This is a genomic window from Brevundimonas sp., from assembly GCF_051858995.1.
Taxonomy (GTDB): Bacteria; Pseudomonadota; Alphaproteobacteria; order Caulobacterales; family Caulobacteraceae; genus Brevundimonas.
The window spans coordinates 437,268-493,445 of record NZ_JBHYGN010000001.1; the positions used below are offsets into that span (position 1 = coordinate 437,268).

Sequence of the window (56,178 nt, forward strand, 5' to 3'; positions counted from 1 at the left end):
CCGGGCACGGGCGGAACATTGTCGCTGTCCTAGGCCGCTTCGCCCAGCGCCAGCAGGCCCGCCCGTGACGGGCAGAGGTCGTTGATGACGCAGGCGCTGCATTTGGGCCGGCGCGCCGTGCAGGTGTAGCGGCCGTGCAGGATCAGCCAGTGGTGGGCCTTGGGCAGCCACTCTTCCGGCACGATGCGATGCAGCTGGGCCTCGACCTTGTCGGGCGTTCCGGCGTTGGCCAGACCCAGACGGTGCGAGACGCGGAAGACGTGGGTGTCCACGGCGATGGCCGGTTCGACGCCCATTTCGTTCAGCACCACGCTGGCGGTCTTGCGGCCCACGCCGGGCAGGGCCTGCAGGTCGTCGCGGTTCAGCGGGATCTCGCCGCTGTGTTTCTCGAGCACGATGCGGCTGAGGGCGATGACGTTCTTCGCCTTACCGCGATACAGGCCGATGGAGCTGATGAAGGGGATCAGTCCCTCTTCGCCCAAGGCCAGCATCTTCTCCGGCGTGTCGGCGACCTTGAACAGCTTGTCGGTCGCCTTGTTGACCCCGACGTCGGTGGCCTGGGCCGACAGGGCCACGGCGACCACGAAGGTGAAGGGGTTGGAGTAGTTCAGCTCGGTCTTCGGGTCCGGCATGAAGGCGGACAGTCGCTCGAAGATGGTCTCGACCCGATCCTCGTCCGGCGGCCAGCGCAGCACCGGGATCACCGCGCCGGTCATGACGGCGGGACGTTTGGGGGCGGGCTTCTTCGGACCTTTGGGCGCGGGCGGCTTCATTGCTCTTCGTCGCCGGGGAGCGGTCCGGGATCAAGACCCAGCGCCGCCATGGCCTCGCGCGCGGCGCGCTCGCCCTCCATCCAGGCGCCGTGGGCTGTGCCGTAAAAGGCCTCCGCCGTGGCCTCGCCCGCGAGGAAGATGCGGTTCTCGACCGGGGCCTTGAGCCGTTTGCGGTCGCCCGCGTGGCCGGGCATGGCGTGGGAATAGGCACCGTGGGACCAGGGATCGGCGCCCCACATGGTCGCGACCACCGGCGACAGCCGCTTGCGCATGTCCGAGCCCAGCAGATGGACCAGTTCATCGACGGCGAAGGCGTAGAAGCCCTCCTGACCCTCGGCCTCCAGCCCGCGCGCCAGATCGGCGCCGTAGTAGCCCTCGATCATCGGCCGACCGAAGGGGCGCAGGTGGTAGCCGCCGGTGTCGCCGGTGTCGTTGCGGCCCCACAACTGGCTGTTGGCGGGGAAGTCCTCGGCCCCGGTGACCGTCATATGCATCTTGGACGCCAGCCCGAGCGGCACATAGGTGGCGGCCTCGACCAGATCGGGCAGGGGCGGGTCGAACTTCAGGGTCTCGCGGGCGATCAGGTCGGTCGGGACGGTGACGATGACGGCGCGGGCCTCGATCATGCCCCGGTCGGTGGTCAGCTTCAGCGTCGGGCCGGAGCGGTCGATCCGACGCACCGGGCAGTCGGTGACGACGGGGACGCGGCGGCCCAGGGTCTCGATCAGCCGCCCATAGCCCTCGCGCACCCGGTAGTTCAGGTCGGTGTCGCGATAGGCGTCGTAGTCGAGGATGGAGACCTCGGCGAAGCGGGCGCCGTTCAGGGCGCCGGAGATGGCGTCCATCCGCCCGTTCCAGCGACAGCCAGGCTCCATCAGGGTGGAGGCGGGGGCCTCGTGCCCGCGCGTGGCGGCTTCGGCGATCCGCTGGTCGAAGGCCTCGAAGGCGGCGCGGAACTCGGTCTGTTCGGCTGCGGTGGTCTCGTGGTTGAAGGCTTGGCTCTGCCAGGGCGGCGGGGTCCGGTCGAGGGTCAGGCCCGAGGGCTCGACCAGGGGAACCAGCGGGTTCTCATCCGCCGAGTGCAGCCAGCCGCAGCCCATGTCGAGGCCCTCGCCCTCGAACGGCACGGTCCAGGCCCGCCCGCCGATGCGGTCGCGGGCCTCCAACACGGCGACGGTCAGGGGGCAGCCGGACAGGGCCCGCGCGGCGGCCAGGCCTGCGGCGCCGGCGCCGACGATCACGATGTCTACGGAGGCGGGAAGTGACACGGATACCTCAGTCCTTACGTGGCGAAACATGACGTGTTGCGGCGCCGAAACAAGGGAGTTGATTTATGGACAAGACTGTCCATTTATGCGCGACCGATTACCGCACCCTCCCCCGCACTCCGAGTTCCGCCATGGCTCTCAATCCCGCCGTCAAGAAGCGCATTCCCCTGATCATCGCCGGCGTCGTCGGCCTCGGCCTCATCGTGGGCGGGGTCGTCTGGTGGCAGGGCAAGCAGCGGTGGGAAGCCACCGACAACGCCTTCGTCCAGGCCGACACCACCTCGGTCAGCCCGCAGGTCGAGGGCTATGTGGTCGAGGTGCTGGTCGCCGATAACCAGCGGGTCGAGGCCGGTCAGGTGCTGATCCGTCTGGACGACGCCGACGCCAAGGCTAATCTGGCGCAGGCCGAGGCCAATCTGGCCGCCCTGCAGGCCGGGGTGACCAACGTCGACGCCCGCGCCGAGCAGGAGCGGGCCCTAGTCGCCAGCCGCGCCGCCTCGGTGGCGCAGGCCCAGGCCCAGGCCGAGCTGGCCCGCCAGCAGGTCGACCGCTATGGCCGTCTGGCCGAGCAGGGCTGGGTCTCGCAACAGCGCATCGAAAGCGAACAGGCGGGCGTGCGCACGGCGCAGGCGACCGTCGCCGAGGCGCAGGCCGCCCTGGTGGCCGAACAGCGCGCCGCCGGCGTGCTGGGCTCGACCCGCGAACAGTCGGTGGCCTCGGTCGAACAGGCCCGGGCGCTGGTCGAGAAGGCCCGTATCGCGCTGGAGCGCACCGTGATCCGCGCGCCCGTCTCGGGCGTGGTGGGCGCACGCGGCGTGCGCGTGGGCCAGTACATCCGTCCGGGCGGCGCCATCCTGTCGATCGTGCCGCTGGGCGACACCTATGTGGTGGCGAACTTCAAGGAGACCCAGCTGGATCGCCTGCGCATCGGCCAGACGGTCGAGATCAAGGCCGACGCCTTCAAGGGCGAGCCGCTGGTCGGCCACATCGACAGCTTCGCCCCGGCCACGGGGTCGGAGTTCGCCCTGATCCCGGTCGAGAACGCCACCGGCAACTTCACCAAGATCACCCAGCGCGTCCCGGTCCGCATCCGCGTGGATCGTCGCGAGGGCGCGGCCCTGCGTCCCGGCCTGTCGGTCGAGGTGAAGGTCGATCTGAAGAGCGAGGGCGGGCTGACCTTCGCGCAAGCCGCCGCCGCCCCGGTGCAGACCGCCGCGCGCTGATACTTCGCCCCGAACGGGGAAGGTTGAACCATGACGTCCCAGTCCGTCACCCCGGCCTCGGCGCCCGCGTCCGCGGAGCCGAAGGTCAATTGGACGATCCTGCTGCTCGGCTTCGCCGGCATGGTGATCGGCCAGTTCATGGCCATTCTGGACATCCAGATCGTCGCCTCCTCCCTGCCGCAGATCCAGGCGGGCGTGGGCGCCTCAGCGGATGAGATCAGCTGGATCCAGACCGCCTATCTGATCCCCGAGGTCGTGATGATCCCCCTGTCGGGGTATCTGTCGCGGCTGTGGGGGACACAGAAGGTCTTCCTGCTGTCCTGTTCGGGTTTCATCCTGATGAGCGTCGCCGTCGGCCTGTCCGGGTCGGTCGAGCAGATGATCTTCTTCCGCGCCGTGCAGGGCTTTGTCGGCGGGGCGATGATCCCGACCGTCTTCGCCGTGGCCTTCACCGCCTTCCCGCCCGCGCAACGGGTGACGGCGAGCGTGATCATGGGCCTGATCGTGACCCTGGCGCCGACCATCGGGCCGACGCTGGGCGGTCACCTGACCGAGCAGATGAGCTGGCGCTGGCTGTTCTTTATCAATGTGCCCCCCGGCATGCTGGTGCTGTTCCTGGTCAGCCGTTACGCAAACTTCGACAAAGGCGACCCGTCCCTGTCCAAGGGCTTCGACTGGTTCGGCCTGGTCCTGATGGCCACCTTCCTGATGAGCCTGCAGTTCGTGCTGGAGGAGGGCGCCAAGAACGACTGGTTCGCCGACGACGAAATCCTGCTGCTGTCGGTGGTAACGCTGGTGACCGGGCCTCTCTTCATCTGGCGGACCCTGACCTACTACAACCCGATCGTGGAGCTGCGGGCCTTCGCCAATCGAAACTTCTTCGTGGGCGTGGTGATGACCTTCACCGTCGGTCTGGCCCTGTTCGGCGGGACCTTCCTGCTGCCGCTCTTCCTCGGCCGGGTGCGCGGCTATTCGGCGGCTGAGGTGGGGACGACGATGGTGGTCTCGGGCCTTGCCATGTTCGCCACCGGCCCGTTCGCCGGGCGGCTGGTGCGGCTGGTCGACCCGCGCGTGCTGATGTTCGGCGGCTTCATGATGTGCGCCTGGGGCATGTGGGACGCCCATGCGGTCACGGACCAGTGGGGCTTCTGGGAGTTCGCGGGGGTTCAGGCCCTGCGCGGCGTGGGCGTGATGATCGCCATGATCGCCTCGCAGCAGGTGACCATGTCGACCCTGCCGCCGCACATGGTGAAGAACGCCTCGGGTCTGGTGAACCTGTTCCGCAATGTGGGCGGCGCGGTGGGCCTGGCCCTGCTGAACACCTCGCTTACCACCAACACCGCCCTGCACATGAGCGAGCTGACCCAGAACATCCAGAACACCAATGCGGGCATGCAGGGCATGCTGGCGGCGATGCAGGAGCGGTTCGCGGACTCCGTCGATCCGGCGGGGGCGGCGATGAAGGCGATCAACGGCATGCTGCTGAAGCAGGCGACGACGCTGGCGTTTGGCGACGCCTTCGCCATGCTGGCCATCGGCTGCGCCTTCGCGGCCTTCGTGACCCTGCTGGCCAAGCCGGTGAAGCAGCAGCCGGGCGCGCCGCCCGTGGCCTCGGACGCCCACTGATGCCTCGGATTCCCGGACAGGTCGACGAGGCCAAGACCGAGGCCATTCTGGACGCGGCCTTCGCCCTGTTCTCGGAGAAGGGCGCGGGGGTGTCGATGGAGGCCATCGCGCGCAAGGCCGGAGTGTCGCGCCAGACACTGTACAATCGCTTCCCGTCCCGGGTGGAGATGGCCCGCGCCCTGGCGTCGCGGCGGTCGGACGCCATCAGCGCGCCGCTGCGCTCCGGCGGCGATCCCGAGACGGTGCTGACCGGCATGGCTCGCGCGCTGCTGGAAAAGATCTGCACCCAGGACGGTCGGGGCTCGATGCGCGGCGTCGCCATGCTCTCGCCACAGGCGCCCGAGGTGGCTCACGCCATCTATGACGCCGGACCCGCGGAAGGTCTGAGACGCCTGTCCGTCTGGCTGGCCGAACAGGACCGGAAGGGCCTGCTGGCGGTGCCCGATCCGACGGCCGCAGCCGAGATGTTCGCCGGCATGACCCTGGGCCACGGGCATCTGCGGGGGATACTGGGCGTGCCCCAGCCGCCGTTCGATCCGGACGCGCGTGCGCGGGAGACGGCGCGGCGCTTCATCCGGGCGTTCGCCCCGGCGTGACGGGGAGACAGTATCGGCGTAGAGCAGCCGTCAGTTCACGGAGAGCCTGCCCATGCTGATGCACCTGTCGTCCTGGCCCGAGATCGATGCGCGGCTGAAGACCGTGAAGACGGTGGTGGTGCCGATCGGCTCGAACGAGCAGCACGGGCCGACGGGCCTGCTGGGCACCGACTGGCTGTGCCCCGAGATCATCGCCCACGCCGCCGAAAAGTCGGATGAGCAGCTGGTGGTCGCGCCGACGTTCAACATCGGCATGGCCCAGCACCATCTGGCCTTCGCCGGCACCATCTCCCTGCGCCCCTCGACCTTCATGGCCGCGATCACCGACTGGGTGATGTCGCTGCAGCGGCATGGCTTCGAGCGAATCTATTTTCTGAACGGCCACGGCGGCAACGTCGCCACCATCGAGGCGACCTTCGCCGAGATTTATGCCGAGTGGAGCTTCGCCGAGGAGCGTCCGCGCTTCGTGCTCAAGCTCCGCAACTGGTGGGACCTGCCGGGGGTGAACAGCCTGTGCAATCGCCTGTTCCCGGTCGGCCACGGCATGCACGCGACGCCGTCCGAGATCGCGGTCACGCAGGCGGCCTATCCGGACCGGATCAAGACGGCGGACTACAGCCCGAAGATCGCGCCGAACGGGCCGATCCGCGATGCGCTGGATTATCGCGCCCGCTTCCCGGACGGCCGGATCGGGTCCGACCCGATGCTGGCCAGTCCGGAACATGGCCAGACGATCATCGATGCGGCTGTGCCGGCGCTGATACAGGACGTGGCCGACTTCTCCGCAGAAGTCTTGCCGTAGCCCCGGTCGAGGCGCACCTTCGTTCCATGAGCCCTATCGATGAGGCCGCGCGGGCCGCCCGCGCCGGACAAGAATTGCTGGAAGCCTCGGGCGACGTGATCGCCCGACGGCTGGCCATCATGGCGGAGGCGGTGGCCGATCCGGCCCGCGCCGACATGGCCGAACTGGCCCTGATGGGGTCCGAGAAGCTGGACGCCATGACCCAGTCGGCCCGCATCGGGCTGAACGGCGCGGCGGTGCTGGCCCAGACAGCGCAGAGCGTGGCCGCGCGCGAGACGGCGACGGCCGGACGCGCCTTCGAGGCGGTGATGCGCTCCGAGACTCCCGCCCAGATGCTGGCCGCCCAGAGCGCCTGGGCCGCCGAGGCCTGGACCCGGACGCTGGAGCAGGGCTGGGCCATGGGCGCGGCGATGCTGAAGCTGCAGACCGACGCCCTGCAGCCGATCCACGCGGCGGCGACCGCCAATGCGGAACGGCTGAGGAAGTAGGGAACGGTTGGTCCCGCCGCGGCTTCCGCCTTCGTAGCAAAGGAGGCCGTCATGGCTGAGGATCCGAAGACCGCTGACCCGCACCCCGGCATGATGGGGGACGGCACCGAAGAGCAGAACCTGAACCAGCCCGGAGATCCGTCAAAACGGATCACCGAGGACGAGGTGGACGAGGCCTTCGGCGGCGACGACGCCGACGACTGACCCCGTCCCCCCGGGATCAGCGGCCCATTCTTACCGGAACGGCGGCTCGTCGAAGGCGCGGAGCTTGCGACTGTGCAGGCGGTTGCCCTCGGCGCGCAGCAGGTCGACGGCTTGGATGCCGATCTGTAGGTGTTCGGAGATCGAACCCTCGTAGAAGCGGTTGGCCTGACCCGGCAGCTTGATCTCGCCGTGCAGCGGCTTGTCCGAGACGCAGAGCAGCGTCCCGTAGGGCACGCGGAAGCGATAGCCCTGGGCCGCGATGGTGGCCGATTCCATGTCGATGGCGACGGCGCGGCTCTGGTTGAAGCGCAGGGCCGACTTGGAATAGCGCAGCTCCCAGTTCCGGTCGTCGGTGGTGACGACGGTGCCGGTGCGCAGGCGACGCTTCACTTCCTCGCCCGGGGCGCCCGAGACGATCTTGGCCGCGTCATAGAGGGCGCGCTGGACCTCGGCGATCGACGGGATGGGGATGTCCGGCGGCAGGACGGCGTCCAGCACGTGGTCCTCGCGCAGATAGGCGTGGGCCAGGACATAGTCGCCGATGGTCTGGGACGGACGCAGGCCGCCGCAGTGGCCGATCATCATCCAAGCGTGCGGACGGGTGACGGCCAGGTGGTCGCAGATGGTCTTGGCGTTGGACGGGCCGACGCCGATGTTGACCAGGGTGATCCCGTTCCAGCCCGGCGCGGTCAGGTGGTAGGCGGGCATCTGGTGCTTCTTCCAAGCGGCGTCGGCGACGACGGCCTCCGGGTTCGGCGTATCGCGCGTGACCACCACCCCGCCCGAGGTCGAGAAGGTCTCGTAGATGCTGTTCGGATCCTTGATCTGCTCCAGCGCCCAGCGGACGAACTCGTCGACGTAGCGGTTGTAGTTGGTGAACAGGATGTAGTTCTGGACGTCCTCGACCGGGGTGCCGGTGTAGTGGCGCAGACGAGCCAGGGAGAAGTCGGTGCGCAGGCCATCGAACTGGGCCAGCGGGAACTCCTCGTCCGAGTCCCACAGGCCGTCCGAGATTTCATCGCCGATGTGGGCCAGGTCGGTGGTCGGGAAATAGCGGGCGATGGCCGCCGTCATCGTGGCGTCCAGCACCACGTCCGAGCCGTCCAGCACATAGGGGAAGGGAATTTCCTGCGACGAGGGGACGACGTCGAAGGTCGCGCCGTAGTCGGCTTCCAGTAGTCCCAGCTGTTCCAGCAGATAGGGACGGTACAGATCGGGCCGGGTGATGGTGGTCGAATAGACGCCCTGCCGCGACAGGCGGGCATAGGCGCGGGTGGCCAGATTGACCGGACGGTCACCGAACCAGCTGATGCGGAGTTCAGGATAGGAGAAGAGGCCTTTGGCCCTCGCCTCGGCGTCGGGACGCTCGCCGCTGGCGAGGAAGGTCTTCACAGCGTCGCGCAGATTGGCGACCGATTGGCTGTAGAGGGTTTCGAGGCGGTCCAGCGCCGCCTGTGTTGTCATCGTGTTTGTCATGACCTCCCCTAGCGGAAGATCATGACCTTGGCGAGACGGCGACGCTTATGGCGTCGCGTCCTTCAGCAATTCCGTCAGGACCAGCCGGCCGCCGCGGATCTCGAAGACCAGGGTGGCCTGCCCGCCGGAGGGGCAGCAGTTGCCGTCACGGGACGTCCACAGCGAGGTCCGGGCGGTCAGGCTCTCGTCGTCGTAGTTGAAGGCGACGCCCTTCCAGATCTCGAGCCCGGTCGGCAGGAGGGCGGGCAGGTCCGCGTCGCGCCAGGTCTCGTTGTCGATCTCGGTCAGCAGGGGATCGGCGCCGGGTGTGACGCGGAATAGGGCGTCGGCGTTGTAGGCTCCGGTCCCGGCGATCCTGCCGGGTATGGCCACATAGGTCTGACCCTCGACCCGCATGACCGTCGGAGGCTCATACCGGATGCCGGCGTGGCCCCAGACCTCGGCGCGCAGGCGGTCGTCGCCGGTCAGCAGGACATAGCCCGCCGCGGTCCCATCCTCGGGGGTGACGCCGTTCTGGAGCTGCCAGCTCAGCCGGCGGCCATCGATGTTCAGATAGCCGCCGGTCGCGGTGGAGCAGTTGCTCAGGCCGATGTCGACGCAGGCGTCGGGCAGGCTCGTGGTCCGGACCGCCAGCGCCCGGGTTCGCGCGTCGCGGGCGGCGGAGGCTATCCAGTGCTCGGCCTGGAGGTCATCGACCTCGGCGACGACCGCCCCCTCGAAGGCGCGTTCCTGAAGCCAGCTCCGGCGGTCCTGATCGAGCCGCAGCGGGGTCGGGCTGACCGCGCGGGCGGCGGCGAAGGCGGCTTCGGCCCGGCTGCGTTCGTCCTGCGGCGTGGCGGCGGTCGTCAGCAACCCCACGATCAGGCTCGAGACCAGCAGTGTGGCGATCTTCATGGCGGCGTTCTCCCGAGAGGAAGAATGCGCCATTCCGGGCGTCCGTCCAGTGACGCCGTCTGACGTCAGCCCAGTTCGCGGTGGAAGAAGCTCACCACGTCGTCCAGCACCGACGCCTTGCGGCGGAACAGGGGTGAGAAGGTCGCCAGCAGGTCCTCGTGCGACAGGCCGGGATAGAGTTTGGCCTCGCAGCGACCGCCGACCGCGTGCATGCGGTCGCACAGGATGGTGGTGTCCTCGGCGTGGACCACCTTGTCGGCCGTGCCGTGGCCAGCCCAGATCGGTGGGGCGTCGGCGCGGACGAAGGAGACCGGCTGGGTCAGGGTCAGATCCGGGGCGCGGCCGAAGGCGTTGATCGAGGCGGGAACGTCCAGCGGCAGGAAGTCATAGGGGCCGGCCAGACCGGCGGCGGCGCGGATCAGGTTCGGCGCCTCGGCGGCGGCCATGTAGCGGCGGTCCAGCGCGATCATCATGGCCAGATGGGCGCCGGCGGAGTGGCCGAGGACGCCCAGCCGCGTGGGGTCGCCGCCCCAGTCGCGGGCGGTCTCCCCGACCCGGGCGGTCGCGGCGGCGGCGTCCTCGATGAAGGCGGGGAAACGGACCTCCGGCACGATCCGGTAGTCCGGGACCGCGACGACAAAGCCGCGCGCGGCCAGCGCCTGCGCGGCCCAGCCGTAGAGCTCCCGCGATCCGGAATCCCAGCCGCCGCCGTAGAAGAAGACCAGCACCGGCGCGGGACCGCCGGTTCGGTCAGTCGGGGCGAAGACGTCGAAGGTCTGCCGGGGATCGTCGCCATAAGGCAGGCCGCGCGCGACGCGTCGCGCGCCGCCGTCGCGCGGTCCCAGCCTGTTCAACAGACTGAGCGGCGAGCAGGCGGCGGCTAGGGCGCCGAGGGTCGGGACGAGGAAGCCGCGTCGGGTCATGCGCCAAATACGCACGATCCGCCCCTTCGGACCAAGACGGTCAGGCCTATCGCGCCGAAGAAATCAGCGCGCCGCAGTTGGCGTCCTCGGCCAGACCGGGATCGACGAAGGGCAGCAGGGCCGCCAGCGGACTGAGCACGGCGCCGAGCAGGCCTGCGAAACCGGCCTGGGCCGCGACGGAACCGCCGTCGATGCCGACCCTGGGCGCGGTCAGCGGGCCCTGCACCACGATGGGAGACCACAGGCGGACGAGGCGAGGCTCCTTGGTCTCGCCGTCGATGCGCAGGTTCATCGTCTCGGCGCCCAGATCGATGGTCCCGGCGCCCTGGGCCAGCACCGGGGTGGTGTCGACGACGAAGGTGCGGGCGGTGGCGACGCCGTTGGTGACGCGGAAGTCGGCGACGCCGCAGCGGATCTCGGTGGTGGAGTCGTCTCCGCCCAGCAGTTTGAACAGGCCGGCGGTGGCGTTGATGCCCAGCAGTTCGGCGAAGGCGGAGCGCATCTGGCCCTGCGGCACGACCACGGTCACCTGCCCCTTGGAGGCGGCGGCAAAGTCATGGATCGAGGCGCCGGGCCCTTCAAGCTGGGCGCGGCCGAGCGCGCTGCCGGTCACGGTGGGGGCGCCGCCGCGGGCGGGGATGATCGATTCCAGCGGATAGCCGCGCAGCCGGAAGTCGATGACGCTGTAGGGAACGTCACGCCCGGCGTTGATCCGCGCCCTGCCGCGCAGCTCGCCGCGATTGAAGGTGAAGGCGACCGGGTCGAGGTTCAGGACGGCGCTGTCCAGATCGGCGCCCAGCTCGACCTTGCGGATGTCCAGCTCGTTCCGCTTCACCCGGGCGGCGGTGTATTTCAGCGAGCCGTCCATTGTGCGAAGGCGCTCGACAGCCAGGGGCGCGTCGGGGAGTAGGCGGCCCGGCTGGCCCGAGGTGACCACGGTATTGCCCGCCGGGGTCACGGTCGGCTTGCCGCCCAGCACGGCGGCTAGGTCGTCAATGTCCAGCAGGTTGGAATGCAGCACGGCGTCGACGCGGCGGCGGTCGCCGACCTTGTTGAACATGAGATCGCCGGACAGGTCCGATGACCCGACCTGGCCCGAGAAATCGCTGAAGCTGAATTTGGCGTCGTCGCGGGTCAGGGTGCCCGATAAGCGATAGGGCGGGGTGTTGGGCGTGGTGATGCCGGTCAGCAGATAGAGATCGGCCAGGTCGCGGCCTTGCAGGCTGAGGGTCGAGCGGAACTGGCCCAGGTCGAATGGTCGGGTGATGGAGCCGCGCGCCTCAAGTCGGGAATGCACGCCCGCCAGGGTTGCCTGGAAGCCGTAGGGGCGGTCGCGGCGGATATTGATGAAGGGGCCGCCCTGAATAGCGAGGGTCAGGGGCGTGCCGTTGATCGTGCCCTGTCCGTCCAGATTGAAGCCGGCGTCGCCGTCGGAGCCCTCGCGGGCGCTGATGGTGGCCTCCAGCCGGATCTTGCGGCGCTGCTCGTTCAGCGACAGCGTGCCGTCGCGGATGATCAGCTGGTGGATCGGCGGCAGCTTCAGGCCTTCGCCGGTGTCCTGGGCGTTGGGGTTCAGCTCCCAGCTCTGGCGACCCTCCTCGGTGGCGATCATCACCACCTCCGGGCGGGTGATGGCGACCAGCGGCATCTCAATCCGGCCGGTGAAAAGGGGGCGCAGGCGCACCGAGGCCTGCAGGTCGGCGACCTTCAGCGTGTCACGCTCGCGCGCCCAGTCGGGGCCGCCGACGCGGAGCTGGCGCACCTGAACCGACGGGGTCCAGCTGAACAGCTTCACGTCGAGATCGCCGTTCAGCTCGATCTGGCGATCATATTTGGCCGAGGCCCAGCGGCCGATCGGCCCGCGCAGCCAGTTCCAGTCAAACAGCAGCAAAAACAGGACGATGGCCAGGATCAGCAGCAGGGTGAGGGCCGCTGCGACCTTTTCCGGGGTTCCGGGACGACGGACGGCGGCGAGGAAGGGGTCATTATCGCGCCAGTCGCGCAGCCGCCCGCCCGCCGGAACAAGGGTGCGATCCCGAAAGGCCAGCCAGTTCGGATTGTCTTTCAAGGGGTTGGGCAAGCGATGCGGCTCCGTCGAAGCCAGCACAACGCATGAGGGGGCCGAAAGGCTCAGAGGGCCTGATCGGCGTTCATGTCAAATTTCATACTTCCAAACGTCATATAACATTTACAAAATGAGCGTTTGGCGCATTATTCCATCCGAGTTCTGATCATTTCGGTCGTTCTGGAGGAACCTTGATGCGTACTTTCCGCGCTCTCGCCGCCCTGGCGATCGCCGCTTCCGCCGTGACGGCGGTCCCCGCTGTCGCCCATGAGGCGGCCCAGTCGTCCACGGCCCGCCCTGTGCTGGTCTGTGGCTCTGACGCCGCCACCCGTCGCGCCTTCACCCGCGAACACGGCGCGGCGCCGGTCTTCATCACCGCCCGCGAAGCTCTGGCCTTGCAGCCGTCCGACCCGAGCTGGTCCACCCCGCGCTGCATGACGGCGACCGAGCACGCTCGCTACGTCAGCGCCGCCACCACCTACGCCCGCGCCCGCTAATCCTGGATCGAGGCCATGAAAAAAGGGCGCTCCCGCCGGGAGCACCCTTTGTCTTTGTCTGATGGGCCCTGATGCGGCGATCAGTTCGCCGGCTTCAGATATTTGTCGAGCCAGCCGAACACCTCGTTATGCCACTGCACGCTGTTGGCGGGCTTCAGCACCCAGTGGTTTTCGTTGGGGAAAAAGAGCAGGCGGCTGTCGATGCCGCGACGCTGAAGCGCCGTGAAGGTCGACAGGCCTTGCGAGGTCGGGATGCGGTAGTCGAGGTCGCCCTGCACCACCAGCATCGGGTCACGCCAGTTGGCGACGTGATGCACCGGGTTGAACTGCTCATAGCCCTGCGGGTTTTCGTAGGGCGTGCCGCCGTACTCCCACTCCGTGAACCACAGCTCCTCGGTGCCGTAGCCCATGCCGCGGATGTCGAAGACGCCGTCGTGGTTGACCAGACATTTGAACTCGCCCGGCCAGTTGCCCGCGATCCAGTTGATCATATAGCCGCCGTAGGAGGCGCCGAGCGCACAGGCGTTGTCGCCGTCGAGGAAGCTGTATTTCGACTGGACGGCGGCCCAGCCCTTCTGCAGGTCCTCGAACGGGCGGTCGCCCCAGTGCTGGCTGATCGAGTCGGTGAAGGCCTGGCCGTAGCCGGTCGAGCCGTGGAAATCGATCATCACGACCGCATAGCCCGCGCCCGCATAGGTCCCGGGGTTCCAGCGGTAGGACCAGCTGTTGCCGAACGAGCCCTGCGGACCGCCGTGGATCAGGAAGGCGACCGGATACTTCTGACCTTCGACATAGTTGGCGGGCTTGATGACGTAGCCGTGGACCGTCTCATTGTTCCAGCCGGCGAAGGTGAACTGCTCGGCCTCGCCGAAGGCCAGGGCATCCAGTTGCGGGTTCACATTGGTGATACGGGCGGGCATCTCACGACCCCGGAAGGTCTTCACGAACAGCTCGCTGGGGCGGGTCAGGCTGTCCTGGGCGAAGACGAAGCCCGAAGGCGTCTGCTGGAAGGCCGAGACGTGGCCCTCGCCGGTCAGCGGGATCACCGTGCCACGGCGGACGTCGATGCTGAACAGGCGGGTTTGGCCCACGTCACCGGCGGTGGTGAACAGGGTGCGGCCGTCGCGCGACCATTGCAGGGTGTCGGCCGAGCGGTCCCAGTCGGCGGCGATCTGGCGGGTTTCGCCGGTCGCGACGTCACGCAGGAAGATCGAATATTTGTCGGCCTCGAAGCCCGGGCGGGCCATGGCGCGGTAGGCCAGGGTCTTGCCGTCCGGCGAATAGACCGGGCCGGTGTCCCAGGCGTTATTGGCGTCGGTCAGGTTGGTCAGCTGACCCGGCTCGGCGATGGCGACCTGATAGAGGTCGAAATTGGTGCTCCACGGCTCGGACTTTCCGGCCTCGCGGGCCGAGAAGACGATGCCCTCACCATCCGGGGTGAAGGTGAACTCGCTCTCGTCGCCGAAGGGCTTGGACGGCGTGTCGCCGTCAAAGCCGCGGGTGACCCAGACCGGATCGCGTCCACCGGCGGTCGGGAGCACGAACAGGTGGTTCTGGGTGTGATCGTTCCAGGTGTCCCAGTGGCGCACGAACATGCGGTCATAGACCTGACCGGTCGAGGGGTCGTCGGCGACGGCCTTGTTGCGGTCGACCGTGCAGGCCAGGGTCTCGCAATCGGGGAAGACGGCCAGCGACACAGCCACCTGGGCGGCGTCGGGGCTGAGGCGGTAGGCGTTCACGTCCAGCGGCAGGTTGGTCACCTGCACCGGCGCCGTGCCGTCGGCCTCGGCGAGCCAGACCTGGCTGGAGCCCGAACGGCGCGAGAGGAAGTACAGCTTGCCGTCCGAGCCCCAGCGGGCGGTGTTGGCGCCGCCCTCGTTGATGGCCAGACGACGGCCTTCGCCGGGGCTGCGCAGGTCCTGGATGAACAGGGCGCCCGCGCGGCGGTTGGCGGCGACATCCGTGGTGGTCACTGAATAGACGACCCAGCGGCCGTCCGGCGACACCTGCGGATCGCCCAGCCGGTTGGCCGAGATCATGGCGGTGTAGTCGAAGGCCTGCTGCGTCTGGGCCGGGGTCGCCGGGGCGGGAGCGGCGGGCGCCTCCGCCAGGGCGGGGACGGCGGTCGCCAGAGCGATGGCGGCGACGGCGCACGAAAGCAGGGAGCGGTGACGCATGGGCAGGTTCCTTTGTCTTCGGCGGTTGGCGTAGCACCGGGGGCAAGCGGGCGAAAGCGGCGGCGCTTGTGCTCACAAAGGCGTGCGATGGCCGCTTGCCGTCCGTCGCGGGAGCGGCGACAACCGGCGTCGCATGACCGCCGCTGAGATCCCGCCTGTTCGCCGCCAGCCGCACATCTGCGACGTGCTGATCGCCGAGCGCGCGCCGCGTCTGACGCGCTCCTTGGCCTGGCCGGTGATCCGGCCAGTTCTGTACCGGCTGCTGAACTATCCGCAGGCGGTGCGGATGGCTGATGCGGTCCAGCCGCTCTCGGGCGCCGGGGCGCTGGACTATATGAGCGACCTGTTGGACCTGAAGGTCTCGGTGCTGAACGGCGAGCGCATCCCGGCCTCGGGGCGCTGCGTCGTGGTGGCCAACCATCCGACCGGCATCGCCGACGGGATCGCCGTCTTCGATGCGGTGAAGGCCCGGCGACCAGACGCCATCTTCTTCGCCAACGCCGACGCCCTGCGGGTCTCGCCCCGGCTGGGCGAGGCGATCATTCCGGTGGAGTGGGTTCACGACAAGCGCACCCGCGAGAAGACCCGCGCCACCCTGCAGGCGGCCAAGGAAGCTTTCGAGGCCGAGCGCTGCGTGGTCATGTTCCCGGCGGGCCGTCTGGCCCGGATCGGCAGGGACGGCTCGGTCACCGATCCGGAATGGGCGCCGACGGCCGCCTCCCTGGCCCGCAAATACGGGGCGCCGATCGTGCCGATCCATGTGGCGGGTCCCTATTCGCGCCTGTTCCACTGGTTCGACCGCTTCTCCGAGGAGCTGAGGGATATCACCCTGTTCCATGAGCTGCTGAACAAGCGGCGCAAGGCCTTCCACCTCAAGGTCGGCAAGCCGATCCCGCCGACGCGACTGGATATCGACGCGGGCAAGGCGACCTATGCGCTGAAGGCCTTCACCGAGCGGGTCCTGCCCAGCCAGCCGGATGCCGACTTTGCCTGAAGTTCACCTGATCGACGCGGACGCCACGACCCGGCTGGGTGAGGCCATCGCCCCCCTGCTGGCGCCGGGCGAGGCCGTGCTGCTGTATGGGCCGCTGGGCATGGGTAAGTCGACGCTGGCGCGCGGCCTGATCCGCGCCCTGACGACGCCAGACGAGGATGTGCCCTCGCCGACCTTCACCCTGGTGCAATTCTACGAGAGCGAGCCGCCGGTGGCCCATTTCGACCTTTACCGCCTGACCCGGCCCGAGGAGGCCGCCGAGATCGGGCTGGACGAGGCGCTGGACGAGGGCTGCGCCCTGATCGAATGGCCCGAGCGGCTGGGCGAGGATCCCGGCCCGTGGGTCGGGCCGGACTGGTTGGCAGTCACCCTGTCCGAGGATGGAGAGGGGCGCTGCGCGGTGCTGTCCGGCGTCGGGGCCTGGGAAGCGAAGGCGAAGGAACTGAATGTCTGACCGCGAAGCCCTCCGTCTCGAATTCCTGAAGGCTGCCGGCCTGGCTGACGCCGCGCGCGATCCGCTGCCCGGCGACGCCTCCACGCGCCGATATGAGCGGCTGACCACGTCCGACGGGCGGTCGCTGATGCTGATGGATCAGGCGGCCAGCGCCGAGAGCCCGCCCGCCGATCCGGCGTGGACGCCCGAGCAGCGGCTGGCCTCGGGCTGGAACGCCACCGCGCGCCTGTCGGCGGGGCGGATCGAGGCCTTCGCGGCCGTCTCCGCCCACCTGAAGGCGCTGGGCCTGTCGGCGCCGGACATCTTGGCCGTCGACGCCTCTGCTGGCCTGGCCGTGCTGGAGGATTTCGGCGACGCCCTGTTTGCCCGGGTGATCGAGGCCGGGGAGGCGGAGGAGCCGCTGTATCTGGCCGCCGTCGAGGCGCTGGCGACCCTGCATGCCGCCGAGACGCCGGAGCAACTGTCGGGCGCGGCGGGCGATTGGCCCCTGCTGACCTATGACGAGACGGCGCTGCAGGGCGGGGCGGACCTGTTCGTCGAATGGATGCCGAAGCTGGACCCTGCCCTGTCGTTCGATGCGGCGGCCATTGCGGACTGGCGGGCGGCCTGGGCGCCGGTTGTCGAGCGTGGCGCGGCGGGGGCGACCGTGATGGCGCACCGGGACTATCACGCCGAGAACCTGATCCGCCTGCCGGGCCGGTCGGGCGCGGGGATGGTCGGGATGATCGACTTCCAGGACGCCGTGCGCGCCCACCCGTCGTGGGACCTGCACTCCCTGCTGCAGGACGCTCGCCGGGACGTCTCGCCCGCGCTGGAAGCCAAGGCGCTGGATCACTATTTCAGCCTGCGTCCGGGCGTCGACCGGGCCGAGTTCATGCGTGACTACGCCGGTCTGGCGGCGCTGAACGAGGCGCGTATCCTCGGCATATTCGCCCGACTGATCGTGCGCGACGGCAAGCCCCGCTATCGCGCCTTCATGCCGCGCATGTGGGCGCATCTGAACGCCAATCTGAAACAGCCGGGCCTCGAGACGGTCGCCGACTGGTTCGACGCCCATGTGCCGGAGGCCAGCCGCCGATGACCGCTCCGAAGATCGCGATGGTGCTGGCCGCGGGCCTCGGCACCCGGATGCGACCCCTGACCAATGATCGACCCAAGGCTCTGGTCGAGGTCGGCGGACGGGCCCTGATCGATCATGTGCTCGACCGGCTGGCCGACGCGGGCGTCGAAAAAGCTGTCGTCAACGTCCACTGGTTCGCCGACCGGCTGGAATCGCACCTCGCCGCGCGCGGGCGTGGGCCGGAGATCGTCATCTCCGACGAGCGGGAAACCCTGCTGGAGACGGGCGGCGGGCTGAAGAAGGCGGCGCCGCTGCTGGGCGATGAGCCGGTGTTCGTGGCCAATATCGACAGCGTCTGGGTGGATCGGGCCGACGCCTTGAATCAACTCGCTCGCCTGTGGAATCCGTCAATCATGGACGCCGCGCTTCTTCTCGCGCGACGCGAAGGCTCGATCGGTTTCGATGGCGACGGCGACTTCTTCCTCGCCGAGGACGGCAGGCTGACCTTTCGGAGCGAGGCGGACTCCGCGCCCTTCGCCTATATGGGCGTGCACATCTGTCGGCCCGACTATGTCGCCGACGGGCCGGAGGGACCCTTCTCCCTGAGCCAGTTCTGGCGTCGGTCCGCCGCCGCCGGGCGTCTGTATGGCGTGGTGATGGATGGCGACTGGATGCATGTCGGCGACCCGCAGGCCCGCGATGAGGCCGAGGCGAAACTGGCTGGGGGCGCCTCAAGTCGCGAGACGCCGCGCGTCGAGCGGCAGGCGTGACGCAGCGGTTTGATCCTTTCTCGGGCGAGCGGCCCCGCTGGTATGCGATCGAGGCCTATCGGCCCTTCCTTGAGGACCTGGCGGCGGGGGTGCTGGACTGGCTGGGCGAGCGTCCGCCGGAGACCCTGTCCGACGCCGTCATCCTGCTGCCCAACCGACGGGCGGCGCGGGCCTTCACCTCGGCTCTGACCAAACAGGCGGGCGGACGGCCCGTGCTGCTGCCGCAGGTGCGGCCGCTGGGCGATCTGGAAGAAGATGAGCCGCCCTTCGCCCCGGGCGAGGTGGGTCTGGACCTGCCGCCCGCCATCGCGCCCCTGACCCGCCGGTTCGAAATGGCGCGGATGATCGTGGAAGAGTTCCGCAAGGACCTGACGCCCCTGCGGGCGTTGGAGATGGCGGATGCGCTCGGCGGCTTCCTAGACAGCTGCCACCTCGAGGAGGTGAAGGACATCGGCAAGGTCGCGACTCTGGTCGAGGGCGATCTGGCCGAGCACTGGAAGGACTCGGCACGGTTTCTCTGTCTCGCTATCGAGACATGGCCGAGGCGGCTGGAGACCCTGGGGCTGGTCGATCCGGCGTGGCGGCGGGCGAAACTGTTGCGCCTGCTGGCCGAGAGCTGGAAGGCCCGACCGCCGGAGCATCCGGTGATCGCCGCCGGTTCGACCGGGTCGGCCCCCGCCGCCGCCGATGTACTGGCCGCCGTCGCCCGCGCGCCGCAGGGCTGTGTGGTCCTGCCCGGGCTGGATATGGATCTCGATCCGGCGGTCTGGTCCCGGTTGGGAGACAATGAGCAACATCCGCAGAACGCCCTGTGGCGGCTGCTGGACGGGCGGGTCGAACGCGAGGCGGTGAGGGCGTGGTTCCGGCCGCCGGTCGATCCCGCCGTCGAGGCGCGGGGGTGTGCTCGCCAGCGGCTTCTGAACGAGGCCCTGCGGCCAGCCGACGCCACGGACGACTGGCGACAACTGATCCGGACCATGCGGGCCGAGGCGGCGGGGCAGCAGTCCGCCGACCCCATCGCCGAGGGGCTGCGCGGCCTGTCGGTGGTGACGGCGAGGGCCGAGGAGGACGCCTCGGCGGCTATCGCCCTGATGATGCGCGAGACGCTGGACACGCCGGGCAAGACCTGCGCCCTGGTCACCCCCGATCTGGCGCTGGGACGCCGGGTGGCGGCGCGGCTGGAGCGGTGGGGCGTCAGCGCCGACGTCTCCTCGGGCCAGCCCCTGTCGCGGATGCCCGTCGGGCGGCTGGTCGATCTGGCGGCCCGCTTCATTGCCGATCCGCTGGACCCGCACGCGCTGCTGGGCCTGCTGAAGCATCCGCTGGTCCGGTTGGATCTGGGCGAGACGGACTATGCCGGGGCGGTCGATGCGCTGGAAGCTTTCGCCCTGAGGGGACCGCGTCGCCGCGACTGGTCGCGGGCGCGCAAGGCCCTGCTCGAGGCGGGTCAGTCCCGGGATGACGGGCGGGTTCCTTCGGAAGTCACACTGACGAGACTGGCCGCCGCGAAGGTTTTGCTGCATCGGTTGGAGACTCTGTCGGGTGAGGCGCGGGCCCCGTTCCGGGATACGGCGGCATTGGATGGCGCGACCCGCAGTCTGACAACGCTGATCGAGGCCATGGCCGGCCAGAACGCCTGGGCCGGGGCGGACGGGGAGGCGGCGGCGAGCCTGTTGTCGACCCTGATCGAAGGCGGCGGGTCTCTGGGCGCGGTGAAACGGGACGACTTCGCCGAACTGGTTCACGGCCTGCTGACGGACGAGACGGTGCGGACCGGAGGAGCGACCCAGCCACGCCTGCGCATCCTCGGGGCCATCGAGGCGCGACTGGTGCGGGCGGACCGGATGATCCTGGCCGGGTTGGAGGAGGGGGTCTGGCCCAATGCGGCGTCGACCGATCCCTTCCTGTCGCGTCCCATGCGTGGGACCATGGGACTGCCGCCGCCCGAGCGACGTCTGGGCCAGACGGCGCAGGACTTCGTCCAGGCCGCCAGCGCCGACGAAGCCATACTGGTGCACTGCGAGCGGCGAGGCGGCCAGCCGGCGGTGAAGTCCCGCTGGCTGTGGCGGCTGGAGATGCTGACCCGGGGCGCCGATGCGCCGGACACGCCCGTGTCCATCGCCCGGCCTTCCCTGGCGCTGGATCAGGCCCGGGCGCTGGACGCCCCGGCGCAGGCCAAGCCCGACTATGCGCCCCGGCCCGCGCCGCGCCCGCCGGTGGATCGGCGTCCGCGCGAACTGCCCGTGACCGGGGTCGAGCGCTGGGTGCGCGACCCCTATGCGGTCTATGCGCGCTATGTCCTGAATCTGAGACAACTGGATCGGCCGGGCCAGTCCGCCGAGGCCATCGCCCGCGGCAATGCGGTGCACAAGGCGGTGGAGCGACTGACCCTATCCTACCCCGACGTCCTGCCAGAGGACTCCGCCGACCAGTTGGAAGTCCTTCTGCTGGAGGAGTTGAACGCCGCCGGGTTCGAGGACGCCGCCATGGCGCGGGAGACGCCTTTGGCGCGTAACGCCGCCGTCTGGCTGGCCGGGCATGAGGCCGCGCGGCGGGCGCGGGGCGTCCAGATCAAGGTCGAGGAGCGGGTCGAGATGATGATCCCGGCCCCCGCCGGACCATTCAAGCTGACCGCCAAGGCCGACCGGATCGAGCTGTCGGCCACGGGCGCGGCGGTGCTGGACTTCAAGACGGGCTCCATTCCGTCGCCGAAACAGGTGCGGACCGGCTTCTCGCCGCAGTTGACCCTGACCGGCGCCATCCTGGCCGAGGCCGGGCTGAAGGATTCGGCCCCGGTCGAGCCGGAGGAGCTGACCTATGTGCGGGTCACGGGCCGCAAGGAGCCGGGTGAGGCGGCGGTGCGGGCCATCGGCGGCGAGGCGCTGGCCCTGTCGCAGACGGCGCTGGCCGGGCTGACCGCGCGGATCGAGCGGTTCGACGACGAGGCGACGCCGTATCTCAGCTGGGTCGCGCCCCAGTTCATGGGCAATTTCGGCGGCAACTACGACCACCTGGCCCGGGTCTGGGAATGGCATGTGGTCGGCGGCGATGAGGGAGACGCGGAATGAGCGCGCGCATCCTGCCCGATCCCGCCCAGATCGCCGCCGCCGATCCCGGTCAGTCGGTCTTCGTCACCGCCAACGCCGGGTCGGGCAAGACCTCGACCCTGGTCGACCGGGTGGCGCGACTGCTGCTGCGCGAGGTGCAGCCGGGTGAAATCCTGTGCGTGACCTACACCAAGGCCGCCGCCGCCGAGATGCAGGCGCGGCTGTTTGACCGGCTGGGCGAATGGGCGGTGATGGACGACGTCGGCCTGGCCCAGTCGCTGGCGGATCTGGACGGGCGGGATCCAGCGAGCCTGTCGGGAACCCGGCTGTCGGACGCGCGTCGCCTGTTCGCCAAGGCGCTGGAGACGCCGGGCGGGCTGAAGATTCAGACCATTCACGCCTTCTGCGAAAAGCTTCTGCGCCGCTTCCCCATTGAGGCCGGGGTGACGCCGGGCTTCACCGTGCTGGAGAACGAGGCGGCGATCGCCCTGTCGCATTCCGCCCGCGAGGAATTGGCCCGCGCCGCCCTGCGCGACGCCGAGGGGGTGATCGGCCGGGCCTACAGCCATTTCGCGGTCGAGCTGGACTGGGGGTCGTTCCAGTCCCTGCTGGCCATGATCGAGGCCGAGCGGGATAAGCTGGTGGCCTATACGGCCCGGGTCGCCGACGGCCTGGCGCCGGGACCGCATGCGGTGGCCGGCGCCCATCCAGAGGACACGGTCGAGGGGCTGGAGAGCGACTTCATCCGCTTCCTCGACCGGGGCCAGTGGCTGGAGACCGCCTCGGCCATGGCGACCGGCTCGATCAATGACCAGAAATGCGCCGACCGGATGCGGAGCGCCGACTGGACCTTCCCGGGGTTGGCCAGTGTTTTCCTGACCGGGAGCGAGCCGCGCAAGACCATGGCCACCGCCAAGGCGCCGCCCGCGGCTGCGGCCTGGCTGCTGGACCTGCAGATGAAGTATGCGGCCACGCTGGAGCGGCTGAAGCGGGTCCGGGTGGCGCGCGACACGGTCCACGTCCTGACCCTCGCCCAGGCTCACGCCCACCTCTACGACCAGGCCAAGGCCGAGAAGGGGGCGCTGGACTTCGGCGATCTGGTGGTGCGGACGGTGGAACTGCTGACCCAGAGAGCTTCGGCCGCTTGGGTCCTCTACAAGCTGGACGGCGGCATCGAGCATGTGCTGGTCGATGAGGCGCAGGATACTGCTCCCCAGCAGTGGGACATCCTGCGGGCGCTAACTGAGGGCTTCTTCGCGGGGGAAGGCGGGCCGCGCTTCACGCCCATGCCGACCTCGGGCGAGCAGCTGGACCGGACGGTCTTCGCGGTCGGGGACGAAAAGCAGTCGATCTACTCCTTCCAGGGGGCTCGGCCGGAGCGGCTTCGGCAGGAGTCCCAGCGCTATGATATGCTGGCCCACGGGGCCGGGGCGCGGTTCGAAGGCGTGGAACTGGCCAAGTCTTTCCGCTCCACACCCGAGGTGCTGGCCTTTGTGGATGCGGTGTTCGAGGGCGAGGAGCGGACCCGCGCCCTGGTCGGCGACGGCATCGGAGCCATCCCGCCTCACGCCGCCATGCGCGAGGGGCATGCCGGGACGGTCGACCTTTGGCCCCTGCACGAGGAGATCAAGGGCCCGGAGCGGGAGGCCTGGGATGCGCCGGTCGATCATGAGACGACGGCCTCGGCCCGGAAACGGCTGGCCGCCGATCTGGCGGAGGACATCAGACGGCAGGTCGAGACGGGTGTCGCCGTTTATGACCGCAAGAGCCGGCAGCCGCGCCCGCCCGGCTATGGCGACTTCCTCATCCTGGTACGCCGCCGGGATGCGACCTTCGAGGAGATCATTCGGGCCCTGAAGACGGCGGGTGTGCCGGTGGCGGGGGCCGATCGGCTGAAGCTGTCGTCGCATATCGTCTTCGACGACCTGATCGCGCTGGCCCGGTTCGCGCTTTACCCGGATGACGACCTGTCGCTGGCCGAGATCCTGCGCAGCCCCTTCTGCGACGTGGACGAGGACAGTCTGTTCGCCCTGGCGGGCGCCAAGGCGAAACGGGGGAGGTTGTGGCCAGAGCTGCGGGACCGGGCAGGCGAACGGCCCGAGTGGTCTCGCGCACGGGACATGCTGGAGTTCGCCCTGTCGAACCGGGATCGCGACCCGTTCGGCTTCTTTTCCGCCCTGCTGAACCGGGTCGATGACACCGGCGTCTCGGGCCGGGCGCGGGTGCTGCGCCGTCTGGGCCGTGAGGCCGAGGAGGCCATCGACGAGACCCTGAACCAGGTGGTCGCCGCCGAGGACCGCGGGGCCATCGATCTGGAAACCTGCGTGGCGCGGCTGGAGGCCGCCGACGTCGAGGTGAAGCGCGAGCTGGAAGGCCCCCGTGGCGAGGTGCGGGTGATGACCGTGCACGGCGCCAAGGGGCTGGAGGCGCCCATCGTCATCCTGCCGGACACCACCAGTCGGGCGAAGGCGCAGGGCCCGGCCCTGATGCCGGTGGCGCTGCCGGACGGGTCCGAGGCTTGGCTGATGTGCCCTGGGCGGGCGGGCGACGACTGCGAGGCCTCCAGGGCGGCGCGGGAGGCGCGACAGGCGCGCACCGACGCCGAGACCCTGCGCCTGCTCTACGTCGCCCTGACCCGCGCCCGCGATCGGATCGTGATCATGGGGCGGGGCAGCGCGAAGACGAAGGCGGGCTTTGATGAGGGCAGCTGGTGGGATGTGCTGACCGGGACGTTCGACCGTCTGGGCGAGCAGGCGCGCGAGGTCGGCGACCTGCGCCGGTTCGGTGTTGATCCGGCCAGCCTGCCGCCGCAGGGGATGGCGGAGACCAAGACGACGACGGCGCCGGACTGGGCACGGATCACGCCCGCGCCGGATCCTGCCGCTCGGATCGCCTCACCGTCCCAGATGGATGAGGTGCTGCGCCTGCCCGCGCCCTCACCGCTGGCGACCGCCGCGGGAGCCCTGGGCCGGTTCCGGCGCGGCGATCTGATCCACCGGCTGCTGGAGCGGCTGCCGGACCTCCCGCCAGCGGATCGGCCGGATGCGGCGGTACGGCTTCTGTCTCGAGAGCGTGATCTGAGCGAGGATCAGCGGAGTGAGATGATCGAGGCCGCCTTCCGGGTGCTGGAGGACGAGCTGTTCGCTCCCGTCTTCGGCACGGGCTCGCGGCCCGAGGTGGCCCTGACCGGTCGGGTTGGCGGGGTGGCCGTGTCCGGTCGCATGGACCGGCTGGTGATCACGCCCCAGCGGGTGCTCGTGGCCGATTACAAGACCAACCGGCCCGCGCCCGACCGGATCGAGGACGCCGATCCAGCCTATGTGCTGCAGCTGGCGGTCTATGTCTCCATCCTGAGACAACTCTATCCGGACCGACCGGTGGAGGCGGCGCTGGTGTGGACCGATGGGCCGAAGCTGATGGCCGTGCCACAGGCCCTGATGGACGAGGCCCTGATCCGTTGATTTGCCGCTTCCGGCATCCCACATCGACGTCAACAGGCCGGAATCACCCTAGGATGTTCGGCTGATTTTCAAGTGACGCGGCCTTCGGGCCGCCAGGAGAACCCTCAATGGCCACCGTCAAGGTCACCGACGAAAGCTTCGAAGCCGACGTCCTGAAAGCCTCCCAGCCGGTGCTGGTCGACTTCTGGGCGGAATGGTGCGGCCCGTGCAAACAGATCGGCCCGGCGCTGGAGCAGATCGCCGAGGAACTGGGTGGTCAGGTGACCATCGCCAAGGTCAATATCGACGACAGCCCCATGGTCCCGTCGAAGCTTGGGGTGAAGGGTATTCCGACCCTGATGCTGTTCAAGGACGGCCAGATGGCTTCGATGAAGGTCGGCGCCATGCCCAAGGGCAAGATCGTCGAATGGCTGGCCGAGAGCGGCATCGCTCCGACCGCCTGATCCCGTCTGTCAGGCCGGCCAGGTCTCGCGCGCTGCGCCGAGCACCTCGCCGGCCAGATAGAGCGACCCACAGATCACCACGCGACCGGCGCCCAGCCTGAGGGCCTGCGCCAGCGCCTGCTCCACCGTCCCCGCCGGGGTCGCGCCGAGGCCATGCCCGCGCGCCACGGCGGCCAGGGCCTCCGGTTCGGCGGCCGCGCCTTCGAAGCCGACGGTGAAGACCGTGGCTCCCGACTCCCTCAGAGCCTCGAAGAAGCCGCCCGCATCCTTGTTGCCCAGCATGCCGACGATCAGGGCGGTGGGCCGGGGCGCCTTGGCCTGACGTTGCGCGAGAGCCGCCGCCAGCGCCCGCGCCGCATGCGGGTTATGCCCACCGTCAAGCCACAGTTCGGCGTCCGCCGCCCGGGCGGCCTCGCCATAGGGGCCGTCGCCCAGCCGCTGCATGCGCGCGGGCCAGTGCACGGATTTCAGGCCTGCGGCGATGGCGGCTTCCGGCAGATCCAGTTCCAGCGCGGCGGCGACGGCCAGTCCGGCATTATCGATCTGGTGCGGCCCGGTCAGGGCCGGGGCGGGCAGGTCGAGGAAGCGCTCCTGATCCTGGAAGGCCAGTCCGCCGCGCTCGGCCCAGGCGTCGAAATCCACCCCCATCACGGTCAGGGGCGCGCCCACGGCTTCGGCGGCGACCTTGATGGCGCCCATGGCCTCTTCGGACTGCCGGGCGATCAGGCCGCGCGCGCCGGGCTTGAGGATTCCCGCCTTCTCGACCGCGATGCCGTGCAGGGACGTGCCGAGGAACTCGGCATGGTCCAGGTCGACCGGGGTGATCAGGCTGAGCAGCGGGCGCTCGATGATGTTGGTGGCGTCCAGGACGCCACCCAGCCCCACCTCGATAATGGCCAGGTCCGCCGGGGTTTCGCTCATGGCGACAAAGGCGGCGGCGGTTGTGCTTTCGAACACCGTAGCCTCGCCGGACACGGCCTCGATTCGGTCGAGGATGGCGTTCAGCGCTTCGTCGGTGATCAGTTCGCCCGCCAGCCGGATGCGCTCGTTGAAGCGGACCAGATGGGGCGAGGTGTAGACGTGGACCTTCAGCCCCGCCGCCTCGGCGATGGCGCGCAGCAGGGCGACGGTCGAGCCCTTGCCGTTGGTGCCCGCCACGTGGATCATCGGCGGCAGGCGGTGCTGGGGATCGTCCAGCGCCGCGCACAGGGCCTTCATCCGGCCCAGAGACAGGTCGATGCGCTGCGGATGGCGGGCGCGCAGGCGTTCGGAGATCGGATCCATGGCCGCGCTCTTACGCGGCCCGGCGCTTCCCGCCCATCAGCATCGACAGAATCTGGCCGAGCGTCTCCGGCAGAGCGCCACGGGCGACGACCTTGTCGACCATGCCCTTCTCCTGAAGGTATTCGGCGCGCTGGAAGCCGGGGGGCAGTTTCTCGCGGATGGTCGCCTCGATGACGCGCGGACCGGCGAAGCCGATCAGGGCGCCCGGCTCGGCCAGATGGACGTCGCCCAGCATGGCGTAGCTGGCGGTGACGCCGCCCGTGGTCGGGTCGGTCAGGACCACGACGAAGGGCAACTGGGCCGCCTTCAGTTCCTGGATCGCCAGGGTGGTGCGGGCCATCTGCATCAGGCTGAGGGCGCCTTCCTGCATGCGGGCGCCGCCGGCGGCGGTGAAGCAGACCAGCGGGACGTTGCGGGCGACAGCGGCGCGTGCGGCCGCGATGAAGGCCTCGCCCGCGGCCATGCCCAGCGAGCCGCCCATGAAGGTGAAGTCCTGGACGATGGCGACGGCTTCGGTCCCGCCGATCTGGCCGAACCCGATGGCCATGGTGTCCTTGCGGCCGGCGGCCTTGCGGGCCGCGTTCAGGCGGTCCTTGTAGGGCTTGCCGTCCGAGAATTTCAGCGGATCTTCCGGCACGTCGGGCGTGTCGATCGTCTCATACTGGCCGTCGTCGAAGGTGAAGCGCAGGCGCGTCGGCGCGTCGATGCGCATGTGGCGGCCGGACGGCGTCACCCACAAGGCATTCTCGAGGTCCGAGCGGTACAGCATCTCGCCGCTGTCCGGGTCCTTGACCCAGAGATTGTCGGGCGTGTCCCGACGGCTGACGATCTTGCGGACGCCGGGCGCGAAGCGGGACAGCCAGCCGCCGCGCTTCTCCTGCTGGGGTTTGTTCTTGTCGACCATTCGGGGCGCTTTAGACGGTTTCCGTGGCGCGCGCACCCCTCACGGCGTCCGCTAGGCTGCGCACCTTGGCCAGAACGCGTGGGGCGGCGGGTTCGTTCGCTTCCAGGGCGGCGGCGACCTCGTCCACCAGCACCGAGCCGGCGACGACCGCGTCGGACACGCGCGCCACTTCAGCGGCCCGCTCCGGCGTCTTGATGCCGAAGCCGACGGCGACCGGCAGGCCCGAGGCCTTGCGCACGCGCTCGACCGCCGGGGCGACCGATCCGGCCTGGGCTTCCTTGACCCCGGTCACGCCCGCCACGGAGACGTAGTAGACGAAGCCCGAGGTGCGCTCGGCGATGACCTTCAGGCGCGCATCGTCCGAGGTCGGGGTGGCCAGACGGATCAGGGACACGGAGTGGACGTCGAGGGCGTCGGTCAGGGGGCCGGCTTCTTCCGGCGGGCAGTCGACGATGATCACGCCGTCCACGCCGCTGGCCGCCGCGTCACGGGCGAAGGCCTCGTAACCGTAGCTTTCCAGCGGGTTCAGATAGCCCATCAGTATCAGGGGAGTGTCGGCGTCGCCGTCCCGGAAGGCCTTGGCCAGCTCCAGCGTTCCCTTGAGGGTCATCCCGGCCTTCAGCCCGCGCAGGGCGGCGCGCTGGATCGGCGGGCCCTCGGCCATCGGATCGGAGAAGGGAAAGCCCAGTTCGATGATGTCCGCGCCCGCCGCTGGAAGGCCGCGCAGGATCTTCAGCGCCTCTTCGCGCGAGGGGTCGCCCGCCATGACATAGGCGACGAAACCGGCCCGGCCCTCCGCCTTCAGGGCGGAGAAGCGGGCGTCGATGCGTTGGGTGGTCATTACTGGGCGTTCGGTGTGGGAGTGACGGTCGGGGTCAGGCAGGGCTGGGCGATCTGGTTGACCACTCCGACATAGCCGGGGGTGTCCGGGCGGGACTGCGGCGTCGCCACATTGTCCCAGAAGCCGAAGATGATCATCCGCTCGCAGGTGCCGGCGGTATTGGCCTTCTGCATCCAGATCGAGCTGGAAGTCTGGGTGACCGGGGTCCAGCCGTTGCGCTGGGCCTCGCCGGCGAAGGTGTACGCCACCTGCGGGATATACTGCATCGGAGCGGTGACGCAGCGCATCGGGACGCCGGGGCCGGCGATGCGCTCGGTCATGCCCCCACAGTCGGGCGACGGCGAGAGGCCGGGCGCTTGGGCGGCTTGCGGGGCCGCCGCGAGGGCGACGGCGAAGGCGAGGGCGTCCAGCATCACTGACCCGGAGCGGACGGACCCGCGACGGGGGGCTGCGAGGCCTGACGCGCGCAGACGTCGCCTGGAATGGTGGCGAGCGCCAGCCAGGCGGGGGCGCCGGGGGCCGCGACGCGGGTCTCGTCGGCGAAGGCCAGCATCTGGAAGCCGTCACAGCCGCCGTCGGGCTTGCGCCTGACGTAGACGATCAGGTTGTCGCCGCCGCCCGCGGCCAGCCAGCCCTGCCGCTCGAAATCGGCGGTGTAGGTGCTCACCACATCGCCGATCCCGGCCTGGGTGGTGGTCACACAGGTGGCCTGCTGAGCGATGGCGGTCTTGCCGCCGCAGGTCGGGTCGGCGGTGACGCCCTGAACCGGCGGGATCTCGACGTTCAGTCTGGTCGGCGTCTGCGCCATGGCCGGAGCCGCGAACACAACCGCCGCGGCGGCCAGAATAAGGGTCTTCATGGTGTCCTAGAGCTCCACGCCCAGATGCTTCGCGACGGCGAAGATATCCTTGTCGCCCCGCCCGCACATATTCAGCACCACATCGCCACCCTTGCCTACTTCTTTCGCGATCTCGCCGACTCTGGCGAGGGCGTGGCTGGGCTCCAGGGCCGGGATGATCCCTTCGAGCTTGGAGCACAGTTGGAAGGCCTCCAGCGCCTCGGCGTCGGTGGCGGCGCGGTATTCGGCGCGGCCGATGTCCTTCAGCCAGGCATGCTCCGGTCCGATGCCGGGATAGTCCAGACCGGCCGAGATGGAGTGGCCTTCCAGGATCTGGCCGTCCTCGTCCTGCAGCAGATAGGTGCGGTTGCCGTGCAGGACGCCGGGGCGGCCGCCCTGGATGGAGGCGGCGTGATCCGGACCGTCCAGCCCACGACCGGCGGCCTCGACCCCGATCAGACGCACGCCCGCGTCCTCAAGGAAGGGATGGAACAGGCCGATGGCGTTCGAGCCGCCGCCGATGGCCGCCACGCAGGCGTCCGGCAGCTTCTCCTTGCGGGCCAGCATGGAGGCGCGGGCCTCACGGCCGATCACGGACTGGAAGTCCCGCACCATGGCCGGATAGGGGTGCGGCCCGGCGGCGGTGCCGATCAGATAGTAGGTGTCCTCGACATTGGTCACCCAGTCCCGCATCGCCTCGTTCATGGCGTCCTTCAACGTGCCGCGACCGGAGGTGACCGGCACCACCTCGGCGCCCAGCAGCTTCATGCGGAAGACGTTCGGGGCCTGACGCTCCACGTCGGTGGCGCCCATGTAGACGATGCATTTCAGGCCGAAGCGGGCGCAGACGGTGGCGGTGGCCACGCCGTGCTGGCCGGCGCCGGTCTCGGCGATGATCCGGGTCTTGCCCATGCGCATGGCCAGCAGGATCTGGCCCATGCAGTTGTTCACCTTGTGGGCGCCGGTGTGGTTCAGCTCGTCGCGCTTGAACCAGATGTCCGCGCCGCCGTGGTGTTCGGTCAGGCGCTCGGCGAAATACATCGGGCTGGGGCGACCGACGTAGTCGGTCAGGAAGCCGTCCAACTCGGCCTGGAACGACGGGTCGGCCTTGGCGGCCTCATAGGCGTCGTTGAGCTCATGGACGAGCGGCATCAGGGTCTCGGCCACGAAGCGCCCGCCGTAGGGGCCGAACCGGCCCTCGTCGTCGGGGAAGTTGTAGCTGTTTGGGAGGATGGCGTTCACGGCGAGGTCTCGGGGTGCGATCAATCGGTCGGAAGGGCGCTCAGGAAGGCGCCGATCAGGGCCGGGTCCTTAACACCGGGCGCGCTTTCCACGCCAGAGGACACGTCCACGAGGGGCGCGCCGGTGATCCGGACCGCTTCGGCGATATTGGCGGGGTTCAGGCCTCCGGCGAGGAACCACGGACGGTCGAAGGTCCGTCCGGCCAGCAGGCTCCAGTCGAAGGACGCGCCGACCCCGCCGGGCAGGGCCGAGCACTCGGGCGGTTTGGCGTCGAACATCAGACGATCCACGACCGGCGCCCAGGCTGTGGCCGCATCGATGTCGGCGGCGGTGCGCACCGACAGGGCGCGGATGACCCCGGCGCCGGTCAGGGTGCGAACTTGTGCTGCCCGCTCCGGTGTCTCCGACCCATGCAACTGGATCAGGTCCGGCTTCAGGATCAGGGCGATCTCGGTCAGCAGGGCGTCGTCGGCGTCGACGGTGACGGCCACGACCTGCGCCCGGTTGCGAGCCCGCTCGAACAGGGTGGCGGCGTGCAGGGGATCGATGTGGCGCGGGCTCTTCGGAAACACGACCGCGCCGACGAAGGCCGCGCCGCCGGTCAGGGCCGCGTCCAGCGTCTCCGGCGTCGTCAGTCCGCAAATCTTGGCCCGGGTCATGGCTCGGCGGTGCGCCCGTCCCGATCCGGGGTCAAGGTCGGTACAGGTCCGCGTCCGGATCAGGTTTTCCGCGTAGCGCCGAGGACACGATCTGGCTGGCGATGACCGAATAGGTGATCCCGTTGCCGCCGAAACCCATCACCGCCCAGCAATGCTCGAGATCCGGTACGGGGCCGATGGACGGCAGTCCGGTCGCGCTTTCGCCAAACGCCCCGGCCCAGCTGTAGTCGATCTCGAACGTCAGATCCGGCAGCAGGCGCCTGAGCTTGCGGGTGATGGTCTCGCATTTGCGCTTCAGCTTCGCCTTGTCGGCGTGGGCGTCGGGAGAGGCTTCGTCCTCGCCGCCGACGATCAGTCGGCCGTCCCGGCTCATCCGCAGATAGAGGTACGGATCTGAGGCTTCCCAGACGAGAGTGTCCCTGAGCCAGCGCGGGCAGGGCGTGCGCGGCTTCGTCGCCAGGGCCCAGGTCGAGATCACTTCGGCGCCCGACATGGAGACGCCTTCGGGGAATTCGTAGCCGGAGCAGAAGATGACGGCCCCGGCGCGCACCGGATGGTGGATGTCGGTCAGCAGGGTGACGCCGTCGGGATCGCTGACCGCCTCGACCACCTCGACCGGCGAATAGATCTTCGCTCCGTCGGCCGCCGCGCGACGCAGGAGGCCCGCCGCCAGCCGGGCCGGGTCTCCGCTCGCCGAGCCCCCGCTCAGGATTGCGCCCGTACGGTCGATGCCGAAGGCGTCGCGCAGGGCGGCCGGGCCTAGATGGCGACTGTCCAGATTGATGGCGGCGCGGGCATCCGCCTCGGCCGCCAGCGCGCGATGACCGTAGGCGTCACCGGCCAGATAGAGAGTCTCCTTGTCGTGCAGGCCGCAGACGATCCGCTCCTCGGCCACGATCCGCTTCAGGTCATCCACCGCCTGGCGGGAGCGCAGATAGGCCCGCTTCGCCTTCGCCGCGCCGATCCGGTCGGACAGGGCCGTCAGCGGCAGGTCGATCTCCCATTGCAGCAGGGCCGTGGAGGCGACGGTCGAGCCCATGAGGGGCGGGCGGCGGTCCAGTACGGCGACGGAATGGTCCCGCGCCAGCTCCCGGGCCATGAAGGCGCCGCTGATCCCGGCGCCGACAATGGCCACATCGACGCTGATCGCTTCCTTCAGGGGGCGGACGGGAATCCCCAGTCCGGGGCTGTCCGCCCACAGGGAGCGGCCCGTCCGCAAATCCCGTTTGATCGTGGCGCCCGTCATCAGTCCTCCGTCGAAGCGGAGCCTTAGCGGACGTGAAGCGGAGCGGTTCCGTCAGCCCGCGAAGATGGCCGCGATTTCATCCGGGGTCAGCATCCGCCATTCGCCCGCGGGCAGGTCGTCCGGGAGGGCGAGGCCGCCCAGTCGCTCGCGGTGCAGGGCCTCGACGTGGTTGCCGACGGCGGCGAACATCCGCCGGACCATGTGGTAGCGGCCCTCGGTGACCGAGACCCGCGCCTCGGTGGGGGAGATGACCTCCAGCACGGCGGGCTTCAACGGACGGTCGTCGTTTTCCAGCAGCAGTTCGCCCGATGCGAACAGGGCGCCCTCGGTTCCGGTCAGGGGACGGGCCAGTTGGGCGCGATAAACCTTGGCGACGTGTTTCTTGGGCGAGATGACCCGGTGCAGCAGGTCGCCGTCGTCGGTCATCAGCAGCAGGCCGGACGTCTCCTTGTCCAGCCGCCCAATGGTCGAGATGGCCGGGTCGCGGCGCCGCCAGCGGTCGGGCAGGACGTCATAGACCAGCGCCCCGTCCTCCTTGTGCGAACAGGTCATGCCCAGCGGCTTGTGCAGCAGGATGACGATGCCCTGCGGCGGATCGAGCGGCTCGCCGTCGATCTCCATCCGCTCGGGCAGATCCGGGGTGACCAGGATGCGCTTCGAGACATCGGTGATGTCCACGCCGTCCAGCACGATGCCGCCCGCCCGACCCATGCGCGCCATCTCGGCGCGCGAGCCGTAACCCAGCGAGCCGAGCAGCTTGTCCACGCGTGACGTGGGCGTCTTGCTCACTTCACCGCCTCGAAGACCTTGTAGCCGCCGGTGTCGGCGACCATCCGGACGCGCTTGAAGGCCTCGTTTAGTTCGGCCTCGTAGGGCAGGTGGCGGTTGGCGACCAGCCACAGGGTTCCGCCCTTCTTCAGCAGGCCCGCGGCCTGCCGGATGAAGGTCTGGCCCAACCGCTTGTCCTCGGCGCCGCCGTCGTGGAAGGGCGGATTGGTGACGATGAAGTCCAGATCGCCGTCGGTCGGCAGGGTGCGGACGTCGGCATGTTCGACGGTGACGCGGGCGTCCTCGACGTTCTTGCGGGCCATCTCCACGGCGCGGCGGTCGAGGTCGTAGAGGCGCAGGGTCGTGACGGCGGGCGAACGCAGGGCCACGGTCGCCAGCGCGCCGTAGCCGCAGCCCAGATCTGCGCCCGCCCCCTTCAGCGGCGGAAGGGTCTGGGCCAGCAGGGCCGAGCCCGGATCGATGCGGTCCCAGGCGAAGACGCCGGGCTGGGACCAGGCCTCGAGGCCCGGCACCAGACGCGGGGCGCCCGCTTCGATGGCGGCGTCCAGACCGGTCAGGCCCTCGCCCTTGATCACCACGCAACGGCGGTGGTGGGCCTTGGCGCTTTCGCCGACCTCGGCGCCAAAAGCCTCCAACTCCTTCTTCAGCCGCGAGCCGCCCTTGTCCTTGGGGGCCATGACGTCCAGCCGTCCGCCGGGCTTCAGCGCCTTCAGCGCCAGGGCCAGGGTGTAGCGCCGTTCCAACACGCCGGGCGGGGCGTAGATCATGATCGCGTCGACTGAGCCCTCGGCCACGCTTTCGAGCGCCGTCGCGCCCAAGAGCAGGGGCGAGGTCTGGGTGGCGCCGCCGGGCGGGTCAAACACCGCCGGAGGGCGGCCATAAAGCAGGGTGGTCATGTCGCTCCTCTAGCTGACCACGCCTGCCGGTGACACCCCGGAACAGATCGGGCACAACCCCGCCATGCTCCCCGACTCAGTTTCCGTTCCGACACTGGCCGACGCGCGCGCCACGCTGGAGCGCGTCTGGGGGCACGCCGACTTTCGGGGGCTGCAGGCCGAGGTGGTCGAGGAGGTGCTGGAAGGCCGCGATGTGCTGGCGGTGCTGCCGACCGGGGGCGGCAAATCGGTCTGCTACCAGGTGCCCGCCATCCTGCGGCCCGGGCTGGGTCTGGTCGTGTCGCCCCTGATTGCCCTGATGACCGATCAGGTCGAGGCCCTGAAGCAGCAGGGTGTCTCGGCAGCGAGACTGGATTCCGGCGTGTCGTTGGACGACCGCTCGGCCATCTGGCGGTCAGCGCGGGCGGGCGAACTGGACCTGCTCTATGTCTCTCCCGAGGGACTGGCGCAGCCGCATCTGATCGATCGCCTGAATGAACTCCCGCTAAGCCTGATCGCGATCGACGAGGCGCACTGTGTCTCGCAATGGGGACATGACTTCCGTCCGGACTATCGGACGCTGGGGCGGCTGGCCGAGCTCTTCCCCGGCGTGCCGCGCATCGCCGTGACCGCCACCGCCGACGCCCGGACGCGCGAGGATATCGTCTGCTCCCTGCGGCTGGAGGGGGCCAAGGTTCTGGTCGACAGCTTCGCCCGCCCGAACCTGCAACTGTCCGCCATCCGCAAGGAGAACGGCTCGCGGGCCAAGACCGACGCCGCGGTGATCGATCTGGTGCGCCAGCGGCGGGGCAAGTCGGGCGTGGTTTATTGCGGCAGCCGGGATGGCTGTGACCGCGTGGCCCAGGCCCTGCGCGACGCCGGGACCAACGCCATCGCCTATCACGCTGGCATGGACACGAAGGAACGCGACAAGCGGCTGGAACGATTCCTGGCCGAGGACGGGGCGGTGATGGTGGCGACCATCGCCTTCGGCATGGGGGTCGACAAGGCCGACGTTCGCTTCGTCATCCACGCCGATCCGCCGGGCTCGCTGGAGGCCTATTGGCAGGAGATTGGCCGGGGCGGCCGTGACGGAGAGCCCGCCGAGGGCATCACCCTGTACGGTCCCTCCGACATCGCGTGGAGCCTGCGTCGCCTCGACGGCCGTCCGATGGCCGAGGAGGTCAAACAGGTTCAGACCCGCAAGGTCCGCCAGCTGTTCGCCATGCTGGATGGTGCGACCTGCCGCCCGCAGACCGTGCGTCGCTATTTCGGCGAGACGGGGGCCGACCGCTGCGGCGTCTGCGATATCTGCGGCGATCCGCCCGCCCTGTTCGACGCCACCGTCCCGGCCCAGAAGGCGCTGGCGGCTGTGCAGCGGCTGGGCGAGCGCTTCGGCAAGACCCGGATCGTGGATCACCTGCTGGGCAAGACCAAGGACGTCCAGCCGTGGGAGACGGCCCTGTCCACGTGGGGCATCGGCGCCGACGTCGCCTCACACACCCTGCGCGACGTGATCGACCATCTGATGTTCGAGGGCCTGCTGGTCGAGGATCCCAATGAGGGCAAACCCCTGGTCCGGCTGGGCGATCCGGAGGCTGTTCGCGCCGTCTATCGCGGGGAGCGGGGGATTGAGGTGCGGCTGACCCCGGCCCGGGTCTCGGCGCCGCGCGAGCGCGTCCGCAACGGTCGCAACGCCGCGCTGGAGAGCATGGACGCCGACGTCCGCGCCCGGTTCGAGACGCTGCGTAACTGGCGGCGCGAGCGGGCCGCTGAACAGCGCGTGCCGCCCTACGTCATCTTTCAGGACAAGACCCTGCTGGAGATCGCCCTGGCCGAACCGGGCGACCTGCACGCGCTGGAACACATCCCGGGTGTCGGCCAGTCCAAGCTGGAGCGCTACGGCAAGGGCGTGCTGGCGGCGTTAGCCGCCGCGAACTGATCTAGCCCCACGGGCCCTTGTGGACCGTGCTGTCGGAGACCGGAACCGAGGTCGTCGTCGGACGCTGCGGCGCGACTTCCGCCACGACCGGGCGCGGGGCCGGGCGGCGTCCCATCTTCACCGCCAGATCCATCAGGGCGCGGACGCGGTTGCCGGTGGCCGGATGGGTCGAGAACAGGTTATCCGCACCCTTGCCCGCCAGCGGGTTGATGATGAACAGCTGGCCCGAGGCCGGATTGCGCTCGGCGGTGGGGTTGTGGATGCGGTGGGCGTAGGCCTCTATCTTTTGCAGGGCGGAGGCGAGGGCGTTCGGATCGCCCGCGATCTCGGCGCCGACGCGGTCGGCCTCGTATTCGCGCGAACGGCTGATGGCCATCTGCACCAGACCCGCGGCCATGGGGGCCAGGATCATCAGGGCCAGGGTCCCGAGGATGCCGCCCGGGCGCTCGCGATCATCGCCGCCCCCGAAGAAGAGGGCGAAATTGGCCAGCGCCGCGATGGCGCCGGCGATGGTGGCGGTGACCGTCATGGTCAGGGTGTCGCGGTTTTTCACATGCGCCAGCTCGTGCGCCATCACGCCCCGGATCTCCTCGCGCGTCAGCATGTCCAGCAGGCCGGTGGTGGCGCAGACGGCGGCGTTCTGCGGATTGCGGCCGGTGGCGAAGGCGTTGGGCTGGTCGTTGGGGATGATAGCGATCATCGGTCGCGGCATGCCCGCGTCGCGCGCCATCTGCAGGGTGTCGGCGACATAGGTGCGCACCACTGCGTTCGGATGGCTCTCGTCCACCGGCTGGGCCCGGTACATCTTCAGCACGATCTTGTCGGCGTTCCAGTAGCTGAACAGGTTCATTCCACCGGCGAACACCAGCGCGATCAGCATGCCGGTCGCGCCGCCGATCAAATAGCCGATGCCCATGAATAGGGCGGTCAGCGCGGCCAGCAGGACGAAGGTCTTCAGGTGGTTCATCGAAATCCAACAGTGACGGTGGCGGGAAGAAACCCGCCTTCCCAATTTGCGAATTGCAACGCATTGGCTCAAGGCGAGGTCGCTGTGACCGATCATCCCACCCCGCAACCCGAAGTCGCCCCGCTGGATGAGGCCGAACCGGCCCCCGTCTTCAATGCGGACGTGCCCCACGCCACCCCCTTGCGCCCCCTGAGCGAGGTCGCGCGCCGCGCCCTCCTGGAGGCGGCGGATCGTCGCGCCGCCGCCGAACAGGCCGCCCTGGACACCGAGCACGGCGGTCCGCGCGGTCCTGAGCCCACCCGCTACGGCGATTGGGAGAAGAAGGGCATCGCGGTCGACTTCTAGGCCGCGAACGAAGCCCGGCGAACAGCGTTAATCCTGGGCTTCAGGAGACGCCGCCCATGATCCGCCTCATCGCGCCCCTCGCGGGCCTTGCCCTTCTGGCTGTGACCGCCGCCGCCTCGGCCCAGACCTATGCGCCGTCATGGGGCCAGCCGGTCTATCTCGACGGCTGGGGCCGCCCGGTCGGTGGGACGCCGCTGTCCGAGGTCCAGGCCCGTTCCTATGCCGGGACCGGGCGCTGGGCTGACGGTCATTCGGACCGCCCTCACGTCTATGTGCCGCGCTGGGCGTCCGGATTGGGGTACGGCCATGGTCCGGGCCGCTATCGCGCGCCGCGTCCTGATCAGGGCTATCGCGATGAGTGGGGCTACAATGATGACCGCGCCCGGCCGGGGCGGCAGGGTTATGTCGATGGCCGCCGTCCTCGCCATGACGACGGGCCCGACGTCTATTTCTACGATCGCTGAGGCCGGGCAGGGTTAATTTTCACCCTCTCAGGCGAAACGCGGGGGCAGAGCTCCCCCTGCCGGTGCAAGGCCGGGTCAGGCCTGGATGACGCGCGCCATAACGGCTCCTGAAACGGAGTCCGTGACATGCGTATGCTCACCGCCGCGGCCGGCGCCGCCCTGCTGATCCTCGTCGCCTCGCCCGCCGACGCGGGCGATCGTCGTGGCGGCGGTCACCAGCCCCAGCCCCCGACCCCCTGCTGCCATGGCGGCGGAGGCGGTGGTCATGGCCCGCGTCCGCCCGCGCCTCCCTACGGCGGCAACACCAACGTCAATGTGAACGTCAGCGCCTCGGCCCAGGCCAGCGCCTATGCCTCGGCGGGCGCGTCTGCGCGCGGCTATCTGAACGCCCGCACCTATGATGTGGGCGGGTCTCGCGGCGGCTACTCGGGGGGCGGCAGCGTCTATGTCGGCGGCGGCTACGGCGGCGACGCGGGCGGCTACTACGCCGGTGGTCCGGCGGTCTATGACGACCGGGTGCTGGATGCGCCGCCCTGTCCTTCGGCGCCGTTCGGCTACATCGTCACGGGCTTCGGACGCGACGACTACCGGCCCTCGCGCTGCGGCTATCGCTATGAAGGCTCGGGCTATGATCGCGACGGCCGCTATGGCTACAGCGAGCGCCACGACCGCTACGAAGGCTATGCCGAAAGCCGCTACGAGGTCCGCGAGAGCTATAGCGAGCACAGTGCCTACGAGGAGGGCTATATCCGCGAGGATGGCCGTCGGTATGAAGATCGTCGCGACTGCCGCTGCGATGAGGACCGTCCGTCCGCGCCCTATCCGCCGGTCTATCTGCCTGAGCCGCCGCGCTATGAGCCGCCGCATCACGCCGCGCCGCCGCCTCCGCGCGCCCACCGGCCCCAGCCGCCGCGCCGCCGCGCGCCGCCGCGTCAGGAATACCGTCAGGAGCCCGGCGAGCGGGGCTGAGCCCTAGATCGCGACGCCGTTGATCGATTCGATGATGGCCGAGGCCGCCAGCAGCGGGTTCTCGGCTCCGACCACCGGACGGGCGACGACCAGATGGGTCGCACCGGCCTCCAGCGCCGCGCGCGGGGTGGCCACGCGCTGCTGATCGCCCTTGTCCGCGCCTTCGGGGCGGACGCCGGGGGTGACGATCAGGAAGTCCGGACGACCGACCTCCAGCGCGATCTCGCGCACCCGGGCAGCTTCCAGCGGGCTGGAGACCACGCCATCCACGCCGCATTCCAGCGCCTGCCGCACACGCCGCTCGACCAGCTGGGCGGCGGTGTAGCCATAGCCGATGTCGGCCAGGTCGACGTCGGACAGGCTGGTCATCACGGTGACGGCCAGCAGTTTCGTGCCTGATCCGGCGGCGTCGCGGCCCTTGACCGCGCCTTTCATCACCTGCGGCTCGGCATGGACCGTCAGCAGGTCGCAGCCGCCCTCGGCCACGGCGCGGGCCGCGCCTTCTACCTGGGCTCCGATGTCGTGCAGCTTCCAGTCCTGGAAGACCATCTTCCCGGCGGCCTTCAGCTCGTGGGCGAAGGCCACGCCGCCGGGCCGGGCCAGCAGGGTCAGGCCGATCTTGTAGGAGCTCACCGTCGCCCCCAGCCGCTCGACCATGGCGCGGGCGGCGTCCAGCGAGGGCAGGTCCAGGCCGACGATCAGGCGCGGGTCGGTGAGCACGGGCGTCATTCGTCGATCTCCTTGCCCGCCGGGGGTGGACGCGCGCGCGCGGGTCAGCCCTTATGGCGGATTGAGTGAATTGGGGGCGAGGTCAGCACATGGACGCGGTCGATCTGGGGGTCAACCTGTTCGTGACCCTGTTCGCCCTGTTGGACCCGATCGGCAATATTCCGATCTTCGCGGCGGCGACGGCGGGGGCGACCCTGCGCCAACGGGTCTCGGTTTCGGCCCTGATCTGCCTGTTCGCGGCGGTCTTCCTCGGCTTCTTCTTCTTCACAGGTTTGGGTCTGCTGCAGTTCTTCGGCATCTCGCTGGCGGCGTTCCGCATCGCCGGCGGCGTGCTGCTGCTGTTGCTGGGTCTCGACATGGCGCGCGAGGACTTCATCGCCAGTTTCGCCGACAAGGACGCGGCCAATGATCTGAAGGACGTGCGCGGCTACGCCAAGCGGCGCTTCCAGCGGCTGGTCGTGCCCTTCGCCATTCCGCTGATGATCGGCCCGGGCGCCATCTCGGCCATCATCATCCAGGCGGGCGAGGCCGAGAAGATCGGTCCGGCGGGCACGGCGGCCTCGCTGGTCGCCATCGCCGCCGCCTGCGTGGTGTCGTTCATCAGCTTCGCCCTGACCGGTCCGATCGGGCGCATCCTGGGCGATGTGGGGCTGGCCATCGTGGTGCGGGTGCTGGGCCTGATCCTGTGCGCCCTGGCGATCCAGTTCATCCTCATGGGACTGGGCGAGGCCCTGCCGGGCATCATCAGTTCTGGGGTGACGACGCCCTATCCCAGCGGCGGGCACTGAGTAAAAAGGGGCGGGGGCCATGGACGGATCGACGGGGGTGAAGCCGTTCCGAACGCCGGAGACGCAGAGGCTGGACGCCTTCGTCGACGCGGCCTTCGCCTTCGCCGTCTCCCTGCTGATCATCGGCGGCAGCGAGCCACTTCAGTCATTTGCGGATCTGGCGACGGCGCTGGCGCGGATCCCGGCCTTTGTCTTCGGCTTCGCCCTGATCGCCCTGTTCTGGTCGGCGCACCGGACCTGGTCGACCCTGACGCCGGTGCGCACGGGCTGGACGACCTTCCTCAGCCTGGCCGTCGTGTTCGCCGTGCTGGTCTTCGTCTTTCCGCTGCGGCTGCTGGCGGAGACGGCCACCCACTACATTTCGGGGGGCGTGCTGCCCGGCGGAGGGCTGATGTCCAGCCTGACGGACCTGAGCTGGACCTATGTCATCTACGGCGTGGCCTTCGCCGTCCTGTCCGGGCTGAACGCCGCCCTGTTCACCCATGCCGCGCGGGCGTTGCGCGGCGGCGAGCCTCTGGCGCTTCGCGCCGGGACCCAGTGGGCCACGACCTGGACCATCGCGGCCGCGACCGGCCTGATCTCGGCCCTGATCGCGTCCACGCCCCTGCTCAGGATCGCGCCCTGGCTGCCGGGCGTGGCCTATAATCTGATCCCGGTCGGGGTCGGCGTCGTGACCTGGCGCAATCGCCGCAGCTAGAGGCCCAGGGCGGTGCGGATGTCGCGCCAGTCGATGTATTTGAAATTCTGGTTGCCGACGTCGTTGACGTCGTCCTGAACCACCACCACGCCTTCCGGGAAGCGGGCGCTGACGCGGCCGCCCAAGGCGTCCAGCCCATCGGTGCCGGTGACGCCGTCGATGGCGCCCTGCTGAACGACGAAGCGGCCCTTGTACTCGGGCGTGGCCCCGTCGATGCGCCAGACCGGGAAGGTCGAGTCGCCCTGGCTAGAGCCGATCAGATAGCGGGCCGCGCCGTCTGCGAGGACGGTCAGGCCTTCCGCGTCGGCGACCAGAACGCCCGGAGCGATCGGCTGGATCAGGGTGCGGGTCGCGCCCGAGGCGGGGTCGAGGTCATAGCGCCAGACGCCGACGTTCTCCTCGGCGATATAGATGGTGTCGGTCGCCTCGTCGGCGGCGCAGCCTTCCGAGATCGAGCCGATCTCGGTCGTGCGGACCAGACGGGCGGACGGCTGGCCGTCGGCGCCGACGGTCAGGACGAACTGGCGCAGTTCGCCTTCATGGCCGACCAGAATGGCGTGCAGCTCTGCGCCGCGACGGGCGAAGCAGAAGCCGTAGGGCTCGACCACATCGGTGGTGACATTGCCCCAGGGACGCACGCCGTTGTCGCCGGTCCCGGCCGGGTCGAACAGATACAGGGCGATGCCGGTCTTGCCGGGTGTGCGGTCGCTGGCGCCGAACACAACCTGCGGGCGGCCGCCGACGCTCAGGCCCTCGGCCACGTCGACATTGTTCAGCAGGCCTTCCGGCAGGAACTGCAGGATCGCGCCGTCCAGACCGTAGATATAGAGACCGGCCTTCTTGTCCGTGCCGGCGACGAAGGCGTCCACGCTGGCGCCCTTGATCGAGACCGGCGCGGCCGAGGCCCAGACCGCGGGATCGTCGGCGGCGTCCTGGCCGGGCAGGCCGACCGGCGGGGTTTCGATGACGGCGTGAACCGGCGCGCCCTGGCCGACGACGCCTTCGCCCTCACCCTGGAAATCGACTTCATGGGTCGCGCAGGCGGCCAGCAGGGCTGCGGCGGCGACGGTGACAATCAGCGTCCGGACAGTCATTGCGCCCTCCAAGGCTTGAATGGGCGCGCCAGATCACGCGCTGCCGCGAGGGGTCAAGCAACGCACGATGACGGTCCGGCGTCAGTTTCGTGACGAACCATCCGCCCAGCGATCAAACGTCACAACGTTGTTCGAGAATCGAGAAGTCAGCGTCGCCGTTTCGTCGCCGGATCGTTGCCGGTTCCCGTTAAGCGCGGCCTCCAGCCCGAGCTGAAATGTCGCCGGGGATGGGGATCATCGAAATGAAGTTGCGCCTTCTTGTGAGCGTCAGCGCTCTGTCGCTCGCTGTGGTCAGCCCGGCAATGGCCAAGGCGGATGACGTCGCCGCCGCTGTCGCCGCCAATCCGACGGTTTATGGCCGTATCATCAACGCGGACGGCGCGCCGCTCGCGGGGGCTGAAGTCATCGTCCGCGGCTCGGGCGCCCGTGTGGTGTCGGACGCCAACGGCCAGTTCATCCTGAACGTGGGACAGGGCGAAACGACCTTCGACGTCCGTTACATCGGCCTGCCGAACGTCAGCCGCACCGTGTCGGCCACCGGTGGCGAGGCTGTCAGCCTGTCGGTCACCCTCGGCGGTTCGGATGCGACCGATCTGGGCGAAGTCATCGTCACTGGCGTGATCACCGACGGCATCGCCCGCTCGCTGAACCAGCAGCGCAACGCTGACGGCACCATCAACGTCCTGTCGGCTGACGCCATCGGTCGCTATCCCGATCCGAACGTCGCCGAGTCGCTGCAGCGCGTCGCGGGCATCGCCATCCAGCGCGACCAGGGCGAAGGCCGCTACATCAACGTCCGCGGCGCTCCGTCGGCCTTCACCGCCGTGTCGGTGGACGGCGTCGCCGTTCCGGCCGTCGATCCGGGCACCCGCGCCGTCGATCTGGACACCCTGCCCAGCGACATCGTCTCCAACATCGAGGTCTCCAAGACCCTGCTGCCGAGCCAGGAAGCCGACTCGATCGCCGGCGCCGTCAACATCCGCACCCGCTCGCCGTTCGACAGCCGTCGCCTGGCGCTGAGCGGCTATGCCGGCGGCAGCTACAACGATTACGGCGGTGAGGACGTCCGCGCCGGCGCGACCGTTTCGAACGTCTTCGGCGCGGACGGCCAGTTCGGCGCCTTGCTCTCGCTGAGCTACTCCGAAACCAACCGTCGTCCCGAGAACGTCGAGAACGCCTGGACCGAGGAAGACGGCGTCTTCGTGCTCGAGGAAACCCTCTTCAAGCAATACGAAACCCAGCGCACCCGTCAGGCCCTGACCGGCGCTCTGGAATGGCGTCCGTCGGATCAGACCCGCCTGTTCGCCCGCGGTTCGTTCGCCCAGTTCGAGGATGATGAGTACCGCAACACCGTGATCCTGGCCTACGCCGACGGCACGCTTCAGGCCGGCGCGACCGACACGACCGCGACCTGGAACGGCGCCCGTATCTACCGCAACCTGCGTCACCGCACCCAGAACAACGAGATCACCACCCTGGTCATCGGTGGCGAACATACGTTCGAAAACGGCATGACCTGGGACGCCGACCTGTCGTGGGCTGACAGCGAGCAGACCTATCCGCACCGCGACGAGCTGGTCTACCGCTCCAGCGCGACCACGCTGAGCTACGACACCAGCAACCACTACGCCCCGACCTATTTCTACGCTCCGGGCAATCCGATCTTCGGTCCGACGGCGACCGGTTTCTTCGCCACGCCGACGAACTTCTCGTTCCGTGAGAACACCTTCCGCGCGAACACCACCAAGCAGGAAGACATCGCCTTCCGCACCAACCTGGAGGTTCCGAGCCAGCTCGGCGGCCTCGACGTGAACTGGAAGTTCGGCCTGAAGTTCAGCAGCCGCGACGTCAGCGCCGACGAAGAGCGTCAACGCAACCGCGACGCCTCGGCGAACCCGGGCGCCCTGGCGACCCTGTGGGGCACGGATCAGGGCCGGAATTTCGGCTACATCCTCGGCACCCAGTACGACAACGGCCTGGTCGATGCCTATCTGGCCGCCGCCCGCGCCGCCTCGCCGCGCCGCATGCCCGACTCGCTGACCGCCGACTACGAAGCCCAGGAAGACATCCTGGCCGGTTACGGTCAGGCCCGCTTCGACATCGGCTCGACTAATGTCGTCGTCGGCATGCGCGTCGAGCAGACCAACTTCGACGGCTCGGCGCCGACCGTCATCGACGGCGCGATCTCGAGCGCCTCCGTCAGCCGTGACGACACCGAGTTCTTCCCGAACCTGACCATCCGTCACAGCTTCAGCGACAACCTGATCGGTCGCTTCGCCCTGACCCGTTCGATCTCGCGCCCCGAGTTCAGCCAGATCGTTCCGCGCCGTATCGAGGAAACCGACGGCACCGACATCACCTATGAGATCGGTAATCCGGATCTGCAGCCGACCCTGTCGAACAACCTCGACATCGGCCTGGAGTACTACTTCGCCTCGCTGGGAGTCGTGTCGGCCAACGCCTTCTATAAGGACCTGACCAACTACCGGTACATCCTCAACTACGAGGAAGAGGTCACGATCGGCGGCGTCGTCTTCGACGCCGAGTTCGAGACCCCGATCAATGCGCCTGACGGTCACCTGATGGGTCTGGAGCTGAACTGGCAGCAGAAGTTCGGCTTCCTGCCGGGCTGGATGTCGGGCTTCGGCGTGTTCGCGAACTTCACGGTCACGGACGCCGAGATCAAGACGGCCCAGAGCTACGGCGGTCGCGACACCTTCGCCCTGCCGGGTCAGTCGGACACCAACTACAACGCCGCTTTGTTCTACGAGCTGAACGGCTTCTCGGCCCGCCTGTCCTACACCAAGCGCAGCGATTATCTGGAAGAGATCAACGCCAACACGGCTGATCTCGACCTGTATGTCGAAGGCCGCGAGCAACTGGACCTCACCGCCAGCTACGACTTCGGCAACGGCGTGGAACTGTTCGGTGAAGCCAAGAACCTGACGGACTCGGCCGGCATCCGCTACTACGGCTCGCGCGAGCGGACCTATGAGTACGAGAAGTTCGGCTACAACGTCTTTGTCGGCGTCCGCTTCAAGCTCTAAGCGGGTCGACAGGCTGAAAGCGGGGGCCGGGCGGAAACGTCCGGCCCCTTTTTCATATCGCTGCCGGAAAAGGTTAACGGTCAAGCTGGACCGTACCGATAACCTTGATTAGGTCGCCTTGGGGGCGAAAGGCGGCCGTAGCGGTTCGCCGTTTGCAAGGTGTCTCCCGAACCGGCGCGACGGCGCCAGAACGGGACAGTCAGGTCGAATGTTTCTCGAAGGCCAGATCAATTGGATGTGGGTGCTGGGCGCGGTGGCGGCGGTCGGCTGGGTCATCGGGCTGGTCGCGCTCTGGTTCGCGGTCAAGAACCGGGGTCACCACGTTGACGCCTCGGGTCAGCTGGATCTCGTCCAGCGCGTGGCCGAGGATTCGCAGAAGCGCCTGTTCGAAACCCTGAACGCCATTCCCGTCGCCCTGGTCGAGACCGACAAACAGGGCAAGTTCGTCTTCGCCAACCGCGCCGCACACCAACTGCTGGGCCGTCGTGACGCCGAGCTGATCGGCCTGCGCTTCCACTCGGCCACCTGGGGCATCACCTTCCCCGATGGTCGCCCGGTGCCGCCGGACCTGCTGCCCAGCGCCCGCGCCCTGCGCGGCCAGACGGTCAAGGGCTTCCACCATCTGATGGCCAATCCCGCGACCCGCAAGAAGATGCTGGTCTCGGTCACCGCCATGCCGATCGAGAACGAACTGGGCCAGATCACCGGCTCGACCGCCGCCATCGTCGAGACCGAAGGCCTGCAAACGCCGGAAGTCCAGGCCCCCGAGACCGTCATCCTCGAGAGCGACCTCACCCGTCGGGTGTTCGACGCCGCGTCCAGCGCGCTCGTCGTCGTCGCCGCCAGCGGCGTGGTGCGTGAAGCCAATCGCACCGCCCTTCTGGTGCTGGGCCGCGACGCCGCCGAGGGCGACTTCGCCGACCTGTTCCTGGCCGAGGATGAGCGGGTCGAGGGGCGTCAGGCCCTGCGCGCCGCCCTGTCGGCTCCGGCGGGCGAGGCCGAGGCCTTTGTGTCCCGCAATGGGGCGCCGGAAGGCATCCGCTGGTCCATGCTGCCCCTGACCGACGCCGAGGGTCGGGTCGACGCCCTGCTGCTGGCCGGCGAACGCGCCGAGCCGGCGGTTGAGGAAGCGGTCATTGAGACCGTGGTCGAGGCCCCGGTCGAAACCATCGCCTTCGCGCCGATCCCCGAACCGAACCCTGAGCCGGTCGTTGAGGCTGAGGTCGAACCCGCCGCGCCCGCGATCTCGGAAGAAGAGGTCACCGCCCTGCGCGATGAGGCCGAGAGCGCCCGCCGTCAGGCCGAGGACGCCCTGGCCGCCGCCGCCGCGGCGCGCGAGGACGCGGAGACCGCTCGCGCCGTCGCCCGCAAGGCGCAGGAAGACGCCGAACTGGAACTGCAGGGCGGTCGTCGGATGGAGAGCGTCGGTCGCCTGACCGGCGGTCTGGCCCACGACTTCAACGCCCTGCTGGGCGTGATGACCGGGGCGCTCGACATGATGCTGCGTCAGGCCGATGACCCCGCCCGGGTGCGTCGTCTGGGGCAGGCCGCCTTGGCCGCCGGCCGGCGGGGCGAGCAACTGACCCGCCGCCTGACCGCCTTCTCGCAGGGCGACGACACTCCGGTGTTCCAGACGCTGGACGCGGGCGTCCTGCTGCGCGGCATGGAAACCCGTCTGCGCGCCATGGCGGGGCCCGAGGTTGATCTGATGATCGAGGGACCCTCGACCGCGGCGCCGGTGCGTCTGGATCCCGTCGCCTTCGAGGGCGCGGTCCGGGCCCTGACCCAGAATGCGGTCGACGCTGTGGGCGCGAAGGGATCGGTGGCGGTTCGGCTGGAGACCCTGCTGGAAGGCGGGCTGCGGCTCAGCGTGCGCGACACCGGACCTGGCATGGACCGGGAACTGGCCGCCCGCGCCATCGAGCCCTTCTTCACCACGCGCGAGGGCGCGGCGGGTCTGGGCCTGTCGCAGGCCTATGCCTTCGCCCGCCAGTCGGGCGGCGTCCTGTCTATCGATGATGTGCCGGACGGCGGGGCGGAGGTGTCCATCACCCTGCCGCAGGCGATCGCCGAGCCGGAACGCCAGAGCGCCTGACCAAGGCGCCGATCAGGCGGCTATCGACGTTCGACGTACCGGGTGTAGGGTGGTTAACGCCGAACCCGGAGACCGGTCATGAAGCTGCTGCGTTTTGTCGTCGCCCTCGCCATCCTGGGCTATGTGGGCTGGCTGGCCTGGCCCCTGCTGTCGCCCCTGATCGAGGGAGGGACGGCGGACATCGGCGCGATGCGGGCCGAGGCGGACGCCGCGACCGGCGGTGATCTGTTCGGCTTCATTCCGGCCTGGGCCCTGTGGGCGGGCGCCATCGCCCTCTATCTGGGCGCCGCCCTGATGCTGGGCGCGGGCAACACCAAGGCGTCGGTGGCCTATTTCCTGGGCTTCATCGCCGATGCGGCCCTGCGCCTGGCCATGGATCGCGGCGGCGGCAATGCAGACATCGCCGCCCGCGCGGCGTCTCCCGCCAGCGATTTCCCGGTCGATCCGCTGTGGCTGATCCTCGGCGCCCTGTTCCTGCTGGGCGTGCTGGTGATCGTGGCCGCTCGGCGTCAGCGCAAGCACCGGATTCCGGGCCAACTGTCCTTCTGATCCCAACGGATCGTCACCATATGCCTGTGGATGGTTGACCCCTGCGGGGGCGGCGCTAGGTTCCGCGCGCCTTCCCCCCGCCCAGACAGAGCATATAGAGAGATCCCATGGCCGAAGCCGCTTCCTATGACGTCGTCATCATCGGCGGTGGGCCGGGCGGCTACAACGCCGCGATCCGCGCGGGCCAGTTGGGCCTGAAGGTCGCCTGCGTCGAGATGCGCGACACCTTGGGCGGCACCTGCCTGAACGTCGGCTGCATGCCCTCCAAAGCCCTGTTGCACGCCTCGGAACTGTTCGAGGTCGCGACCAAGGAATTCCCCAAGCTGGGCATCACCGTCGGCACGCCCAAGGTCGACCTGTCCCAGATGATGGCCCAGAAGGCCGAGAGCGTGACCGGCCTGACCAAGGGCATCGAGTTCCTGTTCAAGAAGAACAAGGCCGACTGGATCAAGGGCAAGGGCAAGATCACCGGCCAAACTCCCGAAGGCTTGGGCCAGGTCGAGGTGACCGCCGCCGACGGGACCGTCACTCAGCTGACGGCCAAGGACATCGTCATCGCCACCGGTTCGGAGCCCACCCCGCTGCCGGGCGTGGACTTCGTCGAGGGCAAGGTGATCGACTCGACCGGCGCCCTGTCGCTGCCGTCGGTGCCGAAGAAGCTGATCGTCATCGGCGCCGGCGTGATCGGGCTTGAGCTCGGCTCGGTCTGGCGCCGTCTGGGCGCCGAGGTCACCGTGGTCGAGTTCCTGGACAAGGTCGGCGCCGGCATGGACGCCGAGGTCGCCACCGCCTTCCAGCGCGGCCTGACCAAGCAGGGCATGACCTTCAAGATGGGGACCAAGGTCACCTCGGCGAAGGTGGCCAAGGACGGCGTGGTCCTGACGCTGGAGCCGGCCGCCGGCGGCGCGACCGAGACCCTGACGGGCGACGTGGTGCTGGTCGCTATCGGCCGTCGTCCCTACACCGCCGGCCTGGGCCTGGAGTCGGTCGGCATCGAGACCGACAAGCGCGGCTTCCTGGCGAATGACCACCTGAAGAGCGGCAAGGACGGCATCTGGGTGATCGGCGACGTGACCCATGGCCCGATGCTGGCGCACAAGGCGGAAGAAGAGGCCGTCGCCGTGATCGAATACATCGCGGGCAAGGCTGGCCACGTCGACTACGACCTGGTCCCCAGCGTCATCTACACCGGTCCGGAAGTGGCCTGGGTCGGCAAGACCGAGGAGCAGCTGAAGGCCGCGGGCGTCGACTTCAAGAAGGGCAAATTCCCCTTCACCGCCAACAGCCGCGCCAAGATCAATCACGAGACAGAGGGCTTCGTGAAGGTTCTGGCCGACTCCAAGACCGACAAGGTCCTGGGCGTCCACATCTACGGCCCGCAGGCCGGTGAGCTGATCGGCGAGGCCTGCATCGCCATGGCCTTCGGCGCGGCGGCGGAAGACATCGCCCGCACCTGCCACGCTCACCCGACCCGTTCGGAAGCGGTCAAACAGGCCGCCATGGGCATCGACAACTGGACGATGCAGGCCTAACCGCCCAGCTCGTCCTCCACGGTCCGCGTCGTTTGACGGCGCAGGCCGTGGAAGGCGACGCGGTTGCCGGGGAAATCCAGCGTCACCTGCCGGAACCGGCCCAGCAGGTCGGCGCCGATCAGCAGGGCGGGCTGGTCCGCCAGCTCCAGCGTGCGGAAGCAGTGCAGGTCGGCAAACAGCAGGGGCGTCATGCCCAGCCGAGACAGGCCCAGTCGGATGTCATCGACCCGCGCGAGATCGGCGGACAGGGTTTGGCCCGTCACCCCGTACAGCTGAACCTGCCGGGCGAAACGGACCCCGTTTGGGCGACGCGCGGCCACGGCCCGACGCAGGGCCGTATTGCCGATCGAATATTGCGCCCCGCTGTCGACGAAGGCCGCTGTCGGCACGCCCTCGACCAGGGTCTGGCCCAGGATCAGCTGACCGAACCGTCCCCGCACCGAGCGGACGCTGTCCCGGCGCAGGCGCGAGCCGGTGCCCATCTCCTGCCCGCCCATGATGACCCGCATGCCCCGCGCGCTGAGGCTGGCGGAGCGGCGCAGCACGTCGAAGCTGAGCCGGTACTGGCCCAGGACATCCAGACCCAGCAGACCGTCGGCGCCCAGCTGATCGCGTGGGAAGACCGGGCAATGCAGATCGCGGAAGGTCAGGCCGCGCAGCATCATACGTTCCACCGGCACGCTGTCGGTGCGGGCGGCGGCGGTGATCCCGTGCACGATCAGCGGTCCAGCGGACGGCAGGGCCAGGGCGGCGGCCACGGTGTCGGACAGGGCCGTCACCCCGGCGCCGGTGTCGATCACGAAGGTGAAGGGCCCCTGCCCGTTGATTGTCACGCTGGCGCCGACGCGGGTGAACAGATTGGCCAGCAGGGGAATGGGACCGGGATCGTCGGAGGGCGCCGGGTCCTGCGTGGCGATCCGTGCGAAAGCCGGCGGCCCGAAGGCCGCGACGGCGCCCAGCCCGGTCAGGAGCAGGCGACGATCCGGAGCCGGAAAGCGGTGCGAGGCCAGCGACGTCTCCCCTGATACGTCCCTTGTTTTCCGCACATTAGGCGCCGTTCACCCGCTCTGGCGAGTCTACGCGACCGCCGGTCGCTGAGGGGTCAGGCGCGGGGGTGGGCCGCCGCATAGGCGTCGAGCAGGTGGGCGGCGTCGACGGCGGTGTATTTCTGGGTCGTCGACAGGCTGGCGTGGCCCAGCAGCTGTTGGATGGAGCGCAGATCGGCGCCCGCGCCCAACAGGTGGGTGGCGAAGCTGTGGCGCAAGGCGTGAGGCGTGGCGCTGGCGGGCAGGCCGAGTCGACCCCGCAGCCGCTGCATGGCCGCCTGCACCTGACGCGGGCCCAGTGGGCCACCCCGGCGGGCGCGGAACAGGGCGTCGGTGGGTTCCAGTGGGAAGGGCAGCAGGGCGAGGTAGGCGTCCACCGCCTCGCGTACGGCGGGCAGCACCGGGGCCATGCGCGTCTTGTCGCCCTTGCCGGTGATCCGCAGGGTCTCGGGCAGGGGGGCGTCGGCGCGGGTCAGGGACAGGCCCTCCGAAATCCGCAGGCCGCAGCCGTAGAGCAGGGTCAGGACGGCTCGGTCGCGGGCGGCCTCCCACGGCTCGGCGTCGGGATCGGCCTCGGTCTCCTCCAGCAGGCCGCGCGCCTGATCCTCGGTGACGGGGCGGGGCAGGGAGGGCTTCAGTTTCGGCCCGCGGACCAGCGCCAGTTGCGGGGCGGGGGTGTCGAGCCGCCGGTCGAGGAAGCTGTGGAAGGCCCGGATGGCCGACAGCGTCTGGCTGATCGAGCGGGCGTTCAATGGATGATCGCCGCTACGGCGCTCGGCCAGGTGCGCCCGCACCTCCGCCGCCGTGATGGCGCCGAGGTCCTTCAGCCGCTGGGGCTCGCCCCGGTGGCGTTCGAGAAAGGCCAGATACAGCCGGGCGATATGGCCATAGGCCTCCAGCGTGCGGGGCGACAGCCGCCGCTCATGCGCCAGATGCTCCAGCCAGGCGGCCAGCGCGTCGGAGGCGGTCAGTTGAGGATCGGCCATCGTTCGGCCGTGCGTTCGACCACCCGGGCGATGAAGGCGACCAGTTCGCAGCCCATGGTCGGGGTGAAGCCGTCTTCTTCGGGCGAGCCGAAGGCGCAGATGGCGTGGCGACCAGGCGTGTCGTCGCCGGGGAAGTGCGGGGCCATGCGGATCAGGGCGACCGACTTCACCTCGTCCTCGGCCGCGCCGAACAGGTTCAGCCCGTCGAAATTCGGCCCCAGCCAGGTCAGGCCGTGCTCGCCCAGCAGGCCGTCGACGCCGCCGGCGTCCAGCGCCTTCCAGCCGAACGGCACGCCGCCGGGCTTCTCGATGGCGATGGCCGCGCCGGCCAAGCCGAACCGCCCTTGCGCCACGGCGTCTAGACGTCGCGCGAGGTCGGAGGGGTTGCGGGATTCCATCAGGTCCAGAGCCGCGACGTGGGTCTGGGTCTGGGCGGCGAAATTGGCCCGGGCGATGGCCTCGATGCGCTTGCGGGCGTCGGCCTCGCGTTCGGCGGCCTCTTCCAGCCGGGTCAGGGCCGCCTTGCCGAATTCCACGACGTTGCGGCCCGTCGCCTTCAGCCCCAGCTCTTCCAGCAGGGCCCGGTCGTCGACCAGATGGGCGGCGTTCGCCTGCAGCCAGACGCGGACGTCCGGCCAGTGAAGCTCATCCGGCTTCGAAAACAGATCAGGCGATACGCTCACAAACCTCTCCCCGAGGCGCAGTCTTGGACAACCGGCGTCGGGGAGGGTGAGTGTCGATCCTTACAGGATCGACTGGCCCGTCTTGCCCCAGTCCGCCAGGAAGGCATCAAGCCCCTTGTCGGTTAACGGGTGTTTGACCAGCGCCTTGAAAGTGTCGGCGGGCAGGGTGGCGGCGTCGGCGCCGGCCAGGGCCGCGGCCGAGACGTGGCCCGGATTACGCAGGCTGGCGGCCAGGATCTCGGTTTCGAACCCGTGGATATCGTACAGGGTGCGGATTTCTTCCAGAAGGCCGACGCCGTCCGCGCCGTGGTCTTCCAGACGGCCGACGAAGGGCGAGATGAAGGTCGCCCCAGCCTTGGCGGCCAGCATGGCCTGGGCGGCCGAGAAGCACAGGGTGACGTTGGTCTTGATGCCCTTGTCCGAGAAGTTCCGCGCGGCGCGCAGGCCATCCCAGGTCAGCGGCAGCTTCACGACCACGTTCGGGGCGATGGCGGCGAGCTTGTCGCCCTCCTTGACCATGGTCTCATAGTCGGTCGCGACGGCCTCGGCGGAAATCGGGCCCTCGACCAGGGCGCAGATTTCAGCGATGACCTCGGCGATGTTGCGCCCGGACTTTGCGATCAGCGTGGGATTGGTGGTCACGCCGTCGACCATGCCGGTCGGCAGCAGGTCCTTGATGACGGCGACTTCGGCGGTGTCGAGGAAGAGTTTCATGGGCGGGCTCTTTAGCGGCGTCGTGCGAAATTTGCGAGACATGATCCTTCAATGAAGGTGGCTTCTGTCCTCATTCCCCTGCCGGTGCCCGAGGCCTTCGATTACGAGGTGCCCGAGGGGCTGGATGTGGCGCGTGGCGATCAGGTCGCCGTGCCGCTGGGCCCGCGCCTGATCCGGGGCATCGTCTCCGAGGCGCGCGAGACCACGGGCACGAACCGTCGGCTGAAGGCGCTGGACCATGTGCTGGACGATCCGCGCCTGCCCGAACGCACCGTGGACTTCGTCGAATGGGCCGCCCGCTGGACCCTGAGCGCGCCGGGCGAGATGGCGTCAGCGGCCCTGAAGGGGCTGCGCGCGCCGCGTCCCCGGCCCGAGCGCCGGGTCCGTCGCGTCGGCGTCCGCCTGCCCGCCCGTCCGACCGCCGCCCGCACGGCGGTGCTGGAAGCCCTGGGCCAACGCTCAATGCCCGGTCCCGAACTGGCCCGCGCGGCCGAGGTGTCGTCGGGCGTGGTGAAGGGGCTGCTGGACGAGGGGGTGCTGGAGGTCATTGAGATCGAAGCCCTCGCCGCCTTCGATCCGCCCGACCCGGACCACGCCCCCGCCGACCTCAATCCGGATCAGGCCGCCGCCGCCGAGGCCATCGCCGAGGCGGTCGGCTCGCGGGGCTTTGCCCCCATGCTGCTGGACGGGGTCACCGGCTCGGGCAAGACCGAGGCCTATCTGGAAGCCGCCGCCCGCGCCCTGAAGGCGGATCCGGCGGCGCAGATCCTCATCCTGCTGCCCGAAATCGCCCTGACCCAGGCCCTGATCGAGCGGATCAGCGCCCGCTTCGGCAGCGCGCCCGCCGAATGGCACTCGGGCGTCGCTCCGCCGCGCCGACGGCAGGTGTGGGAGGCGGTTCAGGCCGGGCGTTGCAATATCGTGGTCGGCGCCCGTTCAGCCCTGTTCCTGCCCTACGCCAACCTGCGCCTGATCGTGGTCGATGAGGAGCATGACGGTTCGTTCAAGCAGGAGGAGGGGCTGGTTTATCATGGCCGCGACCTCGCTGTGGCCCGCGCCCGGATCGAGAGCGCGACGGTGGTGCTGGCCTCGGCCACGCCGTCGCTGGAGACCCTGTGGAACGCCCATCAGGGCCGCTATCGCTGGCTGAAGCTGGGCGCCCGCCACGGCGCGGCGGTGCTCCCGGACGTTCAGTTGCTGGACCTGCGCGCCGCTCCGCCCGACCCCCAGACCTGGCTGTCCCAGCCCCTGCGCGAAGCCATCGGCGCGACACTGGCGCGGGGGGAGCAGACCCTGCTGTTCCTCAACCGCCGAGGCTATGCCCCCGTGGTCCTGTGCCGGGTCTGCGGCCACCGGCTGACCGCGCCGGACACCGACAGCTGGCTGGTCGAGCATCGCTACACCGGGCGGCTGGTCTGCCACCTGACCGGCTTCTCCATGGCCAAGCCCAAGGCCTGCCCCTCCTGCGGCGCCGAGGACAGTCTTGTGCCGGTCGGACCGGGGGTCGAGCGGGTTGAGGAAGAGGTGCGCAACCTCTTCCCGCAGGCGCGGACGGCTGTCTTCAGCTCTGACACCGTGCCGGACGGCAAGTCAGCCCGCGCCCTGATCCAGTCCATGGCGGACGGCGAGATTGACATCCTTGTCGCGACCCAGGCGGCGGCCAAGGGCCACAACTTCCCCCTGCTGACCCTGGTCGGGGTGGTGGACGCAGACCTGGGCCTGCGCGGCGGCGATCTGCGGGCGGCCGAGCGGACCTTCCAGCTTTTGACCCAGGCCACGGGTCGGGCGGGCCGGGCGGACAAGCCGGGTCGCGCCCTGTTGCAGACCTGGACGCCCGAGCATCCGGTGCTGATGGCGCTGGCGGCGGGCGACCGAGACGCCTTCGTGGACGCCGAGATGGCCGAGCGCGAGGCGGCCTCCCTGCCGCCCTACGGTCGTCTGGCGGCGCTCATCCTGTCCGGCGAGAACCCGCAGGCGGTCGAGAAGCTGGCCCGTGACCTGGCCGAGGCCATTCCCAACGCCGAGCGGCTGGAGGTCTACGGCCCCGCCGACGCCCCGCTGGCCCTCGTTCGGGGGCGTCGCCGCAAGCGCCTGCTGGTCCGGGCTGATCGCGACGTGGATTTGCAGGGCTTCCTGCGCGTGTGGCTCAGCCGGGTGAAGGTGCCGGGGTCAGTCCGGCTGAACGTGGACGTGGATCCGTATTCTTTCTTGTAGGGCGCGTTTTCCTTCTCCCGATGGGAGAAGATGGCGGGGCGGAGCCCCGTCGGATGAGGGTCGGCTGCGCCAGTCGGCGTAAGCCGCCGCCCAAGGCGCTGCCGCGGCTCATCGCCGAGTGCAGACTAACGACCCTCACCCTTTCGCCTTGCCGATCGCTACGCTCCCGGAGGCTCAAGCCCTCTCCCATCGGGAGAGGGTGGATCAGCGCGGCCCGGTAATCCTGATCTCGAACAGGCTCGGCCAGTTCTTGCCGGTGACGAAGATGCGGCGGCCTTGCGGGTCCCAGGCGATGCCGTTCAGGACGTCGTCGGTGGGGTCCAGTCCGGTGCGGTCCGGCAGAAGGCCGGTCAGGTCGATGATGCCCTTCACCACGCCGGTCGTGGGGTCGATGCGGACGATGTAGTCGGTCTGCCAGATGTTGGCCCAGACCTCGCCGTCGATCCATTCCAGCTCGTTCAGCTGGCCGACGAGACGGCCGTCCAGGGTCACGGGGACCTGGCCGATGGGGGCGAAGGTGCGTCGGTCGAGGAAGCGCAGGTGCGGGCGACCGTCCGACAGGATCAGGCGCTCGCCGTCGGTGGTCAGGCCCCAACCCTCGCCGTCATAGGTGAACTCGCCCTGCGGGCTGAGGTCGACGGGGTTCCAGATGAAGCCCTTGCCGTCGGTCCAGGTGAGGCTGAGCAGCCGCCCGTCCAACTCGGTCAGACCTTCGCCGAAGATGGCCGGGTCCTGGGTGTGGCGCTGCAGGACGACGCCGTCCTCCAGCCGGACCTTGCGGATGGTCGAGGGCGAACGGCCTGTGCTTTCGTATAGCACCCCGTCCCGCCAGATCAGGCCTTGGGTGAAGGCGTGGGGATCGTGCGGATAGGTCCGCACCACTTCAAAGTCATAGATGGGAACGCTCGGCGGCGCCGGGGCCGGAGCGTAAGCCGGCGCCTGAGCTGCCTGGGCGGCGGGAGCCGGGTCCGGCGCAGGGGTCTGCGCCGGGGCGGCTGTGGGAAGGAGCAGGGCGGCCGCGAGAAGGAACAGCCGCCTCATGATCACACTCCCGGTTCGGCCGTCTCGGCCTTGTTGAGCTTGTCCTGATGGGCCTGTTCAGCGGCCGCCTTCCGCGCGGAGGACCGGCGGGACAGCATGTTCAGGCCCTCCACCATCGCCGAGAAGGCCATGGCTGCATAGATGTAGCCCTTCGGAACGTGGACGCCGAATCCGTCGGCGATCAGCACGGCGCCGATCATCAGCAGGAAGCCCAGGGCCAGCATGACCACGGTCGGGTTCTTGTCGATGAACTCGGCCAGGGGGTCGGCGGCCAGCAGCATGGTCAGGACGGCGACGACGACGGCGATCATCATGACCACGACGTGGTCGGTCATGCCGACGGCGGTCAGGATCGAG

At 69.3% G+C, this 56,178-nt stretch carries 52 protein-coding genes (2 of these 52 running past the window's edge); 26 read left to right on the forward strand and 26 right to left on the reverse strand.

Translation table 11 applies throughout. The annotated features are described in order from the left end of the window. Window positions 1-33, forward strand: the 3' end of a protein-coding gene (locus ACTIEF_RS02250) for a MarR family winged helix-turn-helix transcriptional regulator (protein WP_439470559.1). The gene continues 351 nt to the left of window position 1, outside the view; only the last 33 of its 384 coding nucleotides appear in the window; the start codon falls outside the window, past its left edge; its stop codon occupies window positions 31-33. Here ACTIEF_RS02250 and nth read toward each other — a convergent pair. Together nth and ACTIEF_RS02260 are read right to left on the reverse strand one after the other, a co-directional pair. Continuing rightward, entirely contained in the window at window positions 30-773 is a 744-nt protein-coding gene (nth, locus tag ACTIEF_RS02255) for an endonuclease III (RefSeq protein ID WP_439470560.1), read from the reverse strand. The genes ACTIEF_RS02250 and nth overlap by 4 nt on opposite strands. Next, entirely contained in the window at window positions 770-2,041 is a 1,272-nt protein-coding gene (locus ACTIEF_RS02260; RefSeq protein ID WP_439470561.1) for a flavin monoamine oxidase family protein, read from the reverse strand. The genes nth and ACTIEF_RS02260 overlap by 4 nt, the downstream gene beginning before the upstream one ends. A 131-nt stretch (window positions 2,042-2,172) precedes the next feature. Here ACTIEF_RS02260 and ACTIEF_RS02265 point away from each other — a divergent pair, with 131 nt between their 5' ends. The 6 genes from ACTIEF_RS02265 to ACTIEF_RS02290 are packed head-to-tail and all read left to right on the forward strand — an operon-like array spanning window position 2,173 to window position 6,980. Further along, the gene (locus ACTIEF_RS02265; protein WP_439470562.1) at window positions 2,173-3,264 is read left to right on the forward strand and encodes an HlyD family secretion protein; all 1,092 of its coding nucleotides are present in this window, start codon (window positions 2,173-2,175) and stop codon (window positions 3,262-3,264) included. A gap of 30 nt (window positions 3,265-3,294) precedes the next feature. Next, window positions 3,295-4,890: a DHA2 family efflux MFS transporter permease subunit gene (locus tag ACTIEF_RS02270; protein ID WP_439470563.1), complete on the forward strand. Its 1,596-nt coding sequence runs from the start codon at window positions 3,295-3,297 to the stop codon at window positions 4,888-4,890. Next, the gene (locus ACTIEF_RS02275) at window positions 4,890-5,486 is read left to right on the forward strand and encodes a TetR/AcrR family transcriptional regulator (RefSeq protein ID WP_439470564.1); all 597 of its coding nucleotides are present in this window, start codon (window positions 4,890-4,892) and stop codon (window positions 5,484-5,486) included. Before ACTIEF_RS02270 ends, ACTIEF_RS02275 begins: the two co-directional genes overlap by 1 nt. 52 nt (window positions 5,487-5,538) lie before the next feature. Continuing rightward, window positions 5,539-6,288 (forward strand): creatininase family protein, encoded by a 750-nt coding sequence (locus ACTIEF_RS02280; RefSeq protein WP_439470565.1) that lies wholly within the window; start codon window positions 5,539-5,541, stop codon window positions 6,286-6,288. A 26-nt stretch (window positions 6,289-6,314) separates the two neighbouring features. Then, a complete protein-coding gene (locus ACTIEF_RS02285) occupies window positions 6,315-6,776 on the forward strand; it encodes a phasin family protein (protein ID WP_439470566.1) in 462 nt (153 codons plus the stop codon). Window positions 6,777-6,827: 51 nt separating this feature from the next. Next, complete coding sequence (locus ACTIEF_RS02290) at window positions 6,828-6,980, forward strand: hypothetical protein (RefSeq protein ID WP_439470567.1); 153 nt, start codon at window positions 6,828-6,830, stop codon at window positions 6,978-6,980. A gap of 30 nt (window positions 6,981-7,010) precedes the next feature. Here the strand turns inward: ACTIEF_RS02290 and ACTIEF_RS02295 are convergent, their stop codons facing one another. The 4 genes from ACTIEF_RS02295 to ACTIEF_RS02310 form a co-directional block, all read right to left on the reverse strand. Continuing rightward, a complete protein-coding gene (locus ACTIEF_RS02295; protein ID WP_439470568.1) occupies window positions 7,011-8,456 on the reverse strand; it encodes an AMP nucleosidase in 1,446 nt (481 codons plus the stop codon). Window positions 8,457-8,501: 45 nt separating this feature from the next. Beyond that, window positions 8,502-9,350, reverse strand: coding sequence for a hypothetical protein (locus ACTIEF_RS02300; protein ID WP_439470569.1), 849 nt, complete (start codon window positions 9,348-9,350; stop codon window positions 8,502-8,504). Between the two features lie 65 nt (window positions 9,351-9,415). After that, entirely contained in the window at window positions 9,416-10,288 is an 873-nt protein-coding gene (locus ACTIEF_RS02305) for an alpha/beta hydrolase (RefSeq protein WP_439470570.1), read from the reverse strand. A 31-nt stretch (window positions 10,289-10,319) separates the two neighbouring features. Beyond that, on the reverse strand, window positions 10,320-12,353 hold the full coding sequence (locus ACTIEF_RS02310) for an AsmA family protein (protein WP_439470571.1): 2,034 nt from the start codon (window positions 12,351-12,353) through the stop codon (window positions 10,320-10,322). A gap of 179 nt (window positions 12,354-12,532) precedes the next feature. On the opposite strand from ACTIEF_RS02310, the gene ACTIEF_RS02315 reads away from it, so the two are divergent. Further along, window positions 12,533-12,835 (forward strand): hypothetical protein, encoded by a 303-nt coding sequence (locus tag ACTIEF_RS02315; RefSeq protein ID WP_439470572.1) that lies wholly within the window; start codon window positions 12,533-12,535, stop codon window positions 12,833-12,835. A gap of 80 nt (window positions 12,836-12,915) precedes the next feature. Here the strand turns inward: ACTIEF_RS02315 and ACTIEF_RS02320 are convergent, their stop codons facing one another. Further along, window positions 12,916-15,012, reverse strand: a complete 2,097-nt coding sequence (locus tag ACTIEF_RS02320) for a prolyl oligopeptidase family serine peptidase (RefSeq protein ID WP_439470573.1) — start codon at window positions 15,010-15,012, stop codon at window positions 12,916-12,918. 133 nt (window positions 15,013-15,145) lie between these two features. On the opposite strand from ACTIEF_RS02320, the gene ACTIEF_RS02325 reads away from it, so the two are divergent. From ACTIEF_RS02325 to trxA, 7 genes are all read left to right on the forward strand, one after another. After that, window positions 15,146-16,006 carry a GNAT family N-acetyltransferase gene (locus tag ACTIEF_RS02325; protein ID WP_439470574.1) on the forward strand — a complete coding sequence of 287 codons (861 nt, stop codon included), beginning with the start codon at window positions 15,146-15,148 and terminating at the stop codon, window positions 16,004-16,006. After that, window positions 15,990-16,460: a tRNA (adenosine(37)-N6)-threonylcarbamoyltransferase complex ATPase subunit type 1 TsaE gene (tsaE, locus tag ACTIEF_RS02330; protein ID WP_439470575.1), complete on the forward strand. Its 471-nt coding sequence runs from the start codon at window positions 15,990-15,992 to the stop codon at window positions 16,458-16,460. Before ACTIEF_RS02325 ends, tsaE begins: the two co-directional genes overlap by 17 nt. After that, on the forward strand, window positions 16,453-17,541 hold the full coding sequence (gene amgK / locus ACTIEF_RS02335) for an N-acetylmuramate/N-acetylglucosamine kinase AmgK (RefSeq protein WP_439470576.1): 1,089 nt from the start codon (window positions 16,453-16,455) through the stop codon (window positions 17,539-17,541). The genes tsaE and amgK overlap by 8 nt, the downstream gene beginning before the upstream one ends. Further along, on the forward strand, window positions 17,538-18,290 hold the full coding sequence (murU, locus tag ACTIEF_RS02340) for an N-acetylmuramate alpha-1-phosphate uridylyltransferase MurU (protein WP_439470577.1): 753 nt from the start codon (window positions 17,538-17,540) through the stop codon (window positions 18,288-18,290). Before amgK ends, murU begins: the two co-directional genes overlap by 4 nt. Next, complete coding sequence (gene addB, locus ACTIEF_RS02345; protein WP_439470578.1) at window positions 18,287-21,358, forward strand: double-strand break repair protein AddB; 3,072 nt, start codon at window positions 18,287-18,289, stop codon at window positions 21,356-21,358. The genes murU and addB overlap by 4 nt, the downstream gene beginning before the upstream one ends. Beyond that, a complete protein-coding gene (gene addA / locus ACTIEF_RS02350; RefSeq protein WP_439470579.1) occupies window positions 21,355-24,798 on the forward strand; it encodes a double-strand break repair helicase AddA in 3,444 nt (1,147 codons plus the stop codon). Before addB ends, addA begins: the two co-directional genes overlap by 4 nt. Before the next feature lie 107 nt (window positions 24,799-24,905). Further along, a complete protein-coding gene (trxA, locus tag ACTIEF_RS02355) occupies window positions 24,906-25,241 on the forward strand; it encodes a thioredoxin (RefSeq protein WP_439470580.1) in 336 nt (111 codons plus the stop codon). Window positions 25,242-25,250: 9 nt separating this feature from the next. Here the strand turns inward: trxA and ACTIEF_RS02360 are convergent, their stop codons facing one another. From ACTIEF_RS02360 to ACTIEF_RS02405, 10 genes are read right to left on the reverse strand one after another with little or no spacing between them, the layout of a single operon-like run. Next, window positions 25,251-26,525, reverse strand: a complete 1,275-nt coding sequence (locus tag ACTIEF_RS02360) for a bifunctional folylpolyglutamate synthase/dihydrofolate synthase (protein ID WP_439470581.1) — start codon at window positions 26,523-26,525, stop codon at window positions 25,251-25,253. A 10-nt stretch (window positions 26,526-26,535) separates the two neighbouring features. Next, entirely contained in the window at window positions 26,536-27,429 is an 894-nt protein-coding gene (locus ACTIEF_RS02365) for an acetyl-CoA carboxylase carboxyltransferase subunit beta (protein ID WP_439470582.1), read from the reverse strand. Between the two features lie 10 nt (window positions 27,430-27,439). Then, a complete protein-coding gene (gene trpA / locus ACTIEF_RS02370) occupies window positions 27,440-28,270 on the reverse strand; it encodes a tryptophan synthase subunit alpha (RefSeq protein ID WP_439470583.1) in 831 nt (276 codons plus the stop codon). After that, a complete protein-coding gene (locus ACTIEF_RS02375) occupies window positions 28,270-28,683 on the reverse strand; it encodes a hypothetical protein (RefSeq protein ID WP_439470584.1) in 414 nt (137 codons plus the stop codon). The genes trpA and ACTIEF_RS02375 overlap by 1 nt, the downstream gene beginning before the upstream one ends. Beyond that, window positions 28,683-29,129 (reverse strand): hypothetical protein, encoded by a 447-nt coding sequence (locus ACTIEF_RS02380; RefSeq protein ID WP_439470585.1) that lies wholly within the window; start codon window positions 29,127-29,129, stop codon window positions 28,683-28,685. Before ACTIEF_RS02380 ends, ACTIEF_RS02375 begins: the two co-directional genes overlap by 1 nt. A 6-nt stretch (window positions 29,130-29,135) precedes the next feature. Continuing rightward, window positions 29,136-30,350: a tryptophan synthase subunit beta gene (gene trpB, locus ACTIEF_RS02385; protein WP_439470586.1), complete on the reverse strand. Its 1,215-nt coding sequence runs from the start codon at window positions 30,348-30,350 to the stop codon at window positions 29,136-29,138. Between the two features lie 20 nt (window positions 30,351-30,370). Next, the gene (locus ACTIEF_RS02390; RefSeq protein WP_439470587.1) at window positions 30,371-31,009 is read right to left on the reverse strand and encodes a phosphoribosylanthranilate isomerase; all 639 of its coding nucleotides are present in this window, start codon (window positions 31,007-31,009) and stop codon (window positions 30,371-30,373) included. A gap of 31 nt (window positions 31,010-31,040) precedes the next feature. Beyond that, entirely contained in the window at window positions 31,041-32,255 is a 1,215-nt protein-coding gene (locus tag ACTIEF_RS02395; RefSeq protein WP_439470588.1) for an NAD(P)/FAD-dependent oxidoreductase, read from the reverse strand. A gap of 51 nt (window positions 32,256-32,306) precedes the next feature. Beyond that, complete coding sequence (locus tag ACTIEF_RS02400) at window positions 32,307-33,044, reverse strand: 16S rRNA pseudouridine(516) synthase (RefSeq protein WP_439470589.1); 738 nt, start codon at window positions 33,042-33,044, stop codon at window positions 32,307-32,309. Continuing rightward, complete coding sequence (locus ACTIEF_RS02405) at window positions 33,041-33,940, reverse strand: class I SAM-dependent methyltransferase (RefSeq protein ID WP_439470590.1); 900 nt, start codon at window positions 33,938-33,940, stop codon at window positions 33,041-33,043. Before ACTIEF_RS02405 ends, ACTIEF_RS02400 begins: the two co-directional genes overlap by 4 nt. A 64-nt stretch (window positions 33,941-34,004) precedes the next feature. Here ACTIEF_RS02405 and recQ point away from each other — a divergent pair, with 64 nt between their 5' ends. Then, complete coding sequence (recQ, locus tag ACTIEF_RS02410; protein WP_439470591.1) at window positions 34,005-35,861, forward strand: DNA helicase RecQ; 1,857 nt, start codon at window positions 34,005-34,007, stop codon at window positions 35,859-35,861. A 1-nt stretch (window position 35,862) separates the two neighbouring features. Here recQ and htpX read toward each other — a convergent pair whose 3' ends face one another. Next, window positions 35,863-36,828: a zinc metalloprotease HtpX gene (gene htpX / locus ACTIEF_RS02415; RefSeq protein WP_439470592.1), complete on the reverse strand. Its 966-nt coding sequence runs from the start codon at window positions 36,826-36,828 to the stop codon at window positions 35,863-35,865. Window positions 36,829-36,912: 84 nt separating this feature from the next. Here htpX and ACTIEF_RS02420 point away from each other — a divergent pair, with 84 nt between their 5' ends. From ACTIEF_RS02420 to ACTIEF_RS02430, 3 genes are all read left to right on the forward strand, one after another. Beyond that, window positions 36,913-37,173 (forward strand): DUF1674 domain-containing protein, encoded by a 261-nt coding sequence (locus ACTIEF_RS02420; protein WP_439470593.1) that lies wholly within the window; start codon window positions 36,913-36,915, stop codon window positions 37,171-37,173. Window positions 37,174-37,229: 56 nt separating this feature from the next. Continuing rightward, on the forward strand, window positions 37,230-37,637 hold the full coding sequence (locus tag ACTIEF_RS02425) for a hypothetical protein (RefSeq protein WP_439470594.1): 408 nt from the start codon (window positions 37,230-37,232) through the stop codon (window positions 37,635-37,637). A 126-nt stretch (window positions 37,638-37,763) separates the two neighbouring features. Further along, entirely contained in the window at window positions 37,764-38,606 is an 843-nt protein-coding gene (locus ACTIEF_RS02430) for a hypothetical protein (protein ID WP_439470595.1), read from the forward strand. A 3-nt stretch (window positions 38,607-38,609) separates the two neighbouring features. On the opposite strand, the gene pyrF is transcribed toward ACTIEF_RS02430, so the two are convergent. Continuing rightward, window positions 38,610-39,326 carry an orotidine-5'-phosphate decarboxylase gene (pyrF, locus tag ACTIEF_RS02435; protein WP_439470660.1) on the reverse strand — a complete coding sequence of 239 codons (717 nt, stop codon included), beginning with the start codon at window positions 39,324-39,326 and terminating at the stop codon, window positions 38,610-38,612. A gap of 98 nt (window positions 39,327-39,424) precedes the next feature. On the opposite strand from pyrF, the gene ACTIEF_RS02440 reads away from it, so the two are divergent. Together ACTIEF_RS02440 and ACTIEF_RS02445 are read left to right on the forward strand one after the other, a co-directional pair. Continuing rightward, complete coding sequence (locus ACTIEF_RS02440) at window positions 39,425-40,123, forward strand: MarC family protein (RefSeq protein WP_439470596.1); 699 nt, start codon at window positions 39,425-39,427, stop codon at window positions 40,121-40,123. A gap of 19 nt (window positions 40,124-40,142) precedes the next feature. Continuing rightward, window positions 40,143-40,820: a TMEM175 family protein gene (locus ACTIEF_RS02445; protein WP_439470597.1), complete on the forward strand. Its 678-nt coding sequence runs from the start codon at window positions 40,143-40,145 to the stop codon at window positions 40,818-40,820. Here the strand turns inward: ACTIEF_RS02445 and ACTIEF_RS02450 are convergent. Further along, entirely contained in the window at window positions 40,817-41,914 is a 1,098-nt protein-coding gene (locus tag ACTIEF_RS02450) for a phytase (protein WP_439470598.1), read from the reverse strand. The two genes, ACTIEF_RS02445 and ACTIEF_RS02450, sit on opposite strands and share 4 nt — an antisense overlap. 242 nt (window positions 41,915-42,156) lie before the next feature. Here ACTIEF_RS02450 and ACTIEF_RS02455 point away from each other — a divergent pair, with 242 nt between their 5' ends. The 4 genes from ACTIEF_RS02455 (at window position 42,157) to lpdA (ending at window position 49,137) form a co-directional block, all read left to right on the forward strand. Next, window positions 42,157-44,961 carry a TonB-dependent receptor gene (locus tag ACTIEF_RS02455; protein WP_439470599.1) on the forward strand — a complete coding sequence of 935 codons (2,805 nt, stop codon included), beginning with the start codon at window positions 42,157-42,159 and terminating at the stop codon, window positions 44,959-44,961. 208 nt (window positions 44,962-45,169) lie between these two features. Beyond that, window positions 45,170-47,056 carry an ATP-binding protein gene (locus ACTIEF_RS02460; RefSeq protein ID WP_439470600.1) on the forward strand — a complete coding sequence of 629 codons (1,887 nt, stop codon included), beginning with the start codon at window positions 45,170-45,172 and terminating at the stop codon, window positions 47,054-47,056. A 78-nt stretch (window positions 47,057-47,134) separates the two neighbouring features. Then, window positions 47,135-47,605: a hypothetical protein gene (locus tag ACTIEF_RS02465; protein ID WP_439470601.1), complete on the forward strand. Its 471-nt coding sequence runs from the start codon at window positions 47,135-47,137 to the stop codon at window positions 47,603-47,605. Window positions 47,606-47,712: 107 nt separating this feature from the next. After that, window positions 47,713-49,137 (forward strand): dihydrolipoyl dehydrogenase, encoded by a 1,425-nt coding sequence (lpdA, locus tag ACTIEF_RS02470; protein ID WP_439470602.1) that lies wholly within the window; start codon window positions 47,713-47,715, stop codon window positions 49,135-49,137. Here the strand turns inward: lpdA and ACTIEF_RS02475 are convergent. Genes ACTIEF_RS02475 through fsa form a run of 4 tightly spaced genes read right to left on the reverse strand, consistent with a single transcriptional unit; the run spans window position 49,134 to window position 52,566 of the window. After that, window positions 49,134-50,183, reverse strand: coding sequence for a retropepsin-like aspartic protease (locus ACTIEF_RS02475; RefSeq protein ID WP_439470603.1), 1,050 nt, complete (start codon window positions 50,181-50,183; stop codon window positions 49,134-49,136). The two genes, lpdA and ACTIEF_RS02475, sit on opposite strands and share 4 nt — an antisense overlap. 56 nt (window positions 50,184-50,239) lie before the next feature. After that, entirely contained in the window at window positions 50,240-51,169 is a 930-nt protein-coding gene (locus tag ACTIEF_RS02480) for a tyrosine recombinase XerC (RefSeq protein WP_439470604.1), read from the reverse strand. After that, window positions 51,151-51,852, reverse strand: a complete 702-nt coding sequence (locus ACTIEF_RS02485; protein ID WP_439470605.1) for a DUF484 family protein — start codon at window positions 51,850-51,852, stop codon at window positions 51,151-51,153. Before ACTIEF_RS02485 ends, ACTIEF_RS02480 begins: the two co-directional genes overlap by 19 nt. A gap of 60 nt (window positions 51,853-51,912) precedes the next feature. Next, window positions 51,913-52,566, reverse strand: coding sequence for a fructose-6-phosphate aldolase (fsa, locus tag ACTIEF_RS02490; protein ID WP_439470606.1), 654 nt, complete (start codon window positions 52,564-52,566; stop codon window positions 51,913-51,915). 51 nt (window positions 52,567-52,617) lie between these two features. Between fsa and ACTIEF_RS02495 the strand changes: the two genes are divergently transcribed. Continuing rightward, complete coding sequence (locus ACTIEF_RS02495) at window positions 52,618-54,780, forward strand: primosomal protein N' (RefSeq protein ID WP_439470607.1); 2,163 nt, start codon at window positions 52,618-52,620, stop codon at window positions 54,778-54,780. Window positions 54,781-54,984: 204 nt separating this feature from the next. Here the strand turns inward: ACTIEF_RS02495 and ACTIEF_RS02500 are convergent, their stop codons facing one another. Together ACTIEF_RS02500 and ACTIEF_RS02505 are read right to left on the reverse strand one after the other, a co-directional pair. Further along, on the reverse strand, window positions 54,985-55,821 hold the full coding sequence (locus ACTIEF_RS02500; RefSeq protein ID WP_439470608.1) for a glutaminyl-peptide cyclotransferase: 837 nt from the start codon (window positions 55,819-55,821) through the stop codon (window positions 54,985-54,987). Window positions 55,822-55,823: 2 nt separating this feature from the next. Continuing rightward, window positions 55,824-56,178, reverse strand: partial view of a TerC family protein gene (locus tag ACTIEF_RS02505; protein ID WP_439470609.1) — the final stretch only. 491 nt of this gene lie beyond the right edge of the window; the window shows 355 of its 846 coding nt (coding positions 492-846); its start codon lies beyond the right edge, outside the window; the stop codon is at window positions 55,824-55,826.

Coding starts and splice junctions, on each gene's coding strand:
- nth (WP_439470560.1), bottom strand. CDS start 773: ATGAAGCCGCCCGCGCCCAAAGGTCCGAAGAAGCCCGCCCCCAAACGT.
- ACTIEF_RS02265 (WP_439470562.1), top strand. CDS start 2,173: ATGGCTCTCAATCCCGCCGTCAAGAAGCGCATTCCCCTGATCATCGCC.
- ACTIEF_RS02270 (WP_439470563.1), top strand. CDS start 3,295: ATGACGTCCCAGTCCGTCACCCCGGCCTCGGCGCCCGCGTCCGCGGAG.
- ACTIEF_RS02275 (WP_439470564.1), top strand. CDS start 4,890: ATGCCTCGGATTCCCGGACAGGTCGACGAGGCCAAGACCGAGGCCATT.
- ACTIEF_RS02280 (WP_439470565.1), top strand. CDS start 5,539: ATGCTGATGCACCTGTCGTCCTGGCCCGAGATCGATGCGCGGCTGAAG.
- ACTIEF_RS02285 (WP_439470566.1), top strand. CDS start 6,315: ATGAGCCCTATCGATGAGGCCGCGCGGGCCGCCCGCGCCGGACAAGAA.
- ACTIEF_RS02290 (WP_439470567.1), top strand. CDS start 6,828: ATGGCTGAGGATCCGAAGACCGCTGACCCGCACCCCGGCATGATGGGG.
- ACTIEF_RS02295 (WP_439470568.1), bottom strand. CDS start 8,456: ATGACAAACACGATGACAACACAGGCGGCGCTGGACCGCCTCGAAACC.
- ACTIEF_RS02300 (WP_439470569.1), bottom strand. CDS start 9,350: ATGAAGATCGCCACACTGCTGGTCTCGAGCCTGATCGTGGGGTTGCTG.
- ACTIEF_RS02315 (WP_439470572.1), top strand. CDS start 12,533: ATGCGTACTTTCCGCGCTCTCGCCGCCCTGGCGATCGCCGCTTCCGCC.
- ACTIEF_RS02320 (WP_439470573.1), bottom strand. CDS start 15,012: ATGCGTCACCGCTCCCTGCTTTCGTGCGCCGTCGCCGCCATCGCTCTG.
- ACTIEF_RS02325 (WP_439470574.1), top strand. CDS start 15,146: ATGACCGCCGCTGAGATCCCGCCTGTTCGCCGCCAGCCGCACATCTGC.
- tsaE (WP_439470575.1), top strand. CDS start 15,990: ATGCCGACTTTGCCTGAAGTTCACCTGATCGACGCGGACGCCACGACC.
- amgK (WP_439470576.1), top strand. CDS start 16,453: ATGTCTGACCGCGAAGCCCTCCGTCTCGAATTCCTGAAGGCTGCCGGC.
- murU (WP_439470577.1), top strand. CDS start 17,538: ATGACCGCTCCGAAGATCGCGATGGTGCTGGCCGCGGGCCTCGGCACC.
- addA (WP_439470579.1), top strand. CDS start 21,355: ATGAGCGCGCGCATCCTGCCCGATCCCGCCCAGATCGCCGCCGCCGAT.
- trxA (WP_439470580.1), top strand. CDS start 24,906: ATGGCCACCGTCAAGGTCACCGACGAAAGCTTCGAAGCCGACGTCCTG.
- ACTIEF_RS02360 (WP_439470581.1), bottom strand. CDS start 26,525: ATGGATCCGATCTCCGAACGCCTGCGCGCCCGCCATCCGCAGCGCATC.
- ACTIEF_RS02365 (WP_439470582.1), bottom strand. CDS start 27,429: ATGGTCGACAAGAACAAACCCCAGCAGGAGAAGCGCGGCGGCTGGCTG.
- trpA (WP_439470583.1), bottom strand. CDS start 28,270: ATGACCACCCAACGCATCGACGCCCGCTTCTCCGCCCTGAAGGCGGAG.
- ACTIEF_RS02375 (WP_439470584.1), bottom strand. CDS start 28,683: ATGCTGGACGCCCTCGCCTTCGCCGTCGCCCTCGCGGCGGCCCCGCAA.
- ACTIEF_RS02380 (WP_439470585.1), bottom strand. CDS start 29,129: ATGAAGACCCTTATTCTGGCCGCCGCGGCGGTTGTGTTCGCGGCTCCG.
- ACTIEF_RS02390 (WP_439470587.1), bottom strand. CDS start 31,009: ATGACCCGGGCCAAGATTTGCGGACTGACGACGCCGGAGACGCTGGAC.
- ACTIEF_RS02395 (WP_439470588.1), bottom strand. CDS start 32,255: ATGACGGGCGCCACGATCAAACGGGATTTGCGGACGGGCCGCTCCCTG.
- ACTIEF_RS02405 (WP_439470590.1), bottom strand. CDS start 33,940: ATGACCACCCTGCTTTATGGCCGCCCTCCGGCGGTGTTTGACCCGCCC.
- recQ (WP_439470591.1), top strand. CDS start 34,005: ATGCTCCCCGACTCAGTTTCCGTTCCGACACTGGCCGACGCGCGCGCC.
- htpX (WP_439470592.1), bottom strand. CDS start 36,828: ATGAACCACCTGAAGACCTTCGTCCTGCTGGCCGCGCTGACCGCCCTA.
- ACTIEF_RS02425 (WP_439470594.1), top strand. CDS start 37,230: ATGATCCGCCTCATCGCGCCCCTCGCGGGCCTTGCCCTTCTGGCTGTG.
- ACTIEF_RS02430 (WP_439470595.1), top strand. CDS start 37,764: ATGCGTATGCTCACCGCCGCGGCCGGCGCCGCCCTGCTGATCCTCGTC.
- ACTIEF_RS02440 (WP_439470596.1), top strand. CDS start 39,425: ATGGACGCGGTCGATCTGGGGGTCAACCTGTTCGTGACCCTGTTCGCC.
- ACTIEF_RS02445 (WP_439470597.1), top strand. CDS start 40,143: ATGGACGGATCGACGGGGGTGAAGCCGTTCCGAACGCCGGAGACGCAG.
- ACTIEF_RS02450 (WP_439470598.1), bottom strand. CDS start 41,914: ATGACTGTCCGGACGCTGATTGTCACCGTCGCCGCCGCAGCCCTGCTG.
- ACTIEF_RS02455 (WP_439470599.1), top strand. CDS start 42,157: ATGAAGTTGCGCCTTCTTGTGAGCGTCAGCGCTCTGTCGCTCGCTGTG.
- ACTIEF_RS02460 (WP_439470600.1), top strand. CDS start 45,170: ATGTTTCTCGAAGGCCAGATCAATTGGATGTGGGTGCTGGGCGCGGTG.
- ACTIEF_RS02465 (WP_439470601.1), top strand. CDS start 47,135: ATGAAGCTGCTGCGTTTTGTCGTCGCCCTCGCCATCCTGGGCTATGTG.
- lpdA (WP_439470602.1), top strand. CDS start 47,713: ATGGCCGAAGCCGCTTCCTATGACGTCGTCATCATCGGCGGTGGGCCG.
- ACTIEF_RS02480 (WP_439470604.1), bottom strand. CDS start 51,169: ATGGCCGATCCTCAACTGACCGCCTCCGACGCGCTGGCCGCCTGGCTG.
- fsa (WP_439470606.1), bottom strand. CDS start 52,566: ATGAAACTCTTCCTCGACACCGCCGAAGTCGCCGTCATCAAGGACCTG.
- ACTIEF_RS02495 (WP_439470607.1), top strand. CDS start 52,618: ATGAAGGTGGCTTCTGTCCTCATTCCCCTGCCGGTGCCCGAGGCCTTC.
- ACTIEF_RS02500 (WP_439470608.1), bottom strand. CDS start 55,821: ATGAGGCGGCTGTTCCTTCTCGCGGCCGCCCTGCTCCTTCCCACAGCC.